Source organism: Pseudoalteromonas sp. S3431 (genome assembly GCF_000690035.1).
Lineage (GTDB): Bacteria > Pseudomonadota > Gammaproteobacteria > Enterobacterales > Alteromonadaceae > Pseudoalteromonas > Pseudoalteromonas fuliginea.
The window spans coordinates 1-48,705 of sequence record NZ_JJNY01000038.1 but is presented as its reverse complement, the minus strand read 5'-3'; the positions used below and the strand labels follow the sequence as shown (position 1 = coordinate 48,705).

Sequence of the window (48,705 nt, the reverse complement as noted above, 5' to 3'; positions counted from 1 at the left end):
AACTGAGCTAATGACCCGCTCATGCACCTATTTAAAATAAATAAGCTTACGTAAATCCGCCGATTGATACCAAACCGTATTCACAAGGAATAAAGAATGGTGGGTCATGATGGATTTGAACCATCGACCAATTGATTAAAAGTCAACTGCTCTACCAACTGAGCTAATGACCCGCTCTGATATAATTGTCTGTACTAAAGTCTAATTTAAACCATTATATTATTTATAAATATAAAATGGTGGGTCATGATGGATTTGAACCATCGACCAATTGATTAAAAGTCAACTGCTCTACCAACTGAGCTAATGACCCGCTCTAATTTAACAACTTTAAATACTACGTAAATCCGCCGATAAAAGACCATTTTAAAAATGGTGGGTTATGATGGATTTGAACCATCGACCAATTGATTAAAAGTCAACTGCTCTACCAACTGAGCTAATAACCCGCTCTTTTTGCCGCATTTCGAGTGGGGTAACCATTCGTTTGCTGCGGGCGCTTATAATACTTATTTATAAAATGAGTGCAACCGAAATTGTCTCTTTTTTTAAGTTTTTATGCCTAGTTGACCAATTTTAGACCGCTTATGACAAAAAGCAGTCTAATCAAGCCGATTCAATTATTTTGATAAGCGTTCTGTGGCCAATTTTGCAGCAGTTGTACTTGGATACTGATTAACAAGATCATTCAGAATTTTTAGAGCTTCCTCTGCTAAACCTTGCTCTTGCAAAAGTGTTCCTAGCTTTAACATTGCATCTGGTCGTTTATTTGAATTAGGAAATTCATTAACGACCACTTTAAAGTGCTCTATTGCTTTTACTGGCGTATTTTTAATCGTCAGCAATTGTCCAAGCCAATAATGTGCATTAGATGCATAAACTGAGTTTGGGTATGACGTTAAAAAAGTTTGAAACTCAGGAATTGCTTGATCATAACGCTTATCCTTCATTATAAGCGCTACAGCACGCTCGTATGCTTCGTTTTCAGATAAATCGTTACTGTATGTCTGTGCATCACTTGGTTGCGTATAATCAGCTGCAGGCGCTACAGCAGGTTGTGCATATGCTTGGCTTACGCGATTTTCAATTTCTTGATAAAGTTCGCGTTGACGCTGCAGTACTTTTTCAAGCTTATAGCTTTGTTCTTCAGTTACGCCACGGATTTGACTTACTTCATCTTGTAATAGATTAAGTTGTTGCTGTAACTCTACTTGTAAAAAATTACGCGACTGCATCATGCTCTCTAATGATGCTAAACGCTTCTCAATACTTGATTGTGAACCTGCAGCTTCTGAAACAGGAGCGGGAGCAGCCATTAACTGGGTGCTCCCGCTCAATATCATGGCTGCCAAAATAAGTTTCGGCTTCATAATATCTCTTATCTTAGTAAACGAGTACCGCACGGCGGTTTTTAGCGAAAGCTGATTCAGTGCGAGATTTAACCATTGGCTTCTCTTCACCGTAGCTTACTACTGACATTTGGCTAGCTGAAACACCTAAACTTTGTAAGTATTTCTCAACCGCTTGGCCACGGTGCTCACCTAGTGCAATATTGTACTCTGGCGTACCGCGCTCATCTGCGTGGCCTTCAATTAGTACTTTAACTGATGAATTTTGAACTAAAAATTCAGCATGAGCACGAAGTAAGTCAGCGTATTTGCCTTCAACTGTCGCTTTATCAAAATCAAAGTAGATTACTTGCTCTTGGCGTAGTGCTTCGTATTTTTGACGAAGTTGCTCTTCTGCTTGTTGCTCAGGAGAAATTGTAGCCACTTCAACTGTGTCTGTATTTGTCGATTGCTCAACAACAGCTTCATTTGTTTGATTTGCAGCACCTTCATCAATATCCGAAGATGAGCTACAAGCTGCTAATGTCATTACTGGCACAGCAATTAGCAGGCCTTTAAGTATTTTGTTAAGTTGCATTAAGTAGATTCCTATTTTGAGTAAACCAGTAATATTACTGTAAATATGGCGACCAAGCTGGCGCCTTTACTTGTCCGTCAAGCACAGGTAAACGAGCTTTAAAGCGACCGTCCATTGATACCAGCGCGAGTACCTGTTTATTATTATGAAGCGTGCTATAAATAATCATCGAACCATTTGGTGCTATGCTCGGTGATTCATCTAGGCGAGTTCGCGTTAATACTTGAAACGCGCCCGTAGCAAGCTCTTTCTTAGCAAGATGGTACTGCCCGTTGGTACGGTTAACCATCACTAATTCTTTACCGTCTGGTGTTATCGAACCCGCAAGGTTCATATCACCATCAAAGGTCAATCGCTGTGACCTACCAGTTTTTAAATTTAACTTATAAATCTGAGCATTACCACCCCTTTCAGAGGTAAACACTATATCTTGACCATTTGGATACCAAGATGGCTCAGTATCTATACTACGATGTCGCGTAAGACGTGTTTCTTTGCGTGTTGCCAAGTCTAATAAGTAAACTTCTGTAGCACCCGTTTTGTCTTTAGAAAGCACTAAAAGAAGCTTTTTACCATCTGGCGAAAACTGCGGAGCACCGTTAATACCGCGATAACTTGCAATAACTTCACGCTTACCGGTATACAAATCTTGAATATAAATTTGGCTTTGACGGTTCTCAAATGTCACATACGCTAATTTTGTGCCATCAGGTGACCAAGCCGGTGACATTAGTGGCTCTTTCGAACGTAGTAACACCTGTTCGTTAAACCCGTCATAATCTGATACAACAAGCTGATAAGGCTTATCATCACCATCTCGTACAATTACGTACGCAATCTTGGTTAAAAAAGCACCTTTCTCACCCGTTAATTTCTCATAAATGACATCACTAATACGATGTGAATAACGACGGAAACCACTTATGCCAATAACACTATCTCGTGCTTCTAAAATATGATCTTGGCTTTTAAGTAACTTACCATTACTCATCATTTGCGTTTCACCACCCGTGATTTGACCACGAATAACATCGACTAACTCATAACGTACTAAATAACGTCCATCAGTCTGTTGCTCAACCTCGCCAACAAGTATCGCTTCAACACCTTTATTAACCCAAGATGCATAATCAATGTCAGCATCTTTGTTTGGTTGTTGCGGCATTTGCATAACATCTACAGGCTTAAACTTACCACTACGCATGAGATCTGCAGCAATAACATCACTTATTTTTTCAGGAATTGGACCAACACCATTGTATTTAAACGGCACAATTGCAATAGGTCTTGCACCATCTACACCTTCTGTTATTACAATTTCAAGGGCTGCGTTAGCAATGCCCTGAAAACCAAATAACAGCACTAAACAGGCAATTTTTACTTTGTTGAACATATCATTCCTTTAGAATTCTGGCTTGATTGTTAAATTAATATTCTTAAGTTGTTCGAATACGTCTTTGTCTTTAGATACCGGTAATGTGTCAGCCATACGAACAGCCCTAAGTGCAGCCTCACAAACTAGTTTATCGCCGCCTAATGATTTAACTTGTGTTACTAAACCATTAAAGCCTAAACGAATATTTACTCGGCACTGCTGATTTTTCATTTTCTCGTCGATCAGTAAGTTCTGCTGAATACGCGCCATAATTAGAGCGCGATATTTATCAACTTCACCCACGACCTGTTGTTGACGTATTTTACTACGCGCAGCCTGCTCTTTAGCAAGTTGTTCTTGTAACATTTGTTCTTGTAGGGCCTGTTGACGCTGTTGTTCAGCCTTTTTAGCACGTTCTTTAGCCTCTTCATCACGCTTTTTACGTTCATCTTCAGCTTTTTTAAGTGCTTCTTCCTCAGCTTTACGCTTATCGGCAGCTGCTTTTGCTGCACTTTCAGACTCTTGCTTTTGTTTTTCGGCTTGTTTTGCTTTAGCACGTTCCTTTTGTTCTATTGCGCGTGCTTTTTTAGCTTGTGCTTGCGCCTCGGCTGTTTCTTTTTCTTTAGCCTTACGTTCTTGCTCTAATTTCTTAATATGACGGGTTTCTGACTCGCGCTGTTTGCGCGCATTTGCAGCTCTGCGCTCTAAATCACGGATGCGTTTGTCTTCTGCCTTTTTTTTGTCTTTTTCTTGCTTTTGGAGTTCAGCTATTTTCTGCTCAACCATTTTTTGGTCAACTGTCACAGCTGACACCGCTTTATCAACATCAGGTATAGCTTTATTAAGCGTTACTTCCATAACCTTTGGTGCTGGCGGGTGAATGTTTGCCGATGCATATAAAAAACCACCCAGCGCCACATGCAAAACTACTGATTTAATTAATGAACTACTCATACCGTTATTTTGTCCCTTCGAAGGATTCTGTCATTAATCCAACTGACGGTACACCGGCACTTTTTAAAAAGTCCATTAAGAGCAATACCTCTTGGTATGATACTTTTCCAGATCCCTTTATCATTACAGGTACATCAGGATTTTTCATTAGCTGTAACTTAATCACAGCCGCTACATCAAGCGCCTCCATCGGAGCCTCTGGATCAGTCCCTACACTAACGTAATATTTACCTTGTGCGTCAATCGAAGCAATAATAGGTGGCGCATCTTTAGTATCAACTAAATCTGACTCCGTCATTTTAGGCAAGTCGACTTTAACACCATGTGTAATAAGTGGCGCTGTTGCCATAAATATAATCAGTAGCACCAACATTACATCAATGTAAGGAACTACATTAATTTCTGCGACCGGACGGCGCTTCTTACGCTGATACATTCGCTTGGGCCTCTATTTGTGTAGCTGCTTGACGGTGTAAAATATTAGCGAACTCTTCCATAAAATTAATGTAGTGAGATTCTAGCTTTTCAACTTTATTAGAAAAACGGTTGTAAGCAATAACAGCAGGAATAGCTGCAAACAAACCCATTGCTGTGGCAATAAGTGCTTCTGCTATACCAGGTGCTACCATCTGCAACGTAGCTTGTTTAACTTCACCTAATGCTATAAAAGCATTCATAATGCCCCATACAGTACCAAACAAGCCTATATATGGGCTAATTGAACCCACTGTCGCTAAAAATGATAAGCTTGACTCTATTTTCTCTATTTCTCGAGAGAGTGCCACGCGCATAGAGCGGTGTGTACCTTCCATTACAATACTCGCACTTTGAAAGGTGTTTTTCTTATGTCGTGCAAACTCTTTAAAACCGGCTGTAAATAGAGCTTCAATACCTTCAGATTGACCGTTACGTGATGAAATTTCGTTATATAGTTTACTTAAATCAATACCAGACCAAAATTTTTGTTCAAACTTTTTAGCACTTGCTAACGCATCTGATATTGCTTTTTTACGCTGAAAAATAATTGCCCATGACATTACAGACATAGCAACTAGCCCTAACATTACTAGTTGAACAAGCAAACTGGCTTCTAATATTAAATCCAAAAAATTAAGCCCTGATCCCACGTGAAACTCCTAAATAGTATCAAAATACGTCAAATTGATTGATTTGTGTAAATATGACCGCTCGTGCAGCCAAAAGTTGCACATAGTGTATCGAGTCCATTTCAAACTGACAACGATATTGCTATGAATAAGCAACAAAAAACGTTGAAATAACCTTTATTTCGCAATTATCTAGCAAAAGAATTTAAAGCCATTTCCGCTATTTAATAATGTGCTCAAGATATGCTTAAATATACAAGCAAAACATCATAAAACGCCTCATTTATTCAAAATCACTGCATAAACACTCAAAAAACTTAAACAAAATCTAAAGGTAATAGTAAAACTAATAGCGACAAGCAGTGCAAACTCAAACTTAATCACTAATTTTCATTAACTTACAAACAGAAAAAAACATTAATGAACAAGTTTTAAACAACCAGAAATTTCATTGCATTAGTTTTTATAATCCGAAATTATAAATTTTCTAGTTTGAATAATAAATATATATTGCGTATTATCTCCCCATACCGAGCTGGCACTGAGTGAAATAGCTTCATTAAGCAAAGTTTTTAGTAATAGGATATTTATCGTATTACATTGTTTTACATTTTTAGGATAAAACCTAGTTGTGTAAAATGTAGTTCCCCAAGATTACTTCCTTCAACTTGTTGTTTACCCGCATTTTTTGCGGGTTTTTTTTTGCCAAAAAAATTGAAATCATTTAATACCAATTTGCTTAATTGAGCGATCTATTTTGAGATAAGAAAATCGTATCTATAACAAGGCAAAAATTTCGTTATTTAGTTGTTATCACTCATTGCTCTGCATCCATGCAGTCGTATATCAGAAATTTTTTACACGGTTAACGTCAGATTTAATCCCTCTAATTGATTAAGTATTATTGCAAACTAAACAACACTGTAACAGCCTAATACGATAACGGCTATGCAATATACTCTATCTATCTAATAGCCCGCAGCATAGCCACGCAAGTCTTAACGCTCTGTGAATTAAGCGTTAACTGATTATATAGTGGGTAAAATTGTAATAACTTGGTTTAGAGTAACTATGTGAAAATATGGTGGGTAACATTATAAAATTAGGTATACGCGCTTGCTGTACATTTACTTATGCAAGCGCAAGTGATTAATTGAAATTTAGATTAAGTCGTCTTTTTTGGCATTAATCCAAAGTGATGGTATGCACTGTCAGAGACTATTCGCCCGCGAGGTGTGCGCTGAATAAATCCTTGTTGGATCAAAAATGGTTCTATCACATCTTCTATTGTTTCGCGCTCTTCACCAATAGCAGCCGCTACATTGTCGAGCCCTACTGGGCCGCCCATAAATTTTTCAATTATGGCGAGTAAATATTTACGGTCCATATAATCAAAACCACTTTTATCTACGTCAATCATATCAAGGGCTTGCTTAGCTACATCGGCGTTTACTGTGCCGTCAGATTTTACTTGAGTGTAATCGCGTACACGGCGCAATAAGCGGTTTGCAATACGTGGTGTACCCCGCGAGCGCTGCGCGATTTCGGTAGCGCCATCATCACACATTTCTAAATCTAGGTAATGTGCTGAACGCCCTACTATGTGCGATAAATCTTCTACAGAATAAAACTCTAATCGCTGCACAATCCCAAAACGGTCACGCAGTGGCGATGTAAGCGAGCCTGCTCGTGTGGTTGCACCAATAAGTGTAAATGCAGGTAAGTCTAATTTAATAGAACGCGCAGCTGGGCCTTCACCAATCATTATATCAAGCTGGTAGTCTTCCATTGCGGGATACAGTATTTCTTCAACTTGCGGGCTTAGCCTATGTATTTCATCTATAAACAATACATCGCCTTCTTCTAAGTTGGTTAGTAGTGCAGCTAAATCGCCTGCTTTTTCAAGTACAGGGCCTGATGTTGTTTTAATGCTTACGTGTAATTCGTTGGCTACAATATTTGCAAGCGTGGTTTTACCAAGCCCAGGTGGGCCAAATATTAATAAATGATCGAGCGCTTCACCACGGGTTCGGGCGGCTTCAATAAAAATTTCCATTTGCTGCTTAACATGAGGCTGGCCTCTGTAGTCGGCTAAAAGTTTTGGTCTTATTGCACGATCTATAGAGTCTTCATTTGTTTTTTCAGTCGCATCAATTAAGCGATCCGCTTCAATCATGGGTTACTCACAACATAGATTTTAAAGATTCTCTAATAAGAACCTCAGTAGACATATCGGGTTTACTTATCGATTTTACGGCTTTTTGAGCTTGTGGCAATTTATAACCTAATGCAAGCAGTGCCGATACGGCATCATCCGCTGCATTATTAGCAATTGTCGCATCGCTCATTGGCTCTATTACTGCGCTGTCGCTAAATGGCGTAAATAAATCATTACCCCAATCTTTTAGCCTGTCTTTCATTTCGAGTACTAAACGCTCGGCTGTTTTTTTACCTACACCGGGTAATTTAACAAGCGATGTTGAGTCTTCGTTATTTACACAACTTACAAATTGTTTTGCCGACATGCCCGATAAAATAGCTAAGCCAAGCTTTGGCCCTACGCCATTTGCTTTTAATAGCTCTCTAAACAAGGCACGTTCAACTTTATTATTAAAACCAAATAATAGTTGAGCATCTTCACGCACTACAAAGTGCGTATAAACAATCGCATTTTCACCAATTTTTGGTAAATCGTAAAAACAGGTCATTGGCATTTGTACTTCGTAACCTACACCACTTACTTCGAGTAATATTTCTGGTGGCTGTTTTTCGACTAAAATACCATTTAAGCGGCCTATCATAATTATTTCCTTAAACGTCCTCTAACAGTTTTGCTTGCGCTGCCCGCTAGTTTAATTAAATTTTGTTCTGAATGGGCGTGGCAAATCGCAATAGCGAGTGCATCAGCTGCATCGGCCTGTGGCGTACCGGGTAGTTTTAAAATATTTTTTACCATGTGTTGCACTTGTGTTTTATCTGCGCCACCGTTGCCTACTACTGCTTGCTTAATTTGCCTAGCTGAGTATTCAAATACGGGTAAGTCGGCCATTGCAGCGCCAACAATCGCAGCGCCTCTAGCTTGGCCTAGTTTTAAAGCTGAATCGGGGTTGTGCGCCATAAATACTTTTTCAATGGCAAAGGTTTCTGGCGAAAACTGCTCAATAAGCTGTGTAATGCCTTGGTAGATCATTTTAAGCCTAATCGGAAAAGGATGATCGGCTAACTTAATACAGCCACTGCCTAAGTATGTAAATTTAGAACCTTGATGGGCAACAACACCATATCCGGTCAAACGTGAACCAGGATCGATCCCTAAAATAATGGCCAAACAGCGCTCCATTGTTATTATTTTTAAATTACGCTAATAATGCCAGAGCACTGTATAAATTACCAGTACAAAGAAAAACAAAAATGCCCACAAACTAGGTGGGCATTTACAGGAGCATGTTAGTTTAGCTTACCCTAGGGCACGCACTAACCCTTGGGTGTTTTGTTTAAGTGTTCGGGCAATCATTAAATAACCTAAACCTGCCACAAATACGCCACCAGCTACCGGCCCAATAACCCATATATGTGGGTGTAACTTACCTGCTAGGTCAAACATTTGTTGCTGCACAATCAAAAGCGCTATATCGCTAAAAAATGCGGCAACTAAACCAGCTAAGCCACCTAGTAATAAAAACTCATACAAGGTCGCATTTTTAATTAATCGGCTTTTAGCGCCAAGCGTTCTAAGTATGACAATTTCTTGCATACGCTCACCTAAACTAGCTTGCACTTGCGATATAAGTACAAGCGCGCCACACAGCACAACAATTGCAAGTACAAAACCAATGGCGAGCGATACTTGCGAAATAGTAGTTTGTATTTGCTTAACAAAGTTATCAATATCAATAGCTGTAATAGTAGGGTAAGTACGTAATAACTGGCTAAAGTCACGTTTTTGATCTGGATTTATACGTACCGACGAAATATACGTCGCCGGAAAATCTGCAAGTACATCAGGACTTAAAATAATAAAAAAGTTAGGTTTAAGCGTGGCCCAATTTACTTTGCGCACACTGGTGATTTTAGCGTCGAACGACTGCGAACCAATTAAAAATGTAAGCGTATCGCCTATCTCAACATCTAAACGCTCAAGCATCGACTCCTCTACTGAAGCCTCAGCCATCGCATTTTCACCAAACCACGTGCCTTGTGTTACTTCATTTTGATCAGGCACATCTTTAAGCCATGTAAGATTTAGCTCACGACCAATACCTGCACGTGCTTCTTCGTCTTTTTTCTCGTTGTCTTGCAGCGATACAGAACGTGCTACCAACTCGCCGTTTACCGCATTTACACGTCCACGAATAGTGGGATAAAACTCTGATACCTGAATATCTTTTTGTGCTAAATATTCATTAATTGGCTCAAGCTCGTTTTGCGTAATATTAACTAAAAACGCATTAGGCGCGTCGCTTGGTAGTTGCGACTGCCAATCAGATATCATGTCGTTTTTAAGTACCACTAAAAACAGCAGTAATTTAATCGCTAATGAAAAACTAATTAACTGTACCGCGTTCACATTTGCACGCTTTTGGATAGATGCAATTGCAAGCGACCAACTGTTACCTGGCTTAAGTCCTAATTTTCGACCGCCGCCAAATATTAATTTAGATATCAAAAACAACACACCAATTAGCGCAAGTGTTGATATAAACAAAATAAGCGTTATTTTTATGTTGTTACTAAATAACCACATTAATAAAAATACGGTTAGCGCGCTCATACTTAAATGCACACGACTTACTGCCAACTTATCGCCTAAGTTACGGCGCAGAACTCTAAGCGGTGGAATATCAAATAAATCAAATAACGGTTTAATAGAAAACATAACAGCACAAATTACGCCGGTGCTTATAGCCACCAGCCAAGGTTTAAAGCCACCTAAGGGTAACTCTGTGCCCATACTTTTTGATAAGTAACTTGTTGCTATTTCTTGCAAGCCATAACCAATTAACAGCCCTATACTTACCGCCATTGCACATACAAGCAATAAATGAAGCATGTATATTTTGCGGATCATTGAGCGGCTACCGCCGAGCGTTTTCATCATCGCTACTGGGTCGTATTGGCGTTCACAATAACGTTTTGCTGAAACAGCTATAGCCACTGCAGCCAAAATAATACCTAATAGGCCGGCAAGTAATAAAAAGCTCTCTGCGCGGTTTAAACTGTTTGAAATGGGTGATTGGCGGTCTTTAACGCCATACCATTGTTGGTTTTCTTTCATTTGTGGTTTAAGCCACTCGTAAAAGCTATTTATGTCGGCCTCACTACCTGCATAAAGTTGGCGGTAATAAACACGACTACCCGGTTGCACAACTTCGGTTTTTACCACATCGTCAATATTAATAAGCACGCGGCGGCTACTCGAAAATACATTAAATGGCGCGTCTGGCTCTTCTACAATAACTTTTGAAACATTAAATAATGCAGCGCCGAGCTCTACTTGCGCGCCTATATCAATATTTAAACTGTAAAATACCGATTCACTTAGCCACACATTACCCGGCGTTGGTCCGCTATTAGCAACCTTAGTTTCACCGGTTAGGGTATCTTTAACTTTTAACTGCCCTTTTAGCGGGTACGCATTAGATGCCGCTTTTACTGAGCTAAACTGCATTTCATCATCGGCAAACAGCATAGTGTCGAAATACACCATTTGCGCCGTTTTTAAATTTTGGCTCTGTGCTTGAGTAATAAAAGCGGTGTCCAGAACATGATCGCTTGCAAGTACACGGTCTGCTGCAATAAAAGCACTGCTTTTTTGCGCAATACTTTGCCCTATTCGCTCAGTAACCATCGACAGTGTAAGCACGGTTAACACAGCAAGAGCGATAGCTGCGCTTATAACCGTGAGCTCACCACGGCGAAATTCTCGTGAAAATAATTTAAGCGCTAACTTAACCCACATTAGCAACGTCCTCTACTTGGCTTTTTACCAGTAAACCCGCTTCTATTTGAATAATGTGCTCACATTTTTGTGCAAGCCCTTCATCGTGAGTAACCAAAATAAGGGTAGTGCCGTGTTGCGTGTTTAAATCAAATAATAAGGATTCAATCATTTTACCGTTTTTGCTGTCTAAATTAGCCGAAGGCTCATCAGCAAATAGTATTTTAGGTGTACCAATAAAAGCTCGCGCAATAGCAACACGTTGTTGCTCACCGCCAGAGAGTTGCGACGGGTAATGATCAATTCGATGGCTCAAGCCTACTTTTTCAAGCAAAGCAATTGCTTGCTCTTTCGCATCACTTTCGCCAGCAAGCTCTGCTGGTAGCATAACGTTTTCAAGCGCCGTTAAGCTTTGTACTAACATAAACGATTGAAACACAAATCCAATTTTAGCCGCGCGCAGTGCAGCACGCTCTTCTTCATCTAAATTGTGTAATGGCTCGCCATCTAAAAATATTTCGCCGCTGCTTGCGGTATCCAGCCCCGCTAATAAACTGAGTAACGTTGATTTACCAGAGCCCGACGTGCCAACAATAGCAACAGACTCGCCATGCTTGACATTAAAGCTGATGTCGCTGAGGATGGGCAGCTCACCTTCAAAGGTAGAGACTACTTTAGACAAACCATTAACCTGAATTATATTTAATTGAGAAAGCGCTGACATATGACTCATTCAATCCTTCGTTTAGTATTCATTTTATTTTTAGTTATCAAACCGCTGAGCGCAGCAGCCGACAACACGATTTTAATACTCGGTGACAGTTTAAGCGCAGCCTACGGACTTCAACAAGAAGAAGGCTGGGTAAAATTGTTACAAGATAAATACGATGACGAACACGCCGACATTGAACTTATCAACGCCAGTATTAGTGGCGAAACATCTGGTGGAGCCCTACGCCGTTTAGATGCATTGCTTGAGCAATACGAACCCACTCATGTACTTATTGAGCTAGGTGCTAATGACGGTTTACGTGGTTTCCCTGTTAAAAAAATGCAAACTAACTTAACGTCTCTTATTCAAAAAAGCCAAGCAGCTAATGCAATGACCGCCTTAATGGAGATTTACATTCCCCCTAATTACGGCCCGCGTTACAGTAAAATGTTTACTGACACTTTTTCGCGCGTTAGCGAAGAGACAAGTGCGCATTTAATGAACTTTTTTATGCTAAACATTGCCAGCCAAGCTGAGCTAATGCAAAACGATAGTTTACACCCTAACAAAAAAGCTCAGCCAATAATACGAGATGAGATGTATGACTCGATCAAAAAGTGGTTAAATAAAGACTAGCCAATTAGTACATCGCAAGAGTGCTATTTTAGCGTTCTTGCGTAATAAACATCCAAACAAACAATCGCTTATTGATTTTTAAAAAAATACACGTACTATTGCATACAAATCGGTATGTGGCGCAGCTTGGTAGCGCACTGTCATGGGGTGGCAGGGGTCGAGAGTTCGAATCTCTCCATACCGACCAATTAATTCCTCTTTATTTCAAATTGTTATAAATTAAACTCTCTTCTTTATCGCACTATTAAATTATTAGCAGGACTAAGTTGAACTCAGGTGCATATTTTGAAACTCAGATAGGTTTTGCTTTAGTTCAGCTTTTACCTATTTTCCCGATAGCACTGCTTTTATTTATATTATTTAAATTTTCTGACGTTACTCAATATATTTCAGAGATTTTAAAAATAAGTAGCAACAAATTTCTTTTGGGTTTTGGTTTTTTATCTTGCGTTTTGGTATCGGATAGTATCTTTGGTTACTTTAAAGTTTCACATTTACGCCAAATCATTGATGAGAAAAAGTATCAGATGGTAGTTGGATGCGTGAAACATTACAATTCTGAGACTTCACCAACAAACTACCGTACGGAAACGTTCGTAATCGAAAATACAAAATTCCAATTTAACAATTACACTCAAAGTTTATATTTTACTGGCGATGATCATACCGATAACTTCATCACTAAAGGCCAGTGTATGGAAATCAGTTATGTCATAGACGGTCAGAAAAATCACATTTTTAAAATCGTCCCGTTAACGAGGCGTGACTAATGTCCGCAATTGGGACTAAGCAGCGGGTTGACCTGACCCGATAAAGTAGACATTGAGTAGCTAGTTGATTTAACTCGTACCATCTAAGTAATATGATAAAAGAAGTTATTTAGTTTTTATATAAAAACAATCTTCGCTTCTAATAATACTCTTAATTAGCAATAACTTACCCTTTTACTATTAATAGAAAAGACTAAAATAAGAACCCTACCACGTTAAGGTAAAAAATTACCTCTGATAAAGCTGTTACATTCACTTGGCCATTATAAGCAAATATACCTTCATTGAAAAAATCAAATAAGCTATTGAATAATATTGGTTTTATTTATTAAATTGCAAGCAGCTGCTATATGTAATATCATTGATTACAAGTGTAATCTGTGTTTTTTATTTACAGATTTATTAAATGATTAAGGGAACATAGTTTATGGGAAAAAATATATTTTTTTGTCTTTTTGTAGGGTTGTATGGAATAAAAGCTGTTGCACAACAACACAACTTTGCTGAATTAATGCAGTGCCATAACTCTTCAGAAGCTCCTGGCATGGTTGTTAGATTAGAACAGTCAGGTAAACATATTTATAGTGGTGCGGTTGGTTTGGCAAATATTGATACTGAGAGGCCTCTCAATGTAGATGATATATTTCAAATAGGTTCTGTCACGAAAACATTTACTGCTGCAGCGATCTTGAAACTATCGGAAGAAAAAAAGCTATCATTACAAGATACATTAGAGCAATTTATTCCTGATATTAACCCTGAGTTTAGGTATTTAACGATTGATAGAGTTTTAAGCCATACTTCTGGCCTGCCAGATTACTTAGGGGAACCTTCAGTAAGTAAAATTTATGATAAGTATGCTTCTATTGACTTAGTTATACAAAATATAAGTAAACAACATCTTAACTCTGAGTCTGGTAAAAAATATAGTTATTCAAATTTGGGTTACGTCTTTCTGGGAAAAGTCATTGAAGTTGCTTCTGATACTTCATATGACCAGTTCATGTCAAACACATTTTTTAAACCTCTGAAAATGGATAATACTTTTGTTATTACTAAAGGAACATCTGCTGGGAAAGTAAACGGCTACACTACTAGTCGTAATGAGCCTAAAAAGTATATTAACCCTGAAGATTCAACTGAAAGGCAATGGAATGTTGATCGTAGTTGGATCTATTCTGCGGGCGCTATTGCTTCTACACTTGCTGATATGCACCTTTGGCAAAATGCATTAAAGTCAGGGCATGTAATTTCAAAAGAAAACTATAAACTAATGACCACCAAGGCATTATTAAATAATAATTCGCATGTGGATTATGGATATGGCTTAGATATATACAAAATAAGTGGATTAGATAGCTTTAGCCACCAAGGTCAGGTTCCCGGATTTTTTGCTTGGCATGTCTATTTCCCAAATGAAGATTTAACCGCTACAGCTTTAACCAACATCGACACAAAACACCCAGGCCCTGCTCTATTAGACATGATAGCGCTACAACTAAATTTATCTCCTAAGCAAGTAAATAGTCAAAAAGCAAAGGCCCTAGCAGCATCTTTAGTTGGAAGTTATCGTTCTTCCGATTCGAAAATTTTAAATATTTTGTTCGAAAACGGTACACTTTATTCCCAATATGAAGGTGAGAATAAACTAAAAATCATACCCCGGGAAAACAACTCGTACTCTTATGAGTGTACTGAGAATTACTTTCAGCTTAGAAAAAATAATGGAAAACATGAAATCGTCCCAGTTTATTTATATCAAGGTGAGCAAGATGCACTTGTAAAATTAGAATTATAAAAAATAGGCTAAGGTTACCAACGGCTGCCCTTGGCACTAAGCTGTCGGGGAACTAGTCCTGAAAGTTCTAAACCTTATTGTCTCAGTTTCATATTTTGCTGTTTAATTTCAATCTAAGTGCCCTGTCACATTAAGTTATCCAATATCTTTTATGTTCTTAAACTAAGACTGGTATAAAGTACAGCAGCCTGTTGAGTTGGTTTTTCGCCCGTTTCTTTGGTTTTTTTAACTGCTTTTTAACAAGCTGCTGCGAATTACTTCGCTTTTTAATCGCAGTGTCTGTAGCTGCTTTTTCTGCCTCCCCTTAATTTCATCACTCAATGAATTAACTTTTGACCACTACAGCACTTTGCAAACCTCCTTAGCAGGTAAAAGGTGGAGTTTGAAGTCATACCCACAACCACTCGTACCACAACTGTGAATTAACTCTAATGCACTCGTTTTAGATTTTTTATAAACAGTTTTACCCGCAGATACTAGTCCTACTTTGCAAATAGGTTGTGTGGAAATGAGATTGTTCTTTTTCGATAAATATTGTTGCTTATTGGGTACGGAAAAGGTTAAACCTTCAAAATTAGGTAATGGTTTAGCTGTGATTTTTTTAATAAATCCTCTTTATCACTCCCAATCTCATTGAAGGTAAGATTAACTTCAATTTCAACCGTCGGAGATTCTTTGAAGATTTCAATTAAAGATTGACGATCCATTAGGGCAATTTCATTTAGTGGGATGGTTGATTCATTTGCTGAAAGACAGCCTGAAACTAGTACTGAGACCACTGCTAATTTATAAAGACGCACTTCTGTATTCCTTTGCATGATTTGTAAATGAGATTTAAATTATCAAGATTTAAGGCAGCCATTTAGAAAACTAAGTGTCTTAAGGGTTATTTTTTTAATGGTATCAAAGCATATAACCATTAAGAGGTGAGGTAGATGAGTTTTACTATCATTAACTAAATTAGACAGCCTCATTAATTAAGCAAACCTATGCACTAAATTTACTTTCTTGGGTTGAGCGTTGGTAATCTCCATTTCTAACGGAGGCCGCAGAGCTATATGAAATTAATTTTAAATCTTATATAACTTTATTTAATTGCTTCACTTGGTGATCAAAAATATCATTCATCTTTGACATAGTCTCAGTTGCGAGTTCAAAGTACTGATTACTATCTATCGCAACTTTAGCTGCACCAACTAATTCTGACGTCATCACTTCTATTAATTTATTCATACTTTCAGTCGCTTTTTTCACTAGATTAGTGTGGGTATGGTGCTCTTCTGGTAGATGTGATAATCGTTGTAAAGTATCAATAGTGGTTTTTGCCATTGTTTGAATTAAAAAATTTAACCTGATTTTATCAACACTTGAACAGCATTGTTGAACAGCAACGCTCACTCCAATGGCTCGTGACTGGCCTATATTTTCTGTCGTTAATATTAACTCGCGCCAAACATACCCTATATTATTTATTTTTGGTAAAAAATCGGCCGTTAAATGCGAGCTTTCAGCGGTATCCTCTAATAAATAGGCTAAGTTTTTAATCATCATAGTATGCTGTTCAAAACTATTGCTGACCGATGATTTATTGTTAAAACTAAGAAGTCTACCCCAATGATCAGTAAAGGCTGCCCAACGCTCATTTTTAGCAACAGGTGAAAGCATTAAAGAGTTAATTTCTTGAGAAATTAATTTTTTAATACCAGTCAATTTAGCCTCTGCGTTAGTATCGCCATTTAACCAAGCAGCAGTGAGTCCTCGGTGTTGTTGAGCGAAAATAATTATCCTTTTGATCTGACAAATATGTACGAGTCCGTCTTTTTGTATTTTTTTATTGTTGCTTATTTTCATTTTTTTTATCAAAAAAATAATAAGGATACAAAAAGTAGCTGTAGTTAAGGTTATCCATTGCATATTACACTCCTTAATAAGAACGACTATTGCCTTTGGGTTAATTTACGTAAATGATTTGCAACTAATTGAGATTGGACCGCTATATCTGAATTAGCTTGTGCACCAAGAACAACTTGCGCAATATGTTCAGAAATCTCATGGGTTGCAGCTGCCTGCTCGGTTGACACATTACTCACTATTTCCATTTGATGCTTAACCTGCTCAGTTGCTTTTTCGATATCGTTAAATGAAATATCGACCTCATTAACTTTTTGAAGGCAAACATCAGTTTGTATAACGACCTCACTCATCGTGCTAACAATCTCACTGCTTTCTTTCAATACATCATCAATATTGGCCACAATACTGTCCGTAGAATTATGTGTACGTTTAGCTAAAGCTCGAACTTCTTCTGCAACAACAGCAAAACCTAAACCAAACTCTCCTGCTCGAGCCGCTTCAATTGAAGCATTAAGTGCTAGTAGATTTATTTGTTGAGAAATTTGTTGTATCGATTCAGTGATCTTTTCAACATTTATAACTAATTCATTCAACGAAACCATACGCTGCTGGGTTATTTTGGCCCTTTTATTTACGTTGGTTACCGCATTACTTAGTGACACTAAAGTGTCTCTACCCTGATTAGCTATTTCTGAAGCTAAACATGAAGAGTGATGTGTTTTAGATATTTCGTTATTGATCTCGCTTAGTGAATGGCTCATTTGTGTCACTGCTGATGCTGTTGAATTTATAGCGTCGGATTGAAGCAAAACATTATTTTTTACTTCCGATGAAATTTCAATAACCTGAATCGCGGAATACTCAACCTCTTTATTTTTTTCATTATGATGGGTAATAACTCGACCTAACTCACGATATTTTACTAGTAACTCCTCAATAAATTCTGAGTTTGCCAAACTGTTAAAATGAATATCGCGGTGATCGAAATTTTTAGTATTAATGTGTTCAATAACACTCTTTATTTGTTTTAATTGTGAACTTGCAATACAAGCAATGCCCGATAGAAGATATAAAAGAACGACAACGACAAAAACAAAGATTAACTTCACTATTGGAAAATAAAATAAACTTACAAAAAAGCCAAAGAAGATAGTTAATGTTATCCAAAAATAAATTTTTAATCCTAAATTTTTTATTAATAAAGTTATAGGTAAAAATATTATCAAAATAGTGTGGCCCAATTAAGAATGCGGATGATTTTTAATTGCAAGATACGAACCAACATTTAATAACCTGATTTTAAACAGTATTTTATTTTTTAATTTATAAGTAATTAACTATTATGATGATAACGAAAAATAATGCTCTCTTTTGGTGCATTTACTTCTATATTTTATTGATTCCATTTAAAAGAAATATTCTTACTTTTTAAACGGTATGACAGACATGCTTTAGTACCCTTGTGGGCTAAGTAAAAACCGAGCAAATCGATAATAAATCTATGTTATTAAATATTTATATCAGAGTTCACATTGGTTATTTTATGAAAGGAATTTTTTGATAGTTTAACTTTAAGCTAAGATGACAAGCTAAGCATTTATTTTATAAAAACTAAGTTATAAAAGCGCCTAAAGGCGTATCTATAATATTTAAAAGGTACTACTTTAGTGCTTACGCCATACACCATTGCGTACCATGTCTTGCCCGGTTTGGAATATATCTTCAGTAATACCGCGCGCTAAAAGTAATTTTTGTTGGTCATCAAACACGGCTACAAAACGACTACCATCACTATTGTTTGTTGCCATACCAACGCCCGAAACCCCCTTAAGGCCAAGACCGCCGTTTTCTACATTTAATAAAAAGCTTTCTAATTCGGCTAGACTAGAAATTACATCATTTTCTTTATTCATTTTAACACTCTTTTAGTAAGGCCTTGGCTAGGCTTTTAAATCATTATGTGGCTAGTTTATAGAGAAGAGCCAAAAACTTAAACCCTTGGCTCAGGTTAGTCACTAAATCGACTTTATAGCTAACTCTAAATTGCTTAGCGCACAACCAAACTCTTTTGCATTGATGCGATGATACTGTGTGTCACTCGTTGCTGTGAGGCTAATTATAAACTCGTCTTGTTGGGCTACCGCACTTTGCTCTTGGCTTAGGCACATAGCTTGAGTTAGTGAGCGCAGTTTTGAATTTTTTAAAATTGCACTAAAACGCTGCACAGGCAGTGGAGGTATTTTTATAGCCGGTAACGCTTGGCTTATAGTGCGATCACTTAGAGTAAACGTGTTATTGGTAATATCAATTACACTGCCTGTAGGCCAGTAGGAGTAGCTATAACTTTTACTATTTGGTTGGGCTTTACCTTGGTTAGCTAAATGTACTACACCACTTTTGCCTATTACGGTTATTAAACTACCTTCTGGTGATTTAATAACAACCAAAGCCGTATTTTCATCAATACCAAAACCATGTTGAATCTCTGTTTTAGTATTTTTGACTTCGTTTTTATTTAACGCTGCCGCGAGCCTAAATGTACGGTTTTGTTCGCTAAATTGAGTATCTAGTACACCAAAGTTAAAACTGCCCAGCCCACCAGCATTAGTGTTATTTTCACTTTTACGAAGTGCCTCAAGGCTTGTCGTATTTGTAAGCATGCCCGTCACTTTACTTTGGATTGCAGCACCGGCTCCTTCACCTACAATTACTGGGCGAGTTTGCAATGCTTGCGTCCACGGGTATGGGTTATTGTTTTGATCAAATAATATCTTGTGTGTTAAAGCCGCATCACCATCATTAAACATAACGCCGGTACTGCTTTTAATAAGTGATACAAGTGCATTAGTGCCACTTCTACATAAAGCGTATTCGGCCTTTGTGCGATCGAGATAAATCACTTCGCGGTTATACACATTCATTAATGTATTTCTGAGCGCTGGTAATTTATCGCACGAGTTACTCGTAATCGCTTTAGCAAGCGCGGGCGTTAGTGCTAACCATTGAGTGCTTATATTTGATTGCTCTAAAAGACTCTGCGCTACATCTGCCGACTCATAAGGGTCGCGGCTCGATGCCGTAATAGCAAGCATTGTAGGTTTTACGTTATTAACTTTTAAACTGCCCGACACAAATTGTAAAATATTATTAGTCGCGCTCTCGTTATTGAGTTCAGTGTTTACTTGTTCTTTCAAACGCTCGCCATCATTATCTAATTGATGCGTTTCTAACATATCAAACAAAAAATCGAACTCTTGATCTGTCAAACGACTTAGCTCTTCGTTATTTATATCACGCCATAGCCAAAGCAATTCAGCTTTAGTCATTGGTGAAGTACTTTTAGGATGTAATGCGGTCAACGAGTTAAACGTTTCCAACTTAGTTACGCTGTTATTATTGGGCCAGCGTGAGTTAATTTGATTAATTTTAGCGCTTGTGATTGTAAATAAACGATGCTTTTTACCTAGAATTTTCGTGTTATTTTTACAACTTTTTAAATTCGAACTAGAGCATACCGAAAATGTGCTACCGGCTAAAACCAACGTTTGGCTTTGCTCTTTACAAGCTAAGTTTGTTGAAAATACAACCATTAAAAATATGGCAAAAGATTGTGTTAATTGCAGTTTTTGGCAAAACTAAAAATACGTATTTCATAATATAAACTCTAAGGCCTGCTGACCTTTCAGGATTAAAATTTGTTCTATCTAGGGGCGGTTTAATCGCAGTACGATATTTTTAGCCTCGTAGGAGTAAGTACTTAACCTGAACTCTGGATAATAAATCTATCTCGAGCAGCTATTTTCAGCACTAACTGCGTTGAATTTGCTAAAAGTCTCTGGCTAGAGAAAATAAATTAAAATATCAAAATCATTCAATACGTTAGTAAATCTCTTAACCAGATTTTAGGTTAATTTATATAGTAATGGTTAGTAAATTGAGCCGTTCAGTTAAATCTAAAACATTAACTCAATAAAGTAGTCGCCAATTACTACCGGAATTAAAAGACTTGTTTTTCATTATTTTTAGCAGCTATAAATTTTGTTCCGTGTTTATTTATATGAGCCTCATAATTTTTAACCGTAATAGGTTGTGCAAAATAAAAACCTTGGAACTCTTTACAACCCATTTCCGCCATAATAGCAACTTGTTCTTGCGTTTCAACACCTTCGGCAACACATTTTATATCTAATTCTTCGCACATAACGAGTATCGCTTTTACTAAACTCTTTTGACGTGAAGAATGAGTAATTTGACTGATAAGAGAACGGTCGAGTTTGAGCTTATTTATAGGATAATGGGCAAGACGAGCAATATTTGAGTATCCGACCCCAAAATCGTCAACTGATATTATAAAACCCCACGATTGCAATGTTTGCATTAGCTTTAATGAATGGCCTTGATTTGCTTCAAGTGAGGTCTCAGTAAGCTCTAACTCTATTTGCTGCGGCTTTACGTTAAAATCAGCTAAAGATTTTACTAGTTTTGAAATAAAGTCAGGCTGGCTGAAATCAATTAAAGATATATTTATTGCTATAGGCACACTTGGCATATCTATTGTAGACCACTGAGCAATTTGAGCACACACTTTTTGAATAATCAAATCAGTTAACCTACTGATCATTCTGTACTCTTCTGCAATAGGTATAAATACAACTGGTGATACGTTGCCAAGTATTGAACTATGCCACCTCGTGAGTGCTTCGAGCCCTATGCACTCTCCTTTAGCATTCACTTTTGGTTGGTAGTACACCGATAAATCACCTTGTTGAAGCGCTTCATCGAGCAACATTGATATTTCGTATTTTTCTATAAACGCTTGTGATTGTTCTTCACTATAGCTGCAAATAGGAGAATTACTGTTTGCTAATTTAAGTGCTTCGCAGGCATTTGTTAACACTTCAGCACTACTTTTCCCATGATTTGGGTAGCGCGCAAAACCAAATAAAAAAGTTTGCTGACACTTATTTCCAAGTACATTATATGTTTCGTCTAACGTGTTTTTTATATTTACCAAAAGTTTATCTTTTAGTTCGTTTGCCGAATGTGTTCCAACAATAAAAGCCAGTTTCCCCACTCCTACATGCGCACACAACAAAGGGCCTTCTGGCATCTTTTTTAAACGCTTAAATGCACTAATTAGCAAAGCTTGTGAATCAATTTTAGTAAACTTTAAATTTAAATACTCACTATTAGCCGTTTGTGTAACCACAATATAAAAGCCTTTGTGATATTTAATGGTTAATCTGTTGCACTGTGTTTCAAACCATCCTCTATTTGGTAGCTTTGTTTGTGGATCTCTAAAGCGTAAGCGCTTGTTTTCTTGCTCCATTATAGTTAAGTTTTGTTTGATTAACTGTTCTTGAGTACAATCATAAAAATCATAAACACGATAATTAGCACTCATTACGTGCTGGTAGTTAGTCCGAAAAAAACTGTTTTTGTGTTTAACAATTTGATCTTGAGCATCAAGCTCATCAACATCAAGCGAAGGTAATAAATTGAATAGTTTAACGCCATGTTCTTTTAAATGTTTTTTAATATCAAACATATCAATAGCATGTTGATTAAAATCTGTAATCACAAAATTTTCATCTACAATAATCTTCGCTTTGTTTGATTCAGTAAAAAGAGCCCTGTAAAGATCGTTTTTATCTTTGAGGTAAGTATTAGCGCTCTTCATACTTTTATTTAAGCGTTTTGCCGCAACAATAGTGCGAGCAAAAGCAAGTGGAATACAAACATTTAAAGATAAAAATATAAGGCTTGTAATATACAGCTTTTCATCAGAAAGTTTAGTTGAGACACCAGATAAAGAAGATAGATTTATGTCGTTAACTATAATATAAAAAGGAATTATATTTAACACAGCATAAAAAATGGCCGTTCTGCACCCTATTAACATTAGTGCGATTAAAGGGCACGAAAACATATATATCGAGCCAATTTTTGCCAGCTCTAAATCGGTCACGAATAAGTTAATACACAGACTTGCTGCAACTATAGAGAGCAGCAGTGCATGCGCACAAAATATATAATACCTTTTGCTTGCTGCTAATAATAAGGTCGTTATAAAAAAGAAACTAACGCTTAGTCCTACAAAGTATAAAATATTAAATTCAGCAGCTTGTTTAGATTTATGAAGCGATATAGCTAGGCATAATAAAATACCGGTTGCAAAAATAATACGTAAAGCACTCACACGCCAATTAGGTATTTGCCCTGTTGGTAAATGATGGTCTTCAAGCAAAAAAAATCGACTGAAAAAGTGCATGGTAATCAATAATGAGACTCAGGTAGCATCAATTAAACATTGATACTAAATAAAAGCAATAAAATACGACTAATTACAATTTAAGTACTACTTTAAGGTTAATTTAAATAGGCTATTCATGTAACAGTTAGCTTTCGAGTGTTTTTACAGCTGTCTTCTTTGAGCTCAAAGCCACTGCATCCTAAAAATTCACCATGCTTAGATTTGCGTTTCCGCATTTCACGCCCACATTTTTCACAAATTGGATGCTGTGTTTTACATTCTATATTTACACATTGTGAATACGTGCTTTTATCAACCGATGGGCTACTACAACTTTTACACACTCGTAGTTTAGTTTCGCAAATTTGCGTGTTAGTACAGCTATAATAATTACCATACTGACCCGTTTTTGGCACAATTAATCCGTCGCTGCATGTATTACACTCTCTTTGCTTTAGTTGCGACTTGTTAAACAACGTTGAAGCGATCTGAATAGGATAATCGTCATTTACTAGTTCTTTTACAAACGCTGAGCATGCATAAGGGTCTGCAATTAAGTACGCTTTATGTTTAGCACGTGTAATGCCTACATAAAGCAAACGCCTTTCCTCTGAGTGAGTGAATTCATCTTGCTCTGGTAATAACGACTCCACCAGCACGCTATTTTGATTATCGCTAGGAAAGCCTAATTTACCTTGTTCAAAACCAATAATAATACAGTAATCGGCTTCAAGCCCTTTAGCACTATGTAATGTCCAAAAATAAAGAGAGTTTGTATGCTTTTTATCTTTTAAATGCTGCTGTACGCTATTTAACATGTATCGATATCGACTAAGTATGGCAATACTCGCTGATGCATCGTTTTTTTGAATCGTGCTTATGCTCTGCTGTACTTTTATTTCTATCGATTTAGTACCTTGGTATAAATCGTCTAATAAAATAACGTGTGGTGTGGTTACTTGCGTATGTGTGCTGATCAGCTTTTTATATTGCTCAGGGTTTTGCATTACAAAACGCCCTGCTACATCGCTAATACTGTTGTTATATCTAAATGTTTTTTGCAACATAGTAAGTGAGTGGCCACCCACCAGCTCATTAAAACGCGTTGTAAACGCTAAATTACCACCCGAAAAACGATAAATTGCCTGCCAATCATCACCTACGGCAGTAAAACGTACACTTTTGCCCTTGTTAATAAGTGTGTTTAAAAAGGCCATACGCGCACCTGATATATCTTGAAACTCATCAACTAAGATATGGCTCCAAGGCACACTAAATTCACCTTTTTTTACAGCCTTTGTTGCATGAATAATCATATCGTCAAAATCAATGGCGTGTTGCGTATGTAGCTCTTGCATATAAGCATTATGTATAGCTATAAGCATTGCGGCATAACGTTGATGGTTTTTGAGTCCACTTTGTTTTATACGTTGTTTTATTTGCGTATTAGTGAGCTGCTCAGCTCTTATGGCTTGCAAGCACTTTAAGTATTTTTCAACCCCTTGTTGTAACAGCCCTGAGTTATTTAACGTGCTAAATACTTCATCGTCATTTAAAGGTACAAGCGCCACACTATGTTGCTTTAAAAGTTTACTTAAGCGCCGCTCTAACTTGCCTTCGAACCAATTGTAGTGAAAAGTCTCAAGTAAAATAGTGTTATTATTTTTATGCAGTTTTCGCTTAAAAGCTATTTGCTCGTTATAGCGTTTTTTATTTATATCGGCGCGTGTATTACCCTCTCTATCAATGTCAAAGTGCTCTAGATAAATATTGTATTTTGATAAGTGAAAATTGGGATTATATTGTGCGTTTAGGGTTATGTCTTCTGCTGAAATCTCTAGCTTATTTTTGTAGTGAGGCTCGTACTCATGCTCAACTGATTGTAAATATAACCAGTTTGAAATAAGTAGCTCTTGATAACTTTTAACTTTAAGCCCTGCAAGGCTTCTATATTCGTTATCTCTTACGTAGCGCTCATACTCAGCACTGCTTTTAAAACTAAAAATATCGACTGGTTCGTGAAGTAAATCAACAACGTTTTTCAAAAATGTAGAGTCGGTCTGCATTTGCTTATAAAGCCATGCGGTTAACCATGTTTTTTGCTGTATTTCATCGGTTGCAAATGTAGAAAGCTTCGTTGATTTTTTCGCGTCTTGTAATAGCTTTAATCCTAGTGCATGAAACGTTAAAATGGCAGGTGGTTTAATACTTAAATTGGCGTGTGCTGCACGTTTAATAAAGCGCTCTTTTAATTCCTGTGCAGCCGTTTTATTGTAAGCAAGTACCAATACCTGCTCTGGCAGTGCTATTCCACGTGCGATTAAATCAAGCGATTTGGCAACCATAACTGAGGTTTTTCCTGTGCCGGCTGCTGCAAGTACTAGATTTTTATCGTTATCGCGTATAACCGCTAAACGCTGCTCTGTAGTGAGCGGGTTAGACTCAACATTATTATAAAAGTTATCTCTTAGGGTAAGCTGCTTTTGTTCATATTTATGGCGTAATTGCGCTACAGCGTCTGCTGTTTTTGGTGTACTACTTAAAATACTTAAAAATTTTACGCTAACAGGCGATAAATGCTGTTGCCACACGGTTTGATTATGTGCGTAATTTTTACTTAAAGAAAAAACAGCTTTATTTAAGATTTCAATGGAACTGTCGCGTAAAAATTCATCAAGGGCATAACGCTTTAAAAGTGTTTTCGCATTGTTCACTTTTTGTTCTAACGTATTTGAAAAATATTTATTTAACGCTTTATTAAGCACATCTGCTTCGGCTTTTTTTAAAAAACTAACGCATGTGTTATTAGGATCACATAAATAAATTTTTGCGCTAAACAAGCTATTTTGCAGCACAGAAAAGTTACTGAAATCACTTAATAAAAATTGCTGTTTAGTCATATCTCTAAAGTGGACAACAAGCACGTCTTGCTCAATACTTACCCACTTAATACGGGTAAAAAAACGACCTAACCAACTTGGTGTGGCAACATACTGCACCATAATACTCAATACAAAAGCAGACTATAAACTAATTGTAACATACTCTTTTATAATAAATTTACTCACAATACTGGCCGTTATTTTACTAAAAATAAAACAACACTGCCTACCAAGATCTTTTATTTAAAATTTATTTTATAGTTGTTAACAATTTTAAACATCTAAAAGTACTTTCTTGTGTAACAATACGCTCACAAATAAAGGAGCTAACATGTTTAAAAAAAGCTTTTCCCTCGTGGGCATCATATTAATGCTGTGTGCTTGCACATCAGAAACAGCATCAGATCTAATTAAAACGAAAGGTATTTGGGCGGGTTTTGAGCTTGTGTCTGACGGAAGTCGTACTCGTATTAATGCAGAGCTAAATGCAGGTGATATGTATGGGTCTAACATCGTATTAAGCGATAGCGACACATTACAAGTAATCGTGCGAGGCACAGCTGTTGAACTTAGTAAAGATACAGATTTTTTAGATGTAGATTACCAAGCCTACATCAACATAACTGATGATAACGAGCCGTTTGATATATTGTTTAACCGTGATGATGAAATAAGCACACGCTCAACTGTTGAACTTCCTCATAACTTTATTATTTTAACACCAAGTAGTGAGCAAAACTTTAGCATAACAAACACAATAACAGTACAACTTGATGGTATAGATACCAATAGCGCCAGCACAATTGAGTTAAGCAGTCATTGCACCACAAATAACAACTCTACATTAATACAATCTACGTCTTCATCTGTTACATCGTCGAGTTATTCATTTAATCTAAATAATTTGATAATGTTTAATGATACGCAAATAGATAAAAGTAAGGCATGCAATTTAACTATTTTGGTTGAGCGGGTTCGCTCTGGCGCTATTTCAGGGGAGTTTGCTAGTCAAAGTTATATTCAAGCTAAACAACAGCGCACAATAAATAATATGACTTTAACGTTTTAATTTGCACGCTAATTTACTCAGCGTTAAGCTACGCCTTTATTAAGTAATTCTAACAATTGTAATTGCCTACTTTTTTATATGGGCTAATAACAATTGATATAAAGGTTTATTATGACTAACAGCACATACCCTATTGGCACACCTGGACAAAAATGGAATAACAGCGATAAAGTCCAATGGTTAGCACGCCAAAACATTAAACGCAGTTACCAAAACGAAGTCGTAACGCTAATTAATGACCTTAAAAGCACCTTAGATATAGAGCAATACGGTCAGCTTAATTACGCCGCTGGCACTTACCCATTATATATATTAAAAACGCCTAACTTTAATGCTAATAAACCAACAGTTTTAATCACCGGAGGTGTGCATGGCTACGAAACCAGTGGCGTACATGGCGCACTTAGGTTTGCTAAAACATCGGCTATGCAACACTCAAAGCAGTTTAATATTATTGTTGCGCCCTGCATTAGCCCTTGGGGATATGAGACTATAAACCGCTGGAACCCTGATGCTATTGATCCTAACCGCTCATTTTACGAAGGCAGCCCAGCTCAAGAATCAGCAGCCATTATGGCGTTTGTAAAATCACTCGATATAGACTTAGTTGCTCATATTGATTTACACGAAACAACCGACAGCGATAACAGTGAATTTAGACCCGCACTTGCTGTCCGTGAAGGCACTACAAACACTAATTGGAACATACCTGATGGGTTTTATTTAGTGGCCGATACCAATAAGCCTGAGCCTGAATTTCAAAAAGTAATTATCGAAGATGTGGCAAAGGTCACGCACATTGCCCCGAGCGATGAAAACAACCAGCTAATAGGCGTCCCTCAAGAGCAATTTGGCGTTATTAACTATGCGGCACGTGAGTTAGGTTTGTGTATGGGCTTTACTGACGCGCCCTATGTAACCACAACCGAAGTGTACCCAGATAGCCCAACAGCCACAGATGAAGAATGTATATTAGCTCAAGTGGCCGTTATAACAAGCGCACTCAAATATATAAATGCAAACACATAATAAAAACTACAGATAAAATGCCCAAGAGGAATATCTACTTGGGCATGTTGTTTATGAAATTTTATCAATCTTAGTTTTTATAAAACTGGCTATCTTTAGTTATGGTTATACTGGCGTCTTCTTGCGCTGTTACTACAAATTGTAACTTGCTAACTTTACGCTCAATATCGTAACCATCTGCAGTTACAGTAACGGGGACTCTTTTCATCACACCTGGCTGTATAAGTGTAGAACTTGGACTTGAGAGTGTTGCTTCTGGCAAGCCCTCTATGGCAATGGTGTAATGCAGTGCTTGCTGCGTTTTATTAATAATAGTAAGTGTATAAGGGTTTTCTACCAGGCCCTCGTAGTTCACTCTATAAAGCGCATTCCTATCTCGTAGTACTGAGGCTTCTATTGGTGTGCGTTGTAGCATCCATGCAAACATAGAAATTATTAACAAAGCCGTTAATGCGCCGTATCCTATTAGTTTTAATCTAAATGGATTGGTTTTTTTACCCTCCATTTGTTTTTCGCTGGCGTATTTAATTAAGCCTTTTTGATAACCAAATTTCTCCATGGTATCGTCGCAAGCATCAATACATAAGCCACAGTTTATACATTCATATTGTAAGCCATTTCGAATATCTATTCCTGCAGGGCATACCTCTACACATAAGTTACAGTCTACACAGTCACCTAGGTTAAGCTCTTTTGGATCGGCTTTGCGTTTACGTGGTCCTCGGCTTTCACCGCGCTTGCTATCATAGGTAACAAGCAACGTATCTTTATCAAACATAACAGCCTGAAAACGAGAATACGGGCAAGCAATTGTGCACATTTTTTCGCGTAAAAACCCTGCATTACCGTAGGTGCAAAAAGCGAATAAAAACACCCAAAAGCTCGTAATACCTGACCATTCAAACGTAAGCATTTCCATATACAAACTTTTTGCTGGGATAAAATATGCCATAAACGAGGTCGCGGTTAAAACTGAAATAACAATCCACGCACTGTGCTTAGTAATTTTTTTGCGCCAAGTACTTAGCGTCCACTGAGATTTATCTAATTTAATACGCTGATTTCGAGTGCCTTCTATGCGTTGTTCTACCCACGAAAACATGAGCATCCATATTGTTTGCGGGCACGTATATCCACACCAAACCCGACCAAGCCAGTTAGTTACAAAAAATAATGCAAAAGCCCCCACCATAAATAGCAGGGCTAAAATCATAAAATCTTGAGGAAGGAGTGTTAGACCAAAAATAGTAAAAGTTTGCGTTGCCACATCAAGCAGCACAGCTTGTTGACCGTTATATTGGATCCACGGTATTGCAATAAAAGTTAGCATTAGCAGCCAACCTAAATTACGGCGTATGCGCTGAAAAAATCCTTTTTGCTCGCGGATATAAATTGGCCCTTCGGTGTTATAGGGCTTAATGATCATGTCTTCTTCTTTAATATCAAACTTCATAGTACTTGCTTCATAATGACGGGTATTAAGCAAGTATTTGCAACTTTCAGACCAAGCTGAAACTTTAATTACTTAATTGATATTAAAGAAATTATTTTAAAAAACAAAAACCAACCTCGCGATATAAAGCGTAATTCGCGATATATCACGAATTTTTAGCAATCCCTAACTTTCGCATTTTTGAGCGTAGTGTACTCTCAGGTAAGCCCAATTTAACTGCCGCCCCTTTTTCACCCGATATTTGCCAGTGCGATAACGCGAGAACAGAGGTTATATGCTGCTTTTGCGCTTCATCGAGCGTAAGTGAAGGATTAATAACGACTTCACCACCCGCTTGCAAAGGCTGACTTAGCTGAAGTACCGCTTGATTAGATAAAATAGCTTCGCGTTCAAGTACATTTTGCAGCTCTCTAATATTGCCTGGCCAATCGTAAGCTTGCAGCTGCGTAATTGCTTTTTTACTTAGCCCTTTTAAGTATTTCCCGAGCCGCTTATTTAGCTGCGCAATTAAATTAGCGCATAAATAAGGAATATCTTCTTTTCGATCTTTAAGGGCGGGTACTTTTATAGGAAATACATTAAGCCGATAATACAAATCAATTCTAAACGTGCCTTTTTGTACCATTTCCCACAGGTCGCGATTAGTCGCTGCAATCACTCTAATATTTACTTTTAGCGTATTGCTGCCACCCACACGTTCAAACTCTTGTTCTTGCAGAACTCTTAGTAGTTTACTTTGCGCCTCAAGTGGCAGCTCTGCTATTTCATCTAAAAACAAGGTGCCTTTATCAGCAAGTTCAAAACGCCCTTTACGGCGTTCATTTGCACCTGTAAACGCGCCTTTTTCATGGCCAAACAATTCCGATTCTAGCAAACTTGGGGTAAATGCGGCGCAATTTACTTTTATAAAGGCTTGTTCGCTACGTTTGCTTAGCCTATACAAATTACGAGCTACTAATTCTTTACCCGTGCCATTTTCGCCAAGTATAAGCACTGTGCTGTCGGTTTCACTTACCAGTTTTATTTGATCTAACATGGTTTGAAATATATGACTTTGTCCAACTAGCCCTGAGTCTTGCCAATCTTCGTTAAGTTCTGCAATTAAGTAGTTGTTTTCATCTTTTAGCTGCTCACTTAAATGCTTTACTTGCTCAAGTGCCTCTTGCAGTGCATTTTGTGTTTGCTGTTGCAGTGATATGTCGCGAAATACCGCTACAGCACCAATTAACTCATCATTTTGATAAACCGGTGTTGAGGTGTATTGAACTGCAAATGAGCTACCGTCTTTGCGCCAAAAAACTTCATTTTTAACTTCACGACGTTTTCCGTCAAACATGGTGCAGTAAATTTGGCATTCATCAGTGGGATAAGGTGTGCCATCAGCATGAGTATGGTGATGATATTGATGTATTTTTTTACCTAATAGTTCCTCAGCGCACCAACCTGTCATGCGCTCAGCGGCAGGATTAACAAACACCGCATTACCCGACAGGTCAAAACCGTATATACCCTCACCGACTGCGTTTAGCAATAATTTAGGATCGTTTAAAAATTGTTTTATCATAAATACACCTCGCGAAATATCGCGAGTATTATGGCAATTTTATACGCTAAGTGCACTCATTACTTAAAGCGCACTTACGCGTAAATTAAAAAGCTATAAATAGTGCTTAAATAACGTTTTTACATCTATTTTTGCACCTAGCCTTGCGGCTATTAAGTAAAGTCCTGCAAGTTTTCGGTGAATAAATAGCGCATCAACGGGCGGTGTATGCCATTGCTGAGATTGCCCACTAAGAGCAAGCCCTGCATTTTTAATTTTGAGCGCGAGTTCGCTATTTTTAAAATCAAATTCCCCTTCTGCTCTTAGTGGCTCGCACGCCATTAAAAATAAATCAATGACGTTGTTTTTATACTCATCAACTAAGTCATTTTTAAAATAACCTATGTGTGATGCCGCTTTAAGTACACCTTCTCGGTTGTTTTCACTACCCGCTTTAAATAAGGCTAAGTACGCTAAGCTAAGCTCGGTTGATATTTCTCGCGTTGCACCAAAATCAAATAAAACAATTTTTTGTATATCAAGCTGATAATGAAAGTTGGCAAAGTTAGGGTCGGTTTGAATTAATTTAAATTCAAACATTTCTTTAAAAAATAAATCAATGAGCTGCTTTGCAACAAAGCTTTTTTGACTATCAGGTAGCTCTGTAATGCTCTCAATGGGCTCTGCTTTTATATATTCCATAGTTAGCACGTGTTGTGTGCTGTGCTCTGGATATACGTTAGGCACTTTAAAGTGGGGATTACTTGCTAGTGCATTTTTATAACGTATTAAGTACTGAGCCTCCCGTTTATAATCAGCCTCGGCTAATAGCTGCGCTTTAGCCTCACTAATAAGTGGTTTAATATTAAGATCTTTTGGCAATAATCGAGAAATCGTTAATAAAGAAATAACGTTATCGACATCACTTACTACACTTTTTGCAATACCAGGGTATTGAATTTTAACAGCAAGCTGATCGCCATTTTCTTTATAAGCTAAATGAACTTGCCCTATAGAAGCCGCTGCAAAAGATCTTAGCTCAATGTGAGAAAAACGCGCTAGCCACTCATCCCCCCATTGCTCTTTTAACACTTCAACAAGCTGCTTATGAGGCATTGGGTTCGCGTCTGAGCGCAGTAAAGCAAGTAACTGAGCTAATTCAGGACTAAGTAGATCACCGGCATCCATTGAGAGCAATTGCCCCAGTTTCATTGCTGCACCACGTAAATGTGATAGCTGTGTGGCTAGTTTTTCAATGTTTTTAGGTTGTAGTAGTAAGCTTTTATTATCCCAACCTTTACCTGTTAGCGCGCTCTTAGCGCCATCAACTAACATGTTGGTAGCAACACCTGTGGCAAGTGAGCCTAATTTTGCAAAACGAGAAAGCCGAGAAGTGGGAACAGTACGAGGAGCCGCCATAATATTAAAACCTAATTAGCCTGAAAGTCAGGCTAATTAATACGTATATTGTAAGTAGGTAGATCTACTTATAGACGAGGTACTAGCTTAATTGCGCCTTCAACCACTTTCATATCAAGTGGAAGTTTACTAAGTAGCATCATTTTAGGGTCATCCATATTTAATGTATAAACTGGGTTAACCGCTAAAAAAGCATTAATAACATCCATTGCTTGGCTATCAAGCGCACCTAAATTACCTTTAAAACCACCGGCATCTACACTCGAATCAAGTAATTTAATATTACGTAAAAACACTGCTTTTTTCTCACTGTCGTAAAATGGGCGACCTTCAATTTGCAGCTTTAAACGCACAGGGTATTTAAGTGCGAATGCATTAATTTCAGCGCTCGAATCGGCACCAAGCACAACAACATCGCGGTTATCAGGTCCAATATTGACACTTAAGTCGTTTACATCAAACTGAACTGGCAAACCCATTAAGCTTACTTTTTCACTTAACTTTGGTAATTGCTTACCCAGTACAGATTCAACCTCTGAGTTAGTAAATGAATATACTGATATGCCTTGCGTGGTATTACAGGCAGTTAAAAATAACGCTGCAATAATAACTAAAATTCTCATGAGAACCCTTTTGTTTATGAATTAGTGATACATAAAAAAGCCGCTATTAAAGCGGCTTAGTAAAATAGTAACCAGCACATATTATGCTGGTTCTAGGGCGTGTTGACCTTTGTGGATTGAAATTTGTTCAATCTAGGGTCGATGTAATCGCGGCGTGAGGTTTGTAACCTAGCGGCCTAAGTCAAAACCGAGCAACAAAGAGTTAATCGTCCCTAGAAAGAACCCAAAGGGCAGCGCATGTTTGGCATTTATGCTGCGTTATCGCCTATTTATGGGGAATAACCACACTACATAGGCTCTGCCTTGCCTAAATACCAAACAGTCTGCTGTAAATTCAACCACGAAAGGTCAACACGCCCTAGTGTATTAAGCTGCAAGTGTCGCTTTAAGTCGCGTTAGTGTGTCAGGTTCAACTGAACCCTCACTGAGCGCTAATAACTGTTTTAAATAATAGTTTAAATCAGCATGATCGCCACGATGTTTGTCATCTAGCATGGCTACTTGTTCTGCCATTCTAAGTGACTTATCGATTGAACTTACGTTCGCTAGTATTTCCATGCGCGTAATAAGCTGCTCGGTATTTAATGCTGTTTTAAGCGGTGCTTGATACTGACTTGGTAATGCTTCATTGTTCTCAAGTGCAGTAATTAATGCATCTAAATTAGCTTGCTCTGATTTACTTGTTAGCAATGCAAGTTTATCGTCAATAGCGGCTAGTAGCTTAGTAACCTTTGGCGCTAACGATCTAAATTGCGTGTACCCTTTCACTTTTGTTTCAAGGTCGTGCAACTGCGCTCTTTGATTAACATCACTCAATGCTGCTTCAAGCTCAGCAAGTTCTGCAACTGCTTGCTTATCTGCCTCGTTTTGCTCAAGTTTTTGCTGCTCGAACTCACTGCTACGCTTGGTAAATGTTTCATCGTTAAACTGACGAAACTTTTGCCATAACGCATTTTCAGCTTTCAAACCTGCAAAACCGATAGCTTGCCATTGTTGTTGCATTTGCTTCAACTCTTGGCATGCAGCCGCTAAATCATCACTTTGTGACAATTGCTGCGCTTTTTCTACTAGTTCGTTTTTAAGTGTGGCATTAGTTTTATGAAATGCATTTAACAAAGCCAGTACTTGTTGTTGCTCATTTTTATAACGATCGTTTAGTGTACGGTATGTTTTAGGGTCAACTTTACCCACACTGCGCCACGCTTTATTTAAACGATTGTATTGGCTTTCATATTGCTTCCAATCAAAGTCATCCTCAACAGTTGGCTGTAAATGGAGCGCATGCATGTCGTTAATAATACTGTCACGTTGTGCTTTTGATGCTTCTCGTTGTACTTCTTGCTCTGCGAAGTAACTACGGCAAGGCGCAAATAACAGCTCGATTTGTTCATCAAACTGCACGCCTTGTTGCTTTTCTTCATCTGTATCTAAACGACCTAACTCATTCCAACGTTTACGTAGCGCTTTTACTTGCTCTGCGCGTTGTTGTGGGTCGGTACATTCTTCGCTTACTAATGCACTTACTTCTTCTAATAAGGCTTCACGCTTTGGTGCTGCTGCGTATTTTTGCCAATCTTTAGCATCTGCAAGTTGCGCTTCAAGTTCCGCTTTTATGTTTACAAGCGGCTGTTGATATTGATCAGTAAGTGTATTAAATAACTCTTCAAAGCCTTTAAACACACCAAAAGCAACATTAAAACGACCTTCTTCAATTAGGCGTTTAACATCACGCGCTTTGCGCTTTGCTTGGCTTTGGTTTTTTTCAAGTGGCTTAACTAGCTCATTCATTGGTGCTAAAAATTGCTTTTTATGCGCATTTAACTGTGTTTTAAACGTACTTTGTAGTGCGCCATCTAAAATATTTAAATGATTACGCGCTGCTTTAAAGCCATTATTAAATTCAGTTAAAGTTGCATCGTATTGTGCTAAATCTTCTGCTGGCGTAATTTCGCATAGCGCTGCAAAAGCGAGTTTGTACTCTTTAATAGCCGTTGTTAACTCAGGTAACTTAGCAACTTGAGTAAATAGTTTTTCTAACTTGCTTACAGCGAGTTTTGATTGTGCGTTATTAGCAAGTTCTGTTTCGCTAATAGCTTGCTTAGCTTGCGCTACTTTTGCATCAAGCCAATCTTGTTGAATTTGCTCTGGCGTTTCAAGACCAAGCTGTAAGGCATTTTCAATTTCTTCACCCAAAGCTTCAAGTGTTGCAAGTGCTAATAATTGACGCTGTTGTTGCGCTAATTGCTGCTGCTCTTTGTCATGTACCGCTTTTAGCTGTTCAATGTGTGCATCTAACTTAGTGGTGATAGAAGTATATTTTTCGTCAAGCAGCTTAACGCGCTCATCACTTAACCATTTAAGCTCAAGTGCTTGCCACTGAGCGATTAAATCGCTCGCTTGTGGATTAACAATACCAAAATCTGTTTTTTCACGTAAAGCATTTAACTTAGCTAAAATAACACGTGTTGCATTTTCAACTTCAAGTGGCATTTCAATTGCTAAACGTTCATTTTCAATATGCGTTTCAAGTGCTGCTTTTGCACCACCCTTTGCATGCTTTACTAATGATTTAATTAATTGATGAGTAATAACAAGTTCAACTAATTGAGTTTGTAGCTCTTCGCTACCTTCTTTAAATGCTTTTTCTACTAGTTTTGGATTTGCTAAACGTTTCAGTAATTTAACGCGTACTTGCAGCTCTTTTTCTGCAAACGCTAACTTTTCAAGTGTTTTAACGGGTGCAAAACGCTCTATGTATTCGTTTTTAATTTTTGCTGTTAGCGTACTTTCGCTATTTAAAACAGCATTAGATATTTGTAGCTCGGCTATATCTTTTAATGCTTGATCTTGTTTATACGCTTTCCACCAAAGTGGTAAGTCGTTCACTTTTTGGAGCGCTTTACGGCGTATTTCAGCGGAGCTATCTTCAAGTGCTAACGTGTTTAATATGGTTGCATCACGTTCAATGTCTAATTTTTCGATAGCATCAAGACGTACTTGTTGCTTAGGGTGTTTCCATTTTGGTGTAAAAAGGTGCTTAAAGATCATGTTCACTAAACCTAGCTATTTCGTTGTCTGATTTAAATTCTTTTTGTAGTTGAGCTTTTGTCTTTTGGATCATCTCACCATTAGCACCAATCGTAAATTGCTCGTTTGATTGAGCCACTTTTGCTTGATACAACATAACCAACTGCACTGTTTGTTGCTTTTGCTCATCTGATAAAACGGTACCGTCTGGCCATTTACCAGTAGAGGCACCGTATTGTAAGCGTTCGAATAATTCGGGAGTAATATTTTGTACAAGATTGTCGATGTTCATGTCATTTTTTCTTTTTTAGAGTCACTAAAACAATACGGTTTATAAGATACCAAATACACCCTACGCCAATTGCGGCGGTGTAAGCGTACCACTGCAGTGTTTCTTCTTGCGGTTGTAGAAAGTACAAACAGAAAAAACCACCTAAAAATAAGATAAGCGCCAAAAAGGAGTGATTTATAAACATCTGCTTTTTTTTAATTCGCTGTTCGCGCTGAAGTTGTAAAACTTGCTCGTCGTTTAGCTCTGCAATGTTGCTTTCGCAATGCGGACATTGCTTATGTTTATCTGAAATTGATTTTGCACATTTTGGGCAACGAATAATCGCCATACTTCTCTCCATACTACGCATAAAAAAAGCGCCTTTCGGCGCCTTTATTGTACGTGTTTTATTTCTCGTTGTCTTTTTTGAATTCAAACCAATAACTAATTTAGGGGCGATAATTTTCCAAGTTGCCCACTAAGTTTAATTACTCTGCGTCTTTTGACTGCTTTTCTAAGCGTTTTTCCCAGAATGTGGCGTTTTTTATACCCAATTTAACTGGATCAAATATGACTTTTCCGCCTTTTTTCTTTTGTTCTTCATAATCGCTCAAACATAGCAAAGCAGGCTTAGCGACAAAGAAAATGGCTAAAATACCGAGTATGTTAATCCAAGCCATTAAGCCAACGCCAATATCACCAATAGTCCAAATATAACCTGAATTATTTACCATGCCGTATGCAACCATAAACATAATTACAAACTTCACAAGAACAAGCGGAATACTGCCCTTAAAATAACGATTTAAGTAAGCAATATTAGTCTCTGCAATAAAGTAATAAGCAAGTATTGTGGTAAAGGCAAAGAAGAATAATGCAATACCGACAAATGCTTGTCCAAAGCTACCAAATACACTAAATAGAGCCATTTGAGTAAAGGCTGCTGATCCCACTTCAGTGGCTGCATCAACATTTTGTACAATAAATTGCCCTGCTGGTAGCTCACCCACAATGTTGTATTGCTGCGTAATTAAAATCATTAATGCAGTTGCAGTACACACAAAGAGGGTATCAACATAAACAGAAAAAGCTTGTACTAAGCCCTGTTGAGCAGGGTGATCAACTTCTGCTGCAGCTGCTGCATGAGGCCCAGTACCTTGGCCTGCTTCATTAGAATATATACCACGTTTAACGCCCCAACCAATAGCAGCACCAAAACCTGCCTGCGCAGTAAATGCATCACTAATAATTAAATAAAATATATCGCCCACTTTATCTAAATTTAAAAATACCACGATTAGTGCCAGTACTATGTAACCAAGCGCCATAAATGGCACTACAATTTGCGTAAAGTTCGCAATACGTTTTATACCGCCGAAAATAATAAATGCCAAAACAATAAGGATAATTGCTAAAGCGACTAATTTAAAGCTGCCTACATCACCAAAGCTAGTAGAAACCATGTTGCCATTGCCAAACACTTGGGTAAACGCATTACCTACCGCATTTGCTTGTACGCCAGGCAGAAAGACACCACATGCTATAATTGCCGAAACAGCGAATAAAATAGCCAACCATTTTTGTCCTAAACAACGGTCAAAATAATACGCTGGGCCACCACGGTATTGCCCGTCTTCTTCTGTTTTATAAATTTGACCTAAAGTAGATTCTGCATATGCGGTACTTGCGCCTAGAAAAGCAACAACCCACATCCAGAAAATAGCGCCTGGTCCGCCAAAACCAATAGCCGCTGCAACGCCAGCGATATTACCGACGCCTACTCGTCCAGACAACGAGACTGCAAGGGCTTGAAAAGATGAGATACCTTTATCTGACGTGTTAGGACTAAATAATAACTTACACATTTCTTTAAAATGTCTAACTTGAGCAAATCGAGTTAATACTGAATAAAACAAGCCTGCGCCTAGGCATAAATAAATGAGTGCATTACTCCAAACAACATCATTAACAGCGCTTACAATAGCTTCCATGGATATCCTCTATAGTTATATTTATTATTTTTAGTTACGAGACTCTGCTTTAGCTACTACGCAACATAAGCTTTACGAAATAAGGTTTTGCCTCTCCCGTCCCGACTCATGATTTAATTAATCTTAACTTAAGTAACCTAACTTTGTTAACACTTAATTTTCAAAATATCTAATTACGTAGCTATTGCAAGGCACTACATCAGCAGTATTTAAAGGAAAGTAGATTGATTTGTACCGATACGGTGATGATACGCAGCGAAGAAACGTTAAAAACGTTTTGGAATGAAGTTGCTATATGATTATTATTTTTTGTAAAAGGGGTTTTACTAAAAACAAAAAGGGCATCAAAACTATTGATACCCTTCAAATAAATGTTTTATCTTAAATTATCAACAACATTAACAATTGCCGCTAACGTATCTTGACCAAATTGATACGAACGACGGTCTGACCAGCCATAGTCTGGATCAGGTAAATCGTTATTATCTTTAAATGGCATTTCAATTGTGTACGTTAATGCTTTAAATTCTTCAGCGGTTGCTGCTGAACCTACCGTTAGGTTAGCTTGGCCTGGCTCATCTTTTGGATAGCCATGCTCATCTTGAAACTCTGGAGTAATCGTTAAAAGCGCGGCTTTAAAGCTATCTTCAAGGCCTTTTAGGCGTGCATCGTAACTTGGAATACCTTCACTGCCTGCCACAAAGTTATACGGAATCGCTTCATCGCCGTGTATGTCTAGGTGCATATCTAAGCCAGCTTCGCGCATTTTATTTAGCACTAGGTAAACCTCAGGGCTATTTTCCATGCTTGGTGTTTGCCATTCACGGTTTAAGTTAACGCCTTTAGCATTAGTACGAAGATGTCCGCGTGCGCTACCGTCTGGATTCATATTTGGCACAACGTAAAATACTGCTTTTGATAGAAGCGCAGCTGCATGTGGGTCTTCGTCATCAAGAAGTTTGTGCAATAGACCTTCTACATACCACTGCGCCATTGTTTCACCTGGATGTTGGCGTGCTGTGATCCAGATGTTTTTCTTGTCTTCACTTGGCTCACCAATTTTAAGCACACTCATATCACGGCCATCGAGTGTTTCACCAAGCGTTATTAATTGGCAAGCGCCTTGGCTTTGTGCCCAAGATAATAAATCTAAATGGCGGTCGTAACTATATGGTGCAAAGTAAGCAAAATACACACTGCCGCACTCTGGTTCAATTTCAAAGCTTAATGTGCCATTTTCATAGCTTGATGGTACACGAAACCATGTTTGGCGGTCATATGATGCAACGGCTTGATACCCTTCCCAACCATCGGGGTAAGCTGATTTATCAAGCTCATTAATATTTAACTTATGCAATTGGTAAGGTGTTGTTTCAAGACGAAAGTGAAACCACTGATAAAATTCAGACTGATGATCTTTATTAATTTCTAATTGAATATTTAAAGGATCGGTGGCTTCAATAACTTTAATATTACCACTGTCGAAATTGCTGCTGATTTTCATGGAAAACCCTTTAGGTTGAATAAGTTTATCTGCTTTTTACTCTGCAGAACTAACACTACTGGTATTAAATACACGTAGTAAAATATTGCAATACTAATAAAAACTGAGCATTGCTAACATTTGAATAATTAAAGCCTATCACAAGGCATACGCTTTAAAAATAATACACGACCAAAAAAGCCAGCAACATGCTGGCTTTTACGTCACTGCAAACAAATTAGCGAGGTAAGCTTGGGAATGACACTTCGGCCATATCGCGCATACAACGAACTACTTGGCAGCTGTAACCAAACTCATTGTCGTACCATACATATAAAACAATACGGTTATCTTCAACAATTGTTGCTTGTGAATCAACAACACCTGCGTAACGGCTACCGACTAAATCGGTAGATACAATTTCCGTTGATGCAGTGTAATCAATTTGATCACGTAAGTCTGAATGAAGTGCTGTATCGCGTAAAAATGCGTTTAGCTCTTCAACAGAAGTACTTGTTGCTAAATTAAGGTTTAAAATAGCTAACGATACGTTAGGCGTAGGTACGCGGATAGCATTACCTGTTAACTTACCTTCAAGCTCTGGTAATGCTTTTGAAACCGCTTTTGCAGCTCCCGTTTCAGTAATTACCATGTTAAGTGCTGCGGCGCGGCCTCGGCGCTCTGCTTTGTGGTAGTTATCAATAAGGTTTTGATCGTTCGTGTACGAGTGTACAGTTTCAACATGGCCATTATTAATACCAAACTTATCGTTTAATGCTTTAAGCGTTGGTGTAATTGCATTGGTTGTACAGCTTGCTGCACAAACAATTTTATCTTCAGGTAATATATCTTTGTTATTCACACCATATACGATGTTTTTGATATTACCTTTTGCTGGTGCTGTTAATAATACTTTTGCAGCGCCCTGACACTCTAGGTGTTGGCCAAGGCCCGCTTCGTCTTTCCAAATACCGGTGTTATCAACGATTAATGCATTGTCGATACCGTATTGGGTGTAATCAATTTCGCTAGGAGAGTTAGCGTAAATAACTTGAATGTAGCTACCGTTAGCTTTAATCGCATTACGTTCTTTATCAATAGTGATTGAGCCATTGAATGGACCGTGAATTGAATCGCGACGCAATAAGCTTGCACGTTTTTCGAGATCACCATCTTTACCACCACGCACAACAATAGCGCGCAAACGTAAATCTGAATATGGACCTGATTTTTCAATTAATAAACGCGCGAGTAAACGACCAATACGACCAAAACCATACAGCACAACATCGCGCGGTTCTTTCGCTGGTAAATCAGCTATTTCTGCAAGTTCGTCTTTAACAAACTCTTCGACTGAACGACCATTTGCGGCTTCAGTGAATAAATAACTATATGCAAGCTTACCAATATCAATACGTGCAGAGTTTAATTCCATTTTGCTGATAGCTTCTAAAAATGGGAAGCTTTCGCGCAAACGTAATTTAGTGCCTTCAAACTGAGCAACGGTTTTGTGAGATTTGATAATATCGATAGTACTGGCATTTACGAGAGGACGGCCATATACCGCAATTTCAATACCACGATTACGATAAAGCTTACCAATGATTGGTTGCATACTTTCTGCGTAATCTTGGCGCTCTTGCCAACTATTTGTGTATTCTAACTCGTGAGATGAGGTCATTTTATTTACCTAAGTTAAACATTTTGAACGGATAGCCCAAATGGGCACTGCCATTCTAATTTAATCTGACGTTATTCTCTACTGTTAGGAGTTAAATGATTGAGCTAGAATAGGAGGGTATATATTCATTTGGGGTTAAGGGATGTTTCTAAAAGCAAGTGTTTTACTAGGGTTGGTAGCCCTAACTGGGTGTGGAGATCAGTTGACACTCTCAAAGGTATGCAAAGAAACACCAGGGTTTTGTGCCGATCTAAATAAAGATAGCCACTGTAAGGAGCCTCGCGCAGAGGTTATTATAAAACGCTACACAGAATATAAAGACCCGACAGATGAAAATAAATACCAATTACTTAAAGGATTTGAAGACTACAATCAATGCATAACATTGGCTGCAAAAATCGAGCACGTAAAACTCAAAGAAAAAACAACCTCTCGTATTGATGGGCAACTAACTAGTATTAAAGAAATAACACGCTTATATCAAGATACTAAAAATACTAACCACCCAGGTTTACTTTATTACCATTGGTCGCGCAATAATGATCAAAGTGCACTAACTAAACTTCTTTCGCTAGAAAACGAAACGAGTGTGACACAAAATGCTGAAATGCAATTTTTCTTAGCGTCGTATTACATTAAATTCGATGATGAAAAAACCATTGATTTACTCTACAAAACATTAGAGTTAAATAAAAAAGACACCGTACCTAACCCCGAAGTCCTTACCTCATTAATTAGCCTGTTTTATAAACATGATAAATTTAAGCATGCATATATATTTTCTAAAGTGGGCCAAATGTTCGGTATTGAAAATATTGAACTGCTGCCAATAGAACATCAACTAATTAGTAGCGGTAAAAGCTTAGACAGCTTAGATATACTTGCAGAGCAAACATATTTGCAAATACAAAACGGTGAGTTTGTATCACCTAGAGAGTTTTAATTTATTAGTATAAAAATAAAAAGGCAGCTTACGCTGCCTTTTTTTATTTTGCTTTACTTGTGCCCACTTCTACGCGGGTTTTAAGCTTTTGACCTGGTCGAAAGGTCACCACACGACGCGCCGAAATAGGAATATCTTCGCCTGTTTTCGGGTTGCGGCCTGGTCTTTCTTTTTTGTCTCGAAGATCAAAGTTACCAAATCCAGAGAGCTTAACCTGCTCGCCTTTTTCTAGCGCTGAGCGGATTTCTTCAAAAAACGCTTCAACTAAATCTTTGGCATCTTTTTTATTGATCCCGAGCTTTTCAAATAGGTGTTCAGCTATGTCGGCTTTAGTAAGCGCCATATCTAGTCCCTCAACGATGCATTAAACTGTTCGGCCAATTCGGCCACCACGTTATCAACTACTAGATTGATATCTTTCTCTTCGAGTGTTCTATCAACCGCTTGCAGTGTTAGAGCAATCGCCAAACTCTTATAATTTGGCTCAATACCTTTGCCCTTATACACATCGAATAAGTTTAGGTCAACCAATTGATTTCCGCCAACTTTTTCGATCACGCTTAAAATGTCACCCGATTTAACGCTGTCTGCCACTAAAATCGCGATGTCGCGGCGATTTGAAGGGAATTTAGACACCCCTTCTGCTTGCGGTAAATTTCTTTTTTCTATTGCTGACATTTCAATTTCAAAAACAAAAGTTGCGTTGTTGATATCTAACAACTTTTGAGCTTGTGGATGTAAAGCACCAAAAAAGCCAACCTTTTTACCATCAACATATATTACTGCTGATTGACCAGGGTGAAGCCCATCTGACTGCTCTGCTTTAATTTCAAAACGAGTAACGTCATTGGTAATTGCAAGTAAGGCTTCAACATCACCTTTTAGGTCATAAAAATCAACATTACGTTTCTCTTCAACCCAATGTTCACCATTTACAAGACCAGTAATAACACCACCAATAACCGGTACTTGGTAAACACCGTTTTCTGCACTTTCGTCGCTTATAAATTTAAGACCATGTTCGAATAAACGAATACGAGGTTGTTGGCGATTTTGGTTATACGCTACAGACGCTAATAAACCCGGCATTAAACTTACGCGCATTGCCGACATTTCAATTGAAATAGGGTGCGGTAATACCATTGCTTTACATTCTGGATGCAAAATAGCTTGTGCCTTAGGGTCTACAAAACTGTATGTAATTGCTTCTTGGTAACCACGAGTCACTAACGTATTGCGGAACTTGCTAAGCGCAATCGTTGCTTCGTTATGTGTCGTCATTTTAAGTTTTGCTGTAGGCGCAACATTAGGAATGCTGTTGTAACCGTAAACACGTGCTACTTCTTCAATTAAGTCTTCTTCAATGCGAATATCAAAACGGTAGCTTGGTACATCAGCACTCCAGCTATCATTTTCTACTTTTACATCAAGTCCTAAACGCGTAAGAATATCGGTTACTTTAGCATCTTCAATATGATGGCCAATAACACGGTCTAAACGTGCACGACGAAGGCGTACTTCAGTCACTTTTGGTAGTTTGTCAGCTGCGACAGCTTCGACAACAGGACCTGCTTGACCGCCTACTATTTCAAGAAGAAGTGCTGTCGCACGTTCCATTGCATCGTGTTGCAGAGCAAAATCAACACCGCGTTCATAACGGTGTGAAGCATCAGTGTGCAAACCGTAGCTACGTGCTTGGCCTGCAATTGCAACAGGATTAAAAAATGCACTTTCGAGTAAAATATCAGATGTTTTATCTGTAACGCCTGATTGCTCACCACCAAAAACACCCGCAATTGCAAGTGCTTTGTTATGATCGGCTATCACAAGTGTTGTGTCGTTTAATTTAGCGGTATTACCATCTAATAAAACAAGTTCTTCACCTGCATTTGCACTACGAACTTTAATACCACCTTCAATCGCATTTAAATCAAACGCGTGCATTGGATGACCAAGCTCAAGTAATACATAGTTAGTCACATCAACTACTGGATCAATTGAACGTACACCACTACGACGTAGCTTTTCAACCATCCAAAGTGGTGTTTCTGCATCAAGGTTAATGCCTTTGATCACACGGCCAAGGTAACGAGGACATGCATCTTCGTTAACTAGCTCAATTGATACTTTGTCATCAATTGTTGGCGTAACCGCAGGAATATCTAATACACTTACGTCAATGCTGTTTAAAACACCTACTTCACGTGCTAGACCTTTTATACCTAAGCAGTCACCACGGTTTGGCGTTAAATCAACATCTATAATGTTGTCATCAAGACCTAGGTAGTCACGTAAATCAGTCCCTACTGGTGCATCGCTTGGCAATTCCATAATGCCGTCGCCTTCTTCGCTAATACCTAGCTCAACAAAAGCACATAGCATTCCGTTTGAAGGTTGACCGCGTAGTTTAGCTTTTTTAATTTTAAAGTCACCAGGAAGTACAGCGCCCACAGTTGCAACAGCAACTTTAATACCTAAACGACAATTTGCTGCACCACATACGATATCAAGTAGCTCATCGCCACCTACGTTAATTTTGGTAACACGTAGTTTATCTGCATCAGGGTGTTGCCCACATTCAACAACTTCACCCACAACTACGCCATTAAATTTGGCCGCAGCAGGCTCAACGCCATCAACTTCTAGACCAGCCATTGAAAGCTGTTCCGAAAGAGCTTGCGTATCAATAGCAGGATTTACCCACTCTCTTAACCACTTTTCACTAAATTTCATTTTATTATTTCACTCTTAACGGAACTGGTTCAGGAATTTTAAGTCATTTTCGAAAAATGCACGTAAATCGTTTACGCCATAGCGCAACATAGTTAAACGCTCTACACCCATACCAAAAGCAAAGCCGGTGTATTTTTCTGGGTCAATGCCCACAGACTTAAGTACATTTGGATGTACCATGCCGCAGCCTAGTACTTCTAACCACTTACCGTCTTTACCCATAACATCTACTTCAGCTGAAGGTTCTGTAAATGGGAAGAATGAAGGACGGAAACGAATTTCCATATCTTCTTCAAAAAAGTTACGTAAAAAATCATGCAAAATACCTTTTAGCTCAGTAAAGCTAACATCGGTATCAACCATTAAACCTTCAACCTGATGAAACATAGGTGTATGTGTTTGATCGTAATCGTTACGGTATACACGTCCAGGTGAAATGATGCGCAGTGGTGGCTGCTCAGTTTCCATAGTACGAATTTGCACGCCACTTGTCTGTGTACGTAGTACTAATTTAGGATTGAAATAAAAGGTATCATGATCAGCACGTGCTGGATGGTGCTCTGGAATATTTAGCGCATCAAAGTTATGAAAATCGTCTTCGATTTCTGGACCAGATTTAACTTCAAAACCTAACTCACCGAAAAAGCTTTCTATGCGCTCAATAGTGCGCGTAACTGGGTGTAAACCGCCAGTAGGCATAGCACGCCCAGGTAGAGTTACATCTATAGTTTCAGCAGCTAGCTTTTCTTCAAGTGCTTTACTTGCTAGCAATTCACGCTTTTCGTTGATAGCAGCTTGTACATCTTGTTTAGCTTGGTTTATAACTTGGCCTGCTTCTTTACGTTCTTCAGGTGCTATTTTGCCTAGCGTTTTAAGCAAGCTTGTGATTTCGCCTTTTTTGCCAAGGTAATTAACCCTGATTTCTTCTAACTGCGCGATTTCACTGGCACTGGCTACCGCCTCAAGTGCTTGCGCTAATATGTTTTCTAAGTTCATTCGATACCTGATCTTTCACAGAAGGTGATTGCTGTTAAGTAATAGCTTATGATAACTGAAAGCAGGGTCTAGATTCTAGACCTACTACAGCTTTAACGTTGATTTTATAAAAGGAATTGTTAATTTTCTCTGTGCAGCCATTGACGCATGATCTAATTTGTCGAGTACATCGAGCAAAGCACGCATATCACGGCTTAAACGCGTTAATAAAAAACGTGCACATTCATCACTTAATTCAAGGCCGCGCATATGGGCGCGCTTAACAAGTGCTTGTGCTTTATCGTCATCACTCATAGAGCGAATTTGAAAGGTTGTTCCCCACGTTAAGCGAGACTCTAAATCTGGCAACGTAATATTAAGCATGCTAGGAAGTAAATCGGCAGTTACTACTAACATTTTACCGGGTTCGTTAAACCGGTTAAAAAAGTTAAATAGTGCTTTTTCCCATGCATCATTCCCTGCGACTAAATGCACGTCATCAATACATAAAACATCAAGCGCTTCTAAACCGTCTAGTACCATAGGTCCAAAATCAATCACTTCGCGCATAGACAGTAGCATATTAGACAGGCCACGCTCTTGAGCTTTAATGCAGGTCGCATACAAAAGGTGAGACTTACCCGAGTCACCTAATCCACATAAATAGGTATACTGAAACGTTTTTGCTAACTTCGAAAAACTATCTTTCAAATGATTAACTTCTAACGAATCTTCTCCACCAAAGTACGATGCAAATGTTTCGTCATCCGGTAAAGTAACCGGTAATGCCATTTGCATCGGCTCAGAAGTTAGCATTATGGCGTTATCCATTGATACTCTAAGCTATTTTTATCAACAACATGATAAAAAGCGCGTGGATCCTCATAATCTTTAAATGAGGAGTCTAACCCTAATCCTTTTTTAAGATCGCTTAGGTTACCAGTATGGTTTAGCTTAAACTCTACAAACTCCGGTGTTTTACGCACAATTTTAACTTGAGTAACAACGCTTAAACTCAATAACCTTCGTTTTGCTAATTCAACATCAATAAAACTTTGCGTGCCCTTTAGCGTAAGCATAGCAGTAGCTTGTTCATAATAAGCATTTGGATCAATAGCGTACTCGCTTGCAAGACCTCGTGCTAAGGTGTCAATCATCTGGCTCACTATTTGCTGCTTATCACCTGTTAATCTATTTGAATCAAATAAATCATCATTTGTAAAACGCCAATCTAAAATCCAATTTTCGCTATCCGCTTCTTTATACATTCTTGCCGTAATACTTCGCTCAGCACTGTAGCGTTTAGAAGCCTCTTCTACTGGTTCTGAAAAGTTACCCCATACTTCAGGGATACCTACTAAACGTCTATCTTGTAAATCAAGTAATGGCACTACAACGGGTAGCCCCCGGCGTCCTGCCTTGTCATAAATTAACTGCTCTAGCTGCGGGTAACTTTCTTGTGTTACTAATTCTCTGCGCCAGTTGTCTTCAATACCTAACCATATTGCAACTAATGGGCGCTGCACTCCCCATAAAGGTAAGTTTAATTCTTTGATTAGCGCGTTGATCTTTCGAGCTTCAAATTTAACAACGAGTTTCAATTGTCCATTTGCTCTCTCGTCATATTCAAACTTAAGCATATAATCAGAAATATCTTTAGTGCGTTGCTGTGCTAATTTATTTTGATCCGCAGTTTCATCACCGCTTACTTTCACTAAGACATTGAGCAAAGCTTTACGACTCGCCGCTAATCGAGTGTCTCGTGTTTTGTCATCCACTTTTAAAATATCTTGATATAGATCAGTTACTTCAACTGCCGTTACAGAAAAACAAAATAAAATGGATATGGCACTAATTAATAATCTATACACAGGCTATTAGTTCTTGGTTTTAAACTGATTTGATCCTAAATCAAAGACAGTAACAAAGCAAAATTAAATTTGTTATCTAAGGAAATGAAAGTAATTGGCTTTTGTAGAAAGTAAAAAAGATTAAATATAAATAAGTGCGTAGTACGCTATTCACCTACCCTTAACTTTATTGCAGACGTAAAAAAGCCCGAATCGTTAGATTCGGGCTTTCTATAATTTGAGGTCGGTGCGCTACGCAGTAGGATGTCGTAGTGCCCACAGCGGCAGAAAGTCACAGTGAAATGCTACACTATCTTTGCGTCGGGAGTCGCTACGCTCGCCCGACCTACGTGATAGGTGTTGATGTGAGTGTATATTAATTACGCGTATTTTCACTTTTCTGCAGACGTA

General features: G+C 38.1%; 39 protein-coding genes and 4 tRNA genes. 7 read left to right on the top strand and 36 right to left on the bottom strand.

Annotated elements, in window-relative coordinates:
- Positions 1 to 97 precede the first annotated feature (97 nt).
- The 14 genes from DO88_RS10145 to DO88_RS10210 form a co-directional block, all read right to left on the bottom strand.
- Positions 98 to 173 (bottom strand) — tRNA-Lys (locus tag DO88_RS10145).
- A 64-nt stretch (positions 174 to 237) separates the two neighbouring features.
- Positions 238 to 313, bottom strand: a tRNA-Lys gene (locus tag DO88_RS10150).
- Positions 314 to 373: 60 nt separating this feature from the next.
- Positions 374 to 449 (bottom strand) — tRNA-Lys (locus DO88_RS10155).
- A gap of 171 nt (positions 450 to 620) precedes the next feature.
- Positions 621 to 1,370 carry a tol-pal system protein YbgF gene (gene ybgF, locus DO88_RS10160; protein ID WP_033023873.1) on the bottom strand — a complete coding sequence of 250 codons (750 nt, stop codon included), beginning with the start codon at positions 1,368 to 1,370 and terminating at the stop codon, positions 621 to 623.
- A gap of 13 nt (positions 1,371 to 1,383) precedes the next feature.
- The gene (pal, locus tag DO88_RS10165; RefSeq protein ID WP_007378882.1) at positions 1,384 to 1,926 is read right to left on the bottom strand and encodes a peptidoglycan-associated lipoprotein Pal; all 543 of its coding nucleotides are present in this window, start codon (positions 1,924 to 1,926) and stop codon (positions 1,384 to 1,386) included.
- Between the two features lie 34 nt (positions 1,927 to 1,960).
- The gene (gene tolB, locus DO88_RS10170) at positions 1,961 to 3,319 is read right to left on the bottom strand and encodes a Tol-Pal system beta propeller repeat protein TolB (protein ID WP_007378883.1); all 1,359 of its coding nucleotides are present in this window, start codon (positions 3,317 to 3,319) and stop codon (positions 1,961 to 1,963) included.
- A 9-nt stretch (positions 3,320 to 3,328) separates the two neighbouring features.
- Positions 3,329 to 4,255, bottom strand: a complete 927-nt coding sequence (tolA, locus tag DO88_RS10175; RefSeq protein ID WP_033031002.1) for a cell envelope integrity protein TolA — start codon at positions 4,253 to 4,255, stop codon at positions 3,329 to 3,331.
- Positions 4,256 to 4,259: 4 nt separating this feature from the next.
- Positions 4,260 to 4,691, bottom strand: coding sequence for a protein TolR (tolR, locus tag DO88_RS10180; protein ID WP_007378885.1), 432 nt, complete (start codon positions 4,689 to 4,691; stop codon positions 4,260 to 4,262).
- Positions 4,678 to 5,382 carry a protein TolQ gene (tolQ, locus tag DO88_RS10185; protein WP_007378886.1) on the bottom strand — a complete coding sequence of 235 codons (705 nt, stop codon included), beginning with the start codon at positions 5,380 to 5,382 and terminating at the stop codon, positions 4,678 to 4,680. The genes tolR and tolQ overlap by 14 nt, the downstream gene beginning before the upstream one ends.
- A gap of 1,144 nt (positions 5,383 to 6,526) precedes the next feature.
- Positions 6,527 to 7,537 carry a Holliday junction branch migration DNA helicase RuvB gene (ruvB, locus tag DO88_RS10190; protein ID WP_007378887.1) on the bottom strand — a complete coding sequence of 337 codons (1,011 nt, stop codon included), beginning with the start codon at positions 7,535 to 7,537 and terminating at the stop codon, positions 6,527 to 6,529.
- A gap of 7 nt (positions 7,538 to 7,544) precedes the next feature.
- Positions 7,545 to 8,162 (bottom strand): Holliday junction branch migration protein RuvA, encoded by a 618-nt coding sequence (gene ruvA, locus DO88_RS10195; RefSeq protein WP_002960647.1) that lies wholly within the window; start codon positions 8,160 to 8,162, stop codon positions 7,545 to 7,547.
- A 2-nt stretch (positions 8,163 to 8,164) separates the two neighbouring features.
- On the bottom strand, positions 8,165 to 8,689 hold the full coding sequence (ruvC, locus tag DO88_RS10200) for a crossover junction endodeoxyribonuclease RuvC (protein WP_007378888.1): 525 nt from the start codon (positions 8,687 to 8,689) through the stop codon (positions 8,165 to 8,167).
- A 129-nt stretch (positions 8,690 to 8,818) separates the two neighbouring features.
- Positions 8,819 to 11,320, bottom strand: coding sequence for an ABC transporter permease (locus DO88_RS10205; protein ID WP_033039187.1), 2,502 nt, complete (start codon positions 11,318 to 11,320; stop codon positions 8,819 to 8,821).
- The gene (locus tag DO88_RS10210) at positions 11,310 to 12,023 is read right to left on the bottom strand and encodes an ABC transporter ATP-binding protein (protein ID WP_008137049.1); all 714 of its coding nucleotides are present in this window, start codon (positions 12,021 to 12,023) and stop codon (positions 11,310 to 11,312) included. Before DO88_RS10210 ends, DO88_RS10205 begins: the two co-directional genes overlap by 11 nt.
- Here DO88_RS10210 and DO88_RS10215 point away from each other — a divergent pair, their 5' ends adjacent.
- The 4 genes from DO88_RS10215 (at position 12,024) to DO88_RS10230 (ending at position 15,215) form a co-directional block, all read left to right on the top strand.
- Positions 12,024 to 12,647, top strand: coding sequence for an arylesterase (locus tag DO88_RS10215; RefSeq protein ID WP_033039186.1), 624 nt, complete (start codon positions 12,024 to 12,026; stop codon positions 12,645 to 12,647).
- Between the two features lie 110 nt (positions 12,648 to 12,757).
- Positions 12,758 to 12,834 (top strand) — tRNA-Pro (locus tag DO88_RS10220).
- Positions 12,835 to 12,913: 79 nt separating this feature from the next.
- Positions 12,914 to 13,417 carry a hypothetical protein gene (locus DO88_RS10225; protein WP_033039182.1) on the top strand — a complete coding sequence of 168 codons (504 nt, stop codon included), beginning with the start codon at positions 12,914 to 12,916 and terminating at the stop codon, positions 13,415 to 13,417.
- A gap of 427 nt (positions 13,418 to 13,844) precedes the next feature.
- Entirely contained in the window at positions 13,845 to 15,215 is a 1,371-nt protein-coding gene (locus DO88_RS10230; protein ID WP_033039181.1) for a serine hydrolase domain-containing protein, read from the top strand.
- A gap of 560 nt (positions 15,216 to 15,775) precedes the next feature.
- On the opposite strand, the gene DO88_RS10235 is transcribed toward DO88_RS10230, so the two are convergent.
- The 7 genes from DO88_RS10235 to DO88_RS10250 form a co-directional block, all read right to left on the bottom strand.
- Complete coding sequence (locus DO88_RS10235; protein ID WP_033030994.1) at positions 15,776 to 16,015, bottom strand: hypothetical protein; 240 nt, start codon at positions 16,013 to 16,015, stop codon at positions 15,776 to 15,778.
- 277 nt (positions 16,016 to 16,292) lie between these two features.
- A complete protein-coding gene (locus DO88_RS10240) occupies positions 16,293 to 17,129 on the bottom strand; it encodes a nitrate- and nitrite sensing domain-containing protein (protein ID WP_008136239.1) in 837 nt (278 codons plus the stop codon).
- Positions 17,130 to 17,152: 23 nt separating this feature from the next.
- Positions 17,153 to 18,295, bottom strand: coding sequence for a methyl-accepting chemotaxis protein (locus DO88_RS0118300; RefSeq protein WP_232224800.1), 1,143 nt, complete (start codon positions 18,293 to 18,295; stop codon positions 17,153 to 17,155).
- A gap of 438 nt (positions 18,296 to 18,733) precedes the next feature.
- Positions 18,734 to 18,982 carry a hypothetical protein gene (locus DO88_RS10245; protein ID WP_033039180.1) on the bottom strand — a complete coding sequence of 83 codons (249 nt, stop codon included), beginning with the start codon at positions 18,980 to 18,982 and terminating at the stop codon, positions 18,734 to 18,736.
- 102 nt (positions 18,983 to 19,084) lie between these two features.
- Positions 19,085 to 20,659, bottom strand: a complete 1,575-nt coding sequence (locus DO88_RS0118295) for a cyanophycinase (RefSeq protein ID WP_232224799.1) — start codon at positions 20,657 to 20,659, stop codon at positions 19,085 to 19,087.
- A gap of 407 nt (positions 20,660 to 21,066) precedes the next feature.
- Positions 21,067 to 23,340 (bottom strand): putative bifunctional diguanylate cyclase/phosphodiesterase, encoded by a 2,274-nt coding sequence (locus DO88_RS18725; RefSeq protein WP_084166024.1) that lies wholly within the window; start codon positions 23,338 to 23,340, stop codon positions 21,067 to 21,069.
- Positions 23,341 to 23,456: 116 nt separating this feature from the next.
- Positions 23,457 to 26,324 (bottom strand): UvrD-helicase domain-containing protein, encoded by a 2,868-nt coding sequence (locus tag DO88_RS10250; protein WP_033039174.1) that lies wholly within the window; start codon positions 26,322 to 26,324, stop codon positions 23,457 to 23,459.
- Positions 26,325 to 26,535: 211 nt separating this feature from the next.
- Here DO88_RS10250 and DO88_RS10255 point away from each other — a divergent pair, with 211 nt between their 5' ends.
- A complete protein-coding gene (locus DO88_RS10255) occupies positions 26,536 to 27,273 on the top strand; it encodes a hypothetical protein (RefSeq protein WP_033030990.1) in 738 nt (245 codons plus the stop codon).
- 111 nt (positions 27,274 to 27,384) lie between these two features.
- The gene (locus DO88_RS10260; protein ID WP_033039171.1) at positions 27,385 to 28,302 is read left to right on the top strand and encodes a M14 family metallopeptidase; all 918 of its coding nucleotides are present in this window, start codon (positions 27,385 to 27,387) and stop codon (positions 28,300 to 28,302) included.
- Between the two features lie 70 nt (positions 28,303 to 28,372).
- Here DO88_RS10260 and ccoG read toward each other — a convergent pair whose 3' ends face one another.
- The 10 genes from ccoG to DO88_RS10310 form a co-directional block, all read right to left on the bottom strand.
- Positions 28,373 to 29,755, bottom strand: coding sequence for a cytochrome c oxidase accessory protein CcoG (gene ccoG / locus DO88_RS10265; RefSeq protein WP_033039168.1), 1,383 nt, complete (start codon positions 29,753 to 29,755; stop codon positions 28,373 to 28,375).
- 145 nt (positions 29,756 to 29,900) lie between these two features.
- The gene (locus DO88_RS10270) at positions 29,901 to 31,319 is read right to left on the bottom strand and encodes a sigma-54 interaction domain-containing protein (RefSeq protein ID WP_033039165.1); all 1,419 of its coding nucleotides are present in this window, start codon (positions 31,317 to 31,319) and stop codon (positions 29,901 to 29,903) included.
- Between the two features lie 93 nt (positions 31,320 to 31,412).
- Positions 31,413 to 32,717: an ABC1 kinase family protein gene (locus DO88_RS10275; RefSeq protein ID WP_033039162.1), complete on the bottom strand. Its 1,305-nt coding sequence runs from the start codon at positions 32,715 to 32,717 to the stop codon at positions 31,413 to 31,415.
- Between the two features lie 68 nt (positions 32,718 to 32,785).
- Positions 32,786 to 33,340, bottom strand: a complete 555-nt coding sequence (locus DO88_RS10280) for a DUF1439 domain-containing protein (RefSeq protein WP_033039159.1) — start codon at positions 33,338 to 33,340, stop codon at positions 32,786 to 32,788.
- A 366-nt stretch (positions 33,341 to 33,706) separates the two neighbouring features.
- Positions 33,707 to 36,388 (bottom strand): DUF349 domain-containing protein, encoded by a 2,682-nt coding sequence (locus DO88_RS10285; protein ID WP_033039158.1) that lies wholly within the window; start codon positions 36,386 to 36,388, stop codon positions 33,707 to 33,709.
- Positions 36,378 to 36,659, bottom strand: coding sequence for a YeaC family protein (locus DO88_RS10290; RefSeq protein WP_007378333.1), 282 nt, complete (start codon positions 36,657 to 36,659; stop codon positions 36,378 to 36,380). The genes DO88_RS10285 and DO88_RS10290 overlap by 11 nt, the downstream gene beginning before the upstream one ends.
- Position 36,660: 1 nt before the next feature.
- Positions 36,661 to 36,987, bottom strand: a complete 327-nt coding sequence (locus DO88_RS10295; RefSeq protein ID WP_007378332.1) for a hypothetical protein — start codon at positions 36,985 to 36,987, stop codon at positions 36,661 to 36,663.
- A gap of 139 nt (positions 36,988 to 37,126) precedes the next feature.
- A complete protein-coding gene (locus DO88_RS10300) occupies positions 37,127 to 38,629 on the bottom strand; it encodes an alanine/glycine:cation symporter family protein (protein WP_007378331.1) in 1,503 nt (500 codons plus the stop codon).
- A gap of 376 nt (positions 38,630 to 39,005) precedes the next feature.
- Complete coding sequence (locus DO88_RS10305) at positions 39,006 to 40,133, bottom strand: M14 family metallopeptidase (protein ID WP_008136269.1); 1,128 nt, start codon at positions 40,131 to 40,133, stop codon at positions 39,006 to 39,008.
- 217 nt (positions 40,134 to 40,350) lie between these two features.
- Positions 40,351 to 41,793: a glyceraldehyde-3-phosphate dehydrogenase gene (locus tag DO88_RS10310; protein ID WP_007378329.1), complete on the bottom strand. Its 1,443-nt coding sequence runs from the start codon at positions 41,791 to 41,793 to the stop codon at positions 40,351 to 40,353.
- Between the two features lie 142 nt (positions 41,794 to 41,935).
- Here DO88_RS10310 and DO88_RS10315 point away from each other — a divergent pair, with 142 nt between their 5' ends.
- A complete protein-coding gene (locus DO88_RS10315) occupies positions 41,936 to 42,736 on the top strand; it encodes a DUF2989 domain-containing protein (RefSeq protein ID WP_033039156.1) in 801 nt (266 codons plus the stop codon).
- A gap of 43 nt (positions 42,737 to 42,779) precedes the next feature.
- Here the strand turns inward: DO88_RS10315 and ihfA are convergent, their stop codons facing one another.
- The 5 genes from ihfA to DO88_RS10340 all read right to left on the bottom strand — a co-directional run bounded on the left by ihfA (position 42,780) and on the right by DO88_RS10340 (position 48,315).
- Entirely contained in the window at positions 42,780 to 43,079 is a 300-nt protein-coding gene (gene ihfA, locus DO88_RS10320) for an integration host factor subunit alpha (RefSeq protein ID WP_002960690.1), read from the bottom strand.
- Between the two features lie 2 nt (positions 43,080 to 43,081).
- The gene (gene pheT, locus DO88_RS10325; RefSeq protein ID WP_033039153.1) at positions 43,082 to 45,469 is read right to left on the bottom strand and encodes a phenylalanine--tRNA ligase subunit beta; all 2,388 of its coding nucleotides are present in this window, start codon (positions 45,467 to 45,469) and stop codon (positions 43,082 to 43,084) included.
- Positions 45,470 to 45,484: 15 nt separating this feature from the next.
- Entirely contained in the window at positions 45,485 to 46,465 is a 981-nt protein-coding gene (pheS, locus tag DO88_RS10330) for a phenylalanine--tRNA ligase subunit alpha (protein ID WP_007378326.1), read from the bottom strand.
- 84 nt (positions 46,466 to 46,549) lie between these two features.
- Positions 46,550 to 47,260, bottom strand: coding sequence for a DnaA regulatory inactivator Hda (gene hda / locus DO88_RS10335; RefSeq protein ID WP_007378325.1), 711 nt, complete (start codon positions 47,258 to 47,260; stop codon positions 46,550 to 46,552).
- On the bottom strand, positions 47,260 to 48,315 hold the full coding sequence (locus DO88_RS10340; protein ID WP_033039151.1) for a DUF2066 domain-containing protein: 1,056 nt from the start codon (positions 48,313 to 48,315) through the stop codon (positions 47,260 to 47,262). The genes hda and DO88_RS10340 overlap by 1 nt, the downstream gene beginning before the upstream one ends.
- Positions 48,316 to 48,705: the final 390 nt, after the last annotated feature.

Excerpts from the sequence above, each read along its gene's own strand:
- DO88_RS10310 (WP_007378329.1), bottom strand. The coding sequence starts at position 41,793 with ATGACCTCATCTCACGAGTTAGAATACACAAATAGTTGGCAAGAGCGC.
- DO88_RS18725 (WP_084166024.1), bottom strand. The coding sequence starts at position 23,340 with ATGCACTTTTTCAGTCGATTTTTTTTGCTTGAAGACCATCATTTACCA.
- DO88_RS10290 (WP_007378333.1), bottom strand. The coding sequence starts at position 36,659 with ATGAACATCGACAATCTTGTACAAAATATTACTCCCGAATTATTCGAA.
- ybgF (WP_033023873.1), bottom strand. The coding sequence starts at position 1,370 with ATGAAGCCGAAACTTATTTTGGCAGCCATGATATTGAGCGGGAGCACC.
- DO88_RS10250 (WP_033039174.1), bottom strand. The coding sequence starts at position 26,324 with ATGGTGCAGTATGTTGCCACACCAAGTTGGTTAGGTCGTTTTTTTACC.
- ccoG (WP_033039168.1), bottom strand. The coding sequence starts at position 29,755 with ATGAAGTTTGATATTAAAGAAGAAGACATGATCATTAAGCCCTATAAC.
- DO88_RS10255 (WP_033030990.1), top strand. The coding sequence starts at position 26,536 with ATGTTTAAAAAAAGCTTTTCCCTCGTGGGCATCATATTAATGCTGTGT.
- ihfA (WP_002960690.1), bottom strand. The coding sequence starts at position 43,079 with ATGGCGCTTACTAAAGCCGACATAGCTGAACACCTATTTGAAAAGCTC.
- tolA (WP_033031002.1), bottom strand. The coding sequence starts at position 4,255 with ATGAGTAGTTCATTAATTAAATCAGTAGTTTTGCATGTGGCGCTGGGT.
- DO88_RS10230 (WP_033039181.1), top strand. The coding sequence starts at position 13,845 with ATGGGAAAAAATATATTTTTTTGTCTTTTTGTAGGGTTGTATGGAATA.
- pal (WP_007378882.1), bottom strand. The coding sequence starts at position 1,926 with ATGCAACTTAACAAAATACTTAAAGGCCTGCTAATTGCTGTGCCAGTA.
- DO88_RS10260 (WP_033039171.1), top strand. The coding sequence starts at position 27,385 with ATGACTAACAGCACATACCCTATTGGCACACCTGGACAAAAATGGAAT.
- DO88_RS0118295 (WP_232224799.1), bottom strand. The coding sequence starts at position 20,659 with ATGGTTGTATTTTCAACAAACTTAGCTTGTAAAGAGCAAAGCCAAACG.
- DO88_RS10280 (WP_033039159.1), bottom strand. The coding sequence starts at position 33,340 with ATGAGAATTTTAGTTATTATTGCAGCGTTATTTTTAACTGCCTGTAAT.
- DO88_RS10300 (WP_007378331.1), bottom strand. The coding sequence starts at position 38,629 with ATGGAAGCTATTGTAAGCGCTGTTAATGATGTTGTTTGGAGTAATGCA.
- DO88_RS10215 (WP_033039186.1), top strand. The coding sequence starts at position 12,024 with ATGACTCATTCAATCCTTCGTTTAGTATTCATTTTATTTTTAGTTATC.
- pheS (WP_007378326.1), bottom strand. The coding sequence starts at position 46,465 with ATGAACTTAGAAAACATATTAGCGCAAGCACTTGAGGCGGTAGCCAGT.
- ruvB (WP_007378887.1), bottom strand. The coding sequence starts at position 7,537 with ATGATTGAAGCGGATCGCTTAATTGATGCGACTGAAAAAACAAATGAA.
- tolR (WP_007378885.1), bottom strand. The coding sequence starts at position 4,691 with ATGTATCAGCGTAAGAAGCGCCGTCCGGTCGCAGAAATTAATGTAGTT.
- DO88_RS10240 (WP_008136239.1), bottom strand. The coding sequence starts at position 17,129 with ATGCAATGGATAACCTTAACTACAGCTACTTTTTGTATCCTTATTATT.
- hda (WP_007378325.1), bottom strand. The coding sequence starts at position 47,260 with ATGCTAACTTCTGAGCCGATGCAAATGGCATTACCGGTTACTTTACCG.
- DO88_RS10275 (WP_033039162.1), bottom strand. The coding sequence starts at position 32,717 with ATGGCGGCTCCTCGTACTGTTCCCACTTCTCGGCTTTCTCGTTTTGCA.
- DO88_RS10285 (WP_033039158.1), bottom strand. The coding sequence starts at position 36,388 with ATGATCTTTAAGCACCTTTTTACACCAAAATGGAAACACCCTAAGCAA.
- DO88_RS10295 (WP_007378332.1), bottom strand. The coding sequence starts at position 36,987 with ATGGCGATTATTCGTTGCCCAAAATGTGCAAAATCAATTTCAGATAAA.
- DO88_RS10305 (WP_008136269.1), bottom strand. The coding sequence starts at position 40,133 with ATGAAAATCAGCAGCAATTTCGACAGTGGTAATATTAAAGTTATTGAA.
- DO88_RS10315 (WP_033039156.1), top strand. The coding sequence starts at position 41,936 with ATGTTTCTAAAAGCAAGTGTTTTACTAGGGTTGGTAGCCCTAACTGGG.
- DO88_RS10205 (WP_033039187.1), bottom strand. The coding sequence starts at position 11,320 with ATGTGGGTTAAGTTAGCGCTTAAATTATTTTCACGAGAATTTCGCCGT.
- DO88_RS10210 (WP_008137049.1), bottom strand. The coding sequence starts at position 12,023 with ATGTCAGCGCTTTCTCAATTAAATATAATTCAGGTTAATGGTTTGTCT.
- pheT (WP_033039153.1), bottom strand. The coding sequence starts at position 45,469 with ATGAAATTTAGTGAAAAGTGGTTAAGAGAGTGGGTAAATCCTGCTATT.
- tolB (WP_007378883.1), bottom strand. The coding sequence starts at position 3,319 with ATGTTCAACAAAGTAAAAATTGCCTGTTTAGTGCTGTTATTTGGTTTT.
- DO88_RS10245 (WP_033039180.1), bottom strand. The coding sequence starts at position 18,982 with ATGAATAAAGAAAATGATGTAATTTCTAGTCTAGCCGAATTAGAAAGC.
- DO88_RS10270 (WP_033039165.1), bottom strand. The coding sequence starts at position 31,319 with ATGATAAAACAATTTTTAAACGATCCTAAATTATTGCTAAACGCAGTC.
- ruvA (WP_002960647.1), bottom strand. The coding sequence starts at position 8,162 with ATGATAGGCCGCTTAAATGGTATTTTAGTCGAAAAACAGCCACCAGAA.